Consider the following 50,889-nt stretch of genomic DNA (forward strand, 5'->3'; position numbering starts at 1 on the left):
CTCCCCCACGCCGCCGGTGCCGCCCGCCCCGCCGGCGCGGCATCCCCGGAGGCGTCCCGGTGACGACCGTCGGGACGTCCAGCCGGTGACGCGGGCCCGGTCCACCAGCGCACAGCGAGCGCGGCGAGAGGGGATGGCGGTGCGACGGACGACGACGCCCGGTACAGCGGCGGTGCGGCCGGGAACGCTGCTTCCCGACGTCCTGCGTGGGCGTGCCGCGCTCGAACCGGAGCGGACGGCGTACGTCTTCGTGAACGAGCGTGCGGAGGAGACCGGCCGCCTGACCTACGGCGGGTTGCACGCCCGCGCGCTGGCCGTGGCCGGTGAGCTGTCCCGGGCCTGCGAACCCGGTGACCGGGCGCTGCTGGTGTTCCCGCAGTGCCTGGACTTCGTCGTCGCGTACCTCGGCTGTCTGTACGCGCGGGTGGTCGCGGTGCCCGTCCACCCGCCGCACCGGGACGGTGTCCAGGACTCCACCCGCCGGATCGTGGACAACTGCGAGCCGGCCGCGGTTCTCACGCTCGAGGCGATGGCCCGCGAGCTCCGGGCCGCCCTGACCTCGCCGCGCGGCGCGATGTCCTGGATCCCCGTCGACCGGATCCCCGCCGGCCCGGCTCCCACGGGCATCCACACCGCGGGCATCCACACCGTGGACGTCCACGCCGCGGGCCTCGACCCCACGGACGTCGAGCCCATGGACCTCGATCCCGCCGACATCGCGTTCCTGCAGTACACGTCGGGCTCGACGTCGGACCCCAAGGGGGTCATGGTCTCCCACGGGAACCTCGCCGCCAACCAGGAGATGATCCGGCGGGCCTTCGGGCACGACCGCGACTCGACGGTGGTCGGCTGGGCTCCGTTCTTCCACGACCAGGGCCTGATCGGCAACGTGCTGCAGCCGCTGTACGCCGGGGCCACCTGCGTCCTGATGTCCCCGACCGCCTTCGTCCGGTGGCCGATGCTGTGGCTGTCGCTGATCTCCCGGTACCGCGCGCACACCAGCGGCGGCCCGAACTTCGCCTTCGAGGCCTGCGTGGCCCGCGCTGCCCGGGGCGGGGTGCCCGATCTCGATCTCAGCTGCTGGAAGGTCGCCTTCAACGGCGCGGAGCCCGTCCGCCACGACACCCTGCGACGCTTCGCCGAGACGTTCGCGCCGCACGGGTTCGACGAGCGGGCGCTCTACCCGTGCTACGGCCTCGCCGAGGCGACGCTGCTGGTGACCGGCAGCGAGAAGGGCCGCGGGGCGCGGGTGATCGAGGCGGCCACCGAGGACCTGCGTGAGGGCCGCTACACGCCGGTGCCCGCGGGCCGCGGCAGCACCCTGGTCGGTTCCGGGGTCCTCCCCCGGGACGGCGCGCTGCGGATCGTGGACCCGCGGACGGGACGATCTCTCCCACCGGACCGGATCGGGGAGATCTGGGTGGCCGGGGACCATGTCGCGCGGGGCTACTGGGACCGCCCGCGGGAGAGCACCGAGACCTTCCACGCCGAGCACGCCGACGATCCTGGCCGCGGCTACCTGCGCACGGGGGACCTCGGCCTGGTGGTCGACGACGAGCTGTTCGTCGTGGGACGACTGAAGGACCTCGTGATCATCCGGGGTCGGAACTACTACCCCCAGGACCTCGAGCACACCGCGCAGTCCGCGCATCCCGCGCTGCGGCCGGGCGGGTGTGCCGCGTTCTCCGTTCCGGGTGCCGACCGGGAGAGGCTCGTCATCGTCCAGGAGGTCAGGGGCGAGTTCCGGCGGCGGGCCGACCCGGGTGAGGTCGCCGGGGCCATCCGGGCCGCGGTGGTGCGTGAGCACCAGGTCTCCGTCGGGGATCTCGTGCTGACGCTGCCGGGCCGGCTCCAGAAGACGACCAGCGGAAAGATCATGCGAGCCGCGGCCCGACGCCGCTACCTGCGGGACGCCTTCGACCGCTGGACGCCGTCGACCAGCCCGTCCACCGACCCGGCCACCGGCCCGTCTCCCAGCACCGACAACCCGCGCGAGAGGACCTGAAATGGACTCGCCACGAGCGCCGAACCCCGATTTCGAGCGGGCCGTGACGGACGCGGTCCTGAGCATGCCGGCAGCCCGGCACCTCGGCTTCCAGGTCGGCAGGCTGGCGCCGGGCGAGGCCGAGCTCGTCCAGCCGTACCGTGCGGAGCTGACCCAGCATGACGGGTTCGTCCAGGGCGGCGTGCTGGGAGCGCTGGCGGACTTCGCCGGCGGGTGCGCGGCCGGCACGCTGCTGCCGGCCGGCTGGGCCAACATGACCATCGACTACACGGTCAAGATCGTGGCCCCCGCGCGCGGGGAGCGGATCGTCGCGCGCGGGCGCGTCATCAAGGCGGGGCCGACCATCAGCGTCGCCGCCGCCGACGTCTACAGCTCGACCGCCCGCGGCCGGGAGGTCGAGACGCTGTGCGCGACCGCATTCGTCACTCTGCGCAACATCAGGGTCCCCGACCCGAGGAGGGGCGCCGACCGGTGACCGACACCCGAACCCCGCGGGCCACCAGCGGGCAGTACGTCTTCAATCCGTTCGCCGACGGCTTCGCCGAGGACCCCTACCCGCGCTATGCCCAGCTGCGCGAAAACGCGCCGGCTCACCGGCACCCGCTGGGATTCTGGATTATCTCCCGGTACGAGGATGTGGCGAGAATCCAGCGCTCCGGGCATTCCGTCGACGAACGGCACATCACCGAGCTTCCGGAGTGGAAAAGCGAGTCGCGGACCCTGGGCAAGCAGAACCGGCTCATGCACGGCCTGTCCATGCTCGACCAGGATCCACCGAACCACACCAGGCTGCGCCGGCTGGTGACGAAGGCGTTCACCCGGCGCGCCGTCGACGCGCTCGAAGGGCGGATCGAACGCATCGTCGACGACGCTCTCGACCGGATGGCCGAGGCGGGCCGGGTCGACCTCGTCGCGGAGCTGGCCTTCCCGCTCCCGTTCACCGTGATCTCCGAGCTGCTGGGCATCCCGGTGATGGAGCACGGCAGGCTCCGCGAGCTGACCGGGACGATGGTGCGGGCCCTCGAGCCGCTGCCCGACCCGGGGCTGCAGGCCGAGATCCGGGCGGCGAACGACGAGGTGGCCGCCATCATGCGCACGGTGACCGACTGGAAACGTGACAACCCCGGCGACGACCTGCTGACCGCGCTCATCGGCGCGGAGCACGACGGTGACGTCCTCAGCGCGGAGGAGCTGGTCGCGCAGGTCATGCTGCTGTACGTCGCCGGCCACGAGACGACGGTGAACCTCGTCGCGGGCGGGATCCTCACGCTGCTGCGCCACCCCGACCAGATGCGCCGGCTGCGCGACGAGCCCGAGCTCGCCGGGAACGCGGTGGAGGAGCTGCTGCGCTACGACAGCCCGGTGCACCTGATGCGGCGGATCACCCTGGAGCCGCTGTCCGTGCGTGGCACGGAGATCCCGCCCGGCGTGTTCGTGACGGTGTGTCTCGCGGCGGCCAACCGGGATCCCGACTTCTGGGGCCCGGACGCCGACGAGGTCCGCCTCGACCGCGCCGACGCGCACCGGCACGTGTCCTTCGGCGCCGGGATCCACCACTGTGTGGGCGCGGCGCTGGCCCGGTTGGAGGCCCGGGTGGCCATCTCCCGCTTCGTCGGGCGATTCCCCGCGCCGGTGCTCGAGGACGTCCGCTGGAACGGCCGGATCAACGTCCGCGGCCCGGCCTCGCTGACGGTCGCCGTCCGGTAACGGCGTCTCGGGCCGGCGGCGTTCCGGGCCGCCGCCGGCGTCACGGGCCGGCGGCGCCCTGGAACGGTGGGATCACGCCCCGGCGACGAACCCGCGCAGCAGGCCGGTGATGACGTCGGGCTGCTCCAACGGGCTGGTGTGTCCGCAGTCGGCGACGACCTCGAGCCGGGCGCCGGGGATACGGGCCGCCATCCGCTCGGCCCGTTCGGGCGGGGTGGCCACGTCGTCGGCGCCGACGACGACGAGCGTGGGCACCGCGATGCCGGGGATCTCGTGGTCGACGGGCGGGCGGTCGGCCACCCCGAGCACCGCCTTGCGCAGGGCGGAGCGGTCGACTCGGCCAAGCCGGCCGGCCCACTCCGCGACGACGGGCCGGCCGTCCGGGTCCGCGAGGAAGGAGGGGCCGAACATGGTCGGACGGACCCGGCCGAGGACCGGCCGGACGCCGACCAGCCGAGCCACCAGGGCCAGGCGCCGGTAGGCACCGGCCTCGGTCGGCTCCTCGGCATCGGCGCTCGAGTCGAGCAGCGTCAGCGACCGCAGCAGCTCGCCGTGGCGGGCCGCGATCCGCAGGCCGACGAAGCCGCCCATGGACAGTCCCACCCAGTGCACGGGCGCGAGGCCGAGCCGCTGGATCACGGCGACCGCGTCGGCGGTGAGGGTGTCCATGTCGTACCCGCCGGGGGTCGGCGGTGTGTCACCCTGGCCGCGCCAGTCAAGGGTGACGCAGCGGTAGTGCTCGCGCAGCGCCGCGACCTGCGCGCGGAACACCCAGCCGCCGAACAGCAGGCCGTGCCCGAACACAATCGTCGGCGCATCCGGCCGACCTGCTGGAGAACCGGTATCTCCATAAGAGATCGACACGCCCCGGACATCGATGGTCGACACAGCGCTCCGCTCCTTCTTGAGATCTTGTCCCACGCCAGGAAGCGGGCACCCAGGCTACCCGCCCCGATATTCTCCACGACATCCGAAAAACATTCAGTTAATATACGGAAAAATAAGATCGAAAAGATTAGGATATTTCCCGCAAAGCGATTCCGGTAAGCGTTCCCGGTAACCCCGAAGTGACGTCCTGGTCGGAGGTGGCCGATCCCGCGCGCCGCCCGGCGCGAGCGACATCCTCGACCCGGAGTGCGCCGGCCGGGTCTCCGCCATCGGCGCGGCCACCGACGCGGGCGGGCCGGCCGTCGGCGACGAGGTGTGTGCCCTGCTGACCGGTGGTGGGTACGCGGCCCGCGTCAACGTTCCGGCGACGCCGGCACCGGAACACCGAACACCGAACACCGTCCCGTCGTCCGAAAGCCGTACCCATCGACGGATCGTGAAGTACTCTTGCGGCAAACCTCGCTATCCGGCTATTGTCACTGACGGCTATTGTCACTGACAATTGGCGGTCAGATGATTTGGCGGTCAGATGATGGAATCCCGCACTCGGATCGTCTTATCCGAGCGAGGCTGACATGGTGACGCGCGACGCCTCGGCCCTGGACCCTCGACGGATCCGCGAGCTGTTCGATCTCCGTAGTGAGGTGTACGCCGCCCGCGGCGGGGCGTTCGAGGGCGACATCTACCCGGAGTTCCACCGGCTGCGCGAGACCGGCCCGGTGCACCCCGGCATCGTCGGTCCTCTGGTCGGATTCCACGGCGACGCGTTCTTCCCGGGCCTGCCCTATCCGGAGCTGCCGCACTTCTCTGTCTTCGACTACGCCACCTGCCAGGCGGTGCTTCGGGACACTGGGACCTTCGCCTCGGCGCCGGCCATCCCGGGCTTCGAGAACGAGCGGAGCGAGACTGTTCTGCTCTTCATGGACGGCGCGCGGCACCGCCGCTACCGGGCGCTCGTCCAGCCGTCGTTCGTGCCCAAGCAGGCTGGCTGGTGGATCGACCGGTGGATCAGATCCACCGTGCACATGCTCATCGACACCTTCGAGGCCGCCGGCCGGGCCGACCTCAACGTCGAGTTCTGTGCCGCCATTCCGCTGCTCACCATCTGCGGCAGCTTCGGTGTCGGCGCCGCCGACGCGTTGCGCATAAAGGCGGCGGCGACCTCGGACGGGCGCAGCCCCGACGCGTTCGTCGACATCGTGATGCCCATCGTCGCGGCTCGTCGCCGTGATCCGCAGGACGACCTGATCAGCGTTCTCGCGCAGGCGGAAATCACGGATGAGGACGGCGAGCGCCACACCCTCGCCGACGAGGAGATCCTGGGATTCGCGTTTCTGCTGCTGACCGCCGGCTCCGGTTCGACGTGGAAGCAGATGGGCATCACGCTCCTCACCCTGCTGACCCGTCCCACCTGGCTGGAAGCCGTACGCGCGGACCGCGCGCTCCTGCGCCCGGCAATCGACGAGGCCATCCGCTGGACGCCCACGGACCCGATGTTCTCGCGTTTCGCGAGAGTGGACACGACGCTGCGTGAGGTCGCGATCCCCGCCGGGTCGGTCGTACATCTGTGCTTCGGCGCGGCCAACCGCGATCCCGCGCGCTGGGAGCGTCCGGACGAGTTCGATCCCACCCGCCCGGCGGGTCCGCATCTCGGCTTCGGTGGCGGACCGCACATCTGCCTGGGCATGCACGTGGCCCGCGCGGAGATCCACACCGCGGTCTCCGCGCTGCTCGACCGCCTACCCGGTCTGCGCCTCGATTCTCATGCCGAGACCCCGCGCGTCATCGGGATGTACGAGCGGGGACCGTCCGCCGTGCCGGTGGTGTGGCGATAGGAGCCTACGTCCTCGTCGCCCGGCCGGACGGCACGAACGCCGTCCGGCCGCGGCACGGCGTGACCCGCACTCAGGCGGTGGGATCGTCGATGCGCCGGCCGGTGGTCGCGTCGAACAGGTGGAGATGGGCGGCCGCGACCCTGGTCCGCACCCGGTCGCCGACGGCCGGCTGGTCGACGCCCGCCCGGACGGCCACCGCCCAGCCGCCGAGCTCCCCGGCGCAGTGCACGACGACGGCGTCGCCGGTGAACTCGACGACGTCGACCACGCCGTCGGCGTGCAGCCCCGGCCCGGTCGGCTCGCCACCGGCGGCCGCTCCGGCGTCCGGCAGCCGCTCGAGGACCCCGTCCCCGGGACGCCACCCGAGCCGGGCCTCGGCCGGCAGCCCGTCGCCGGGGATCACCACGCGCAGGCCGGGCGCGGTCAGCTCGGTCCCGGCGGGATGCGTGCCCGCCCGCACGTCGTGCAGGTTCATCGCCGGGCTGCCGACGAAGCCGGCGACGAAGGTGTCCGCCGGGCGCCGGTAGACCTCACCGGGCGTGCCGGACTGGACGACCTTCCCGCCGTTCATCACCACCAGGTTCGTGCCCATCGACAGTGCCTCGAGCTGGTCGTGCGTCACCAGGACCACGGTGTTGCCGAGTTCCCGGTGCAGCCGGACGAGCTCGGCGCGCGCGTGCTGGCGCAGCTGGGCGTCCAGGGCGGACAGCGGCTCGTCGAGCAGCAGCACCGAGGGGCGACGGACGACCGCGCGGGCCAGTCCGACGCGCTGGCGCTCGCCGCCGGAGAGCTGAGCCGGCCGGCGTCCGCGCAGCTTCTCCAGGCCCAGCATCGCGCACGCCTCGGCGACCCGGCGGGCGATGTCGGCCTTGCTCGGCCCGTTGCGCCGGTCGTGGCGGGCCTCGAGCCGCAGGCTGAACGAGATGTTCTGCTCGACGGTCAGGTGCGGGTAGAGCGCGAAGTCCTGGAAGACCATCGAGACCCCGCGCCGTCCCGGCGCGACGTCCGTGACGTCCACACCGCCGATCACGACCCGGCCCGTGTCCGGGGTCTCCAGGCCGGCGACGACCCGCAGCCCGGTGGACTTGCCGCAGCCCGACGGCCCGACGAGCACGGTGAACGAGCGGTGCGGGACCTGCAGTCGCGGCACGTCGAGGACGGTCTGGCGGCCGTAGCGCTTCGTGACGCCGTCGAGCAGGACTCCGGCGCCGTCCGGGGTGAGGTCATTCGCGGTGCCGCCGTCCGTGGTGACGCCGGCAGTCATCGGGGGGGTCTCAGTCGTCAACTGGCTACCGCAATCCGGCCTGGAGGAAGGCGTCGGCTATCCGCCGGGACGCCAGGACATACGCGGCGGCGACCGGGAGCGTCGCGAGCATCGCCGCGGCGAGCATCGGGCCGTGCTCGGGCCCCTCTGTGGTCTCGAAGAGCTGGAGCCCCATCTGGATCGTGGTGTGCTCCGGACTGGGCGCGGCCAGCGAGGGCCACAGGTACTCGTTCCACGTCGTGATGAACACGACGATCCCGACCGCGCCGAGGGCGGGGCGCAGCAGCGGCAGCACGATCTGCCGCAGCGTCTCGCCGTGCGTCGCGCCGTCAAGAGTGGCGGCGGCGATCAGCGTCGGCGGTATCGCCCGGATGTGCTCGCGCAGCAGCAGGACGGCGAGCGCGCAGGTCGCGAGCTGCGGGACGATCAGGCCGACGAAGCTGTCCCGCAGGTCCAGCCGGGTGATCATCAGGAAGTGCGGGATGATCAGCGACTGCGGGGGGACGACGAGGGCGACCGTGACCAGGCCCAGCACCAGCCGCTGGCCCCGGTGGGCGAAGCGCACGAACGACCAGGCCGCGAGCACCCCGGCGACCAGGTGCAGCAGGGTCACGCCGATCGCGGTGACGAAGGTGTTGACCAGCAGCCGCCAGAGCGGGAACTCCCGCAGGGCGTACCGGTAGTTGTCCAGCGTGCCCGGGAACGGCAGCGGGTTCGCGTTGTAGATGTCGGTGCCGGGCTTGAACGACGCGGACAGCGCCCACAGCAGCGGGAACAGCATGACGAACGCGGCCAGCAGCAGCACCGCGTGCCGGCCCACCGTCGCGCCCCGGCCACCGGACAGGGCGCGGCCACCGGACAGGGCGCGGCTTCCGGTCAGTGCGCGGCTACCCGAGGGCACGGCGCCTCCTCAGCAGGGTCGACAGTCCGAACAGCGCGGTGAGGATCAGCACGATCAGGACCGCGGCGGCGGCTCCCGTCCCGGCGTCGAAGAAGGTGAACGCGTAGGTGTACAGGCGGTAGTAGATGTTGTCGGTGCTGGCGTCCGGGCCGCCCTGGGTCAGCACGGCGACGTTGGTGAAGGTCCACTGGCCCGCGAAGACCACGCAGAGAAACGACAGCAGGACGGTCGTGTTGACCAGCTGGGGGACCACCAGATGCCGGGTGATCTCCCACTCGGTGGCGCCGTCGATGCGGGCGGCGTCGAACGCGCGGCGGTCGAGCGCGGCCAGCGCCGCGCCGTACAGCAGGATGTTCAGCGCGACGAACCGGCTGGACGTGATCAGCGAGATCGCCCAGATGGCGGTGTCGGGATCGCCGAGCCAGTCCTGCTCGGGCAGGCCGACGGCGCCGAAGACGTGGTTCGCCACGCCGCCGAGCGGGTCGAGCACGAACCGCCAGGACAGCGCCGTCGCGACCGGGGCCAGGACGACCGGCAGGAACAGCAGCGACCGGTAGTTGTCGCTGGCCCGCCCGGGCCGCTTCCACAGCATGATCGCCAGCGCCATGGGGACGATCGTGGCGAACGGCAGCAGCGCCAGGACGTAGAGCCCTGTCCGCGCGAGCGCGTGCGGGAACTCCGGTTCCTCCACCAGGCGGCGGTAGTTGTCCACGCCGACGAACGTCCTGTCCGGCGACACCAGGTCCCAGTCCAGGAGGCTGAGCACCATGGTGAACACCAGCGGGCCGTACACGAAGACGAGCAGGGAGATCAGGACCGGGGCCTGGTAGGCCCAGGGCGTCAGTCGGGCGCGGACGGCGGCGGCGGGGACACGCCTGTTCGCGTGCCCCCGCGCGTCGAGCGTCGAGGCGCCGGCCTCGAGGGTGGTCATCGTCAGGCGCTGAGCTTCCGGATCTTCTCGGCGACCGAGGTGAGCGTCGGCCCCGGGTCCGCGCCCCGCAGCACGATCGGTTCGACCGCCTCGTCCTGCAGCGCGACGACCGCCTGGTTCGCCTTCGTGCCGCGGAAGGCGGTGTACGGCGCGACGGTGTCGAGCTGCTCCAGCGACGGGGCGAGGAGCTTCACGATCGCCGAGTCCTCCAGCTTGGTGGCGACGGACTCGCGCAGCGGCAGGTAGCCGATCTTGGAGGTGATGATCTCGAAGCCGGCGTCGCTCGTGACGAACTTGATGAACTCCCAGGCCGCCCGCTTGTGGACGTCGTCCTTGGCCAGCACCGCGAGACCCGCGCCCGAGTAGGTGGGCCGGGCGGGCTTCGAGCCGAAGGTCGGGAAGCCTGCGGTCCGCAGCTCGAACTTGCCGGTGGCGGCCTTCATCGCGCTGGCGAGGACGGAGGTGCTGGTGACGAGCATGCCGAGTTTGCCGGTGGTGAAGGCGGCCAGCGCCGTCTCGGTGTTCACCGCGGGCATCGCCCCGGACTTGACCAGGTCCTGGATCCCCGTGAGTGCGCCGACCGCCGCCGGCTTGTCGAGGGTGACCTCGCCGTTGGCGTCGACCAGGCTGCCGCCGTTGCCGTTCACCACGGACTGGGTGAGGAAGTCGGACTTCGCGGAGTCCACGACACCGTAGTAGACGCCCTCGGACCCGGTGCCCTTGATGGCCAGCCCGGCCTTCTTGACCTCCTCGATCGTCGTCGGCGGCTTGGCCGGGTCGAGCCCGGCGGCCCGGAAGAGGTCGGCGTTGTAGTAGAGGACCGGGATCGACATGGTGTAAGGCATCGCCTTCACCTGGTCGTCGACCGAGACGGCCGAGAGGATGCTCTTCGACATCCCGGCGACGTGCTCGTCCCACTCCGCCGTCGGCGGGATCTCCTGGACGGGCACGATCGGCAGGGCCTGCACGGCCTCGGCCATCTTGCTCCAGCCGATCTGCGCGACGTCCGGCGGGCTGCCCGCGGCGGTGTCGGTGCGCAGCCGGGTCAGGACGTCCTTGGTCGCCACGCCCTGCGGCTCGATGGTGATGTTGGGGTGGGCCTTCTCGAACGCGTCGATGAGGGCCTGCGTCCCCGTGCCGCCCAGCCCGGGGGTGCCGTAGTTGTAGGAGAGGAACTTGATGGTGACCTTGGTCGCGCTGTCCAGCGGGGCCAGCGCCCCCGCGGCGTTCTCGGTGCCCGAGTCGCCGTCGCTGCTGCCACACGCCGCCGCGGCGAACACCGAAACCGCGGCGAGCAATGCGGGAATCAGCCGCCGACCACGCACGCGCCCTGTCCGGCCTGTCATACTGTTACCTTTCCGAGGTTCGTGCACACCCGTGTCACCGATGTGCGTGAGGCCAGCGCAACGCACTGGTGGAATCGTCGGGGAGAACCGTGCCGGCCCGCCTTCCGATCCGCGTCCGGCGGCGGGATGTCACCGCGATTCCCGAGGTCCAGGTGGAGCATGACGGCCGGTCCCCCCGAGCAGGCAGGCAGGCGGACCCCTGGGAACGGAACCAATGCCCGTTCCCCCGCCCCCTGCGCACCGGACCCGAATCGGGCTGTTCGGGCCGCCGCGAGCAATCGTGCTACCGCGGATTCCCGATCGCAAACGTAACTTCGAATCCGATCATCACGTATTCCAATCGGCGTCGGCCTCTAAACCATCCGGCCAATACGCCGATAAACGTCGGATGAACAAACCGGGTCGATTTGATGACAGCCGCCAGCCGCCAGCCGCGGGCGGCTGGCGGCTGGCGGCTGGCTCGGTTACTACGCGGACCTGGCAGGCTGACGGGATGGCAGGTCGGGACACGGCGCCGGACGAGGTGGCGCCCGCGGTCGCCGCCGCCCGGCTGGCCGCGCAGGGGCTCGCGGGCACGGCGTGGTGCACGGCCGTCGACACGGTGGCGCATCTCCTCGCGGTTCAGGCGCAGGACCCGCGCGGCATGCGGCTGGCGATCAGATCACGGGTGGCCGGCTCCCACGCCGCCGACGTCGACGAGGCCCTGACCACCGACCGCTCGCTCGTCGTCACCTGGCTGAACCGGGGGACGCTGCACCTCGTCCGGGCCGAGGACTACTGGTGGCTGCACCCGCTGACCGCCCCGCGGATGCAGGCCCAGATCCGGCGTCGGTTCACCGAGGAGGGCGTCTCCCCCGCCCAGGCCGAGAGGGGCGTCTCGGTCGTCGAGCGGGCGCTGGCCGCCGACGGGCCGCTGGGCCGCGACGCGCTGCGCGAGCGTCTCCGCGGTGCCGGCGTACCGGTGGACGGGCAGGCGCTGATCTACATCCTCATCGAGGCGTCGGTGCGCGGCCTGGTCGTGCGCGGCCCGGTGGCCGGCGGCGAGCAGGCTTACGTGCTCGTCCGCGACTGGCTGGGCCCGCCGCCGGAGCCCCGCGAGCGCGACGACACGCTGGCCGAGCTGGCCCGGCGGTACCTGGCGGGCCACGGCCCGGCCACCGACCGCGATCTCGCCCGCTGGGCCGGGCTGCCCCTGGGCGACGCCCGCCGCGGGCTGGCCGCGATCGCCGCGGACCTGGCCGACCGCGACGACGGCCGCGCGCAGCTTCGGTGCCCACCTGGCCTCGGGCCGGCAGCCCCCGCGGCCGGCCCGGCCGGGGCAGGCGCGGCGGCCGTGGCGGGCGTAGCGGGCGGTGACGGCGCCACCGATGTGGCCGGCGCAGGCCGGATGCCGCCACCGAGGCTGCTCGGTCAGTTCGACCCGGTCCTGCTTGGCTGGGAGTCGCGGGACTGGATCGTCGGGCCGCACCGCGGCATCGTCACGTCCAACGGCATCTTCCGCCCGTTCGCCCTGGTCGACGGCCGGGCGGCCGGCACGTGGGCCGTCCGCGCCGGGCGGGTCGAGCTGACTGCCTTCGCCCCGCTCTCCCCTGCCGTCACCCAGGCGCTGCGTTCCGAGGCCGCCGACGTCGAACGGTTCCTGCGCCCGGCCGGCCAACAGGCTTCCGTCAGCTCCCGGCGCCCATGACGAGGCAGGTGCTGCTCGCGGTGGCCACGACTCGGCCCTGCGCGTCGCGGACGTCGCCCTCCGCGAATGCCGCCCGGCGGCCGGGACGGGTGACCCATCCGTGCACGGTCAGTGTGTTCACCCGGCCGGGGAGAACCTGGACAGGGCGGACGTAGTTGACCTTGATCTCAAGAGAGGTGTACGCGACACCGACCGCCAGTGTCGTGTGCACCGCGCAGCCCGCCGCGGTGTCGAGAAGGGTGCAGACGAGACCGCCGTGGACGAGCCCGATCGGGTTGTACGCGGACTCGTCCGGCTCACAGGTGAAGACCACGTCGCCGACCTCCGCCGTGACCGGGCGGAAGTCGAAGACTCGTGAGATCGGCGGAGGCGGGACGGTGCCGTCGACCATCGCCCGCAGGAACTCCAGGCCGGACATGGTCAGGCTCGACCGCGCGCTGGCGGCCGGGTCGTACCAGGTCACGGTCTTGCGGCGCAGGTCGCCCCACCTGGGGTCCGCGCCCGGCGGCGCGGCGACGGGCTCCGCCGGTGCACCGGCGGACCGGGGTGCGGGCTCGGACACAGGCTCGGACACAGACACAGACACAGACACGGGCTCGGGCTCAGACGCGGGCTCGTTGGGCGCGGCGGGTGGCATGAGCAGGAGCCTAGCCACCCAGACCGTCTGAGTTGGAAATTGCTTCCCAGCCACGCCTCGCCCCCGTGACACGATCAGGTCGACGGGCTCCCGGTCGACGACTCCGCCCCGGTCCGCACGGACCGGGGCGGGTCAGGCGGCGCGGATCGGCAACGGCGGGCCGCCCGAGACCACCCGGGAGACGGTGAAGACCACGCGCCGGCCGGTTCCGCCGTCGTCGTCCGCCGGGCCGGGGTCCGCCCATTCCACATGCGCGCGGCCCGAGAGCTGCACGGTGTCGCCCGTGCCGAAGTCGACGAAGGCCAGCGCGGCCGTGTCGTCGACCTGCAGGTTGCCGAGACTGTTGAACATGTTGTTGCCGGGGTAGTCGGGCCACGCCAGGTCGCCTCCGGCGACCTGGACGAACCCGGCCGGGCCACCGCGGTGTGACGCGTCGGCACCGCGTTCCGGATGGATGGTGCCGAGGAAGAAGGTGTCGGCCGCGCGCACGATCCGGGTGGCCGACTCGTCGAGCCGATCACCGACCAGCGGAGCCGGGTGCTCGGTCCGGCGGGTCGGCCCCGTGCCGATCGTGCGCTCCTGGATGTACTGCGGGCAGTTGCCGTAGGCCTCGCCGACCTCGACCACCAGGCTCCCGGGACGGGCCGAGATCAACGTGCCGTTGACGCGCATTCGGCGCCGCGCCTGTGGATCGATCGCCACGATCCCGACCGGCTGGTCCGCGCCGAGGTCGGACAACGGGTCGCCGGGCACCGGAGCCGCGCGGATCCGCAGCAGCTCCCCGGCACCGTCGAGGAATCCCGGTGGACCCGTCAGGACCGAGATCCACAGCGTTCCGGCGCGGTCGCGCGCGGTCAGCGCCGCCAGCCGCAGACCTGCCAGGAAAGCGGTCGAGCCGGGGCGCAACCGGGTGGGCCCGAGCATGCCCGCGAGCCGAGCCGCCTCCCGGGCGACACCAGCCCGCTGCTGCACCGCCAGTTCGCCGTCATGGAAACCCCGAGCCGGGTCGGCTGTCATCGGAACGTCACCTCGCGGTCTGTCGAATGCCGACTACGCCGCCGGGAGACGGACAATCGGCCCTCGGTCGCGCCCCGCTCGGCAGCCGAATGCTCCACACCACCGATCGTCCCGCCGACGCCGCCTACGGGGAACCGTCAGATGACGGTAGCGGGAGGCCTACGGAACTCGCTCGACTTCACCGGCGGATGAGTCCGGCGGCCGTCCGGGCCTGGTTCACCCCGGCCTGGTAGACCGGCCGCCAACGGCTCCGGTCACCCAGGTCGGAGCCGAAGCTGTTCCGCGCGGCCTCGTCGGGGGCGATCCGCACGACGGCGGGCGCGGGCCGCACGGCGACCGCCACGGGCGACACGGCGGCCGGCACGGCGGACCCGGGCCTGGGAGCCCCCGGTTCGATGACCACGACCGGGTCGGCGCCGTCAGCGAGGTGGATGTTGGATCCGCCGCCCAGCGCGCCGTCCATGTAGCGCCGGCCCTCGATGGTCACCGGCGGGTAGGCGGCGGGCATGGCGCAGCTGGCCGCCACGGCGGAGGCCAACGGGACGCCGCTGGCGCGGTCCCAGACGACGGGCCGGCCGGTCTCGACGTCCACCGCGGTGATCAGCAGCCGCCGGTCCGGCCAGTCGTGGGCTCCGATCAGCCACGCCATCCGGGCGACGTGCACGTCCTCGGGAATGGTCGGGGCGGTGAGCGCGATCCGGCCGACGCGACGGACCCGCTCCGGATCGGCCTGATCGGCGAGGATCGCGAACACCTCGCCCATCAGGCCGGGGTCCGGGCGGGTCCGCGGAGCGGTCGGGTCGGGGCTCGGATCGGGCAGGGCGGAGAGGCGCTCGGGGCCACCGCCGGTGGCCAGGACCGCCCCCACGATCGCACCCGCGGAGGTTCCCACGATCAGATCGGCGTCGGCGAGGTCCACGCCGCCACGACGCAGGCCGGCTGCCAGCCCGAGCAGCCAGGCCGTGCCGACCAGCCCACCCGGCCCCAGGACGACCGCCGCACCATCGGAGAAGGTCATGCCGATCAGCGTCGGGGCTGAAGTCGGGTTCAGGTCAAGGCCCGCCGGCTACGGCTCGGCGCGCTCGTCGACGGCTCGCCCGGCCGGCCCACCGACCTCCGCGGGTGCCGCAGGTGTGAAGCCCATGACAGCGGCGACGTCCGCCGGTCGGAACGTCGGGCCCTTGACCGCCTTGCCGCCGGCGGGATGCGCCTCCTTCGTCAGGTTCGCGCGGTGGATCTCGGCGAGGACCGCGTCCAGCGGGATCCCGTACCGGGCGGCCGTGCCGTAGGCGACGTACACGACGTCGGCCAGCTCCTGGGCGAGGCCGACGAGGTCGCCGTTCTCGTCGGCGGCGACGGCCTCCGCGGCCTCCTCGGCCAGGAACTCGCGCCGCAGCCGGCGGGTCGCCGCGTCCTGGAGACGCGGCGAGCCCGGCAGGTCGTCACCCAGCGCGCCGTGGAACTCCCGCACCATCGCCATGACGGACGGCGCGGTGGGGATGCCGCGTCCGCGGCCAGCCGGCCGGCCGGGATCACCACCAGGATCACCACCGGGGTCGACACCCGGCGCCACGGCCGGCGCCGCCGGTGGCACCGTGCCCGGTGCCGGTGACGCCGCCGCCAGCCCTCCTGGTACCACCGCGACCAGCCGCGACGTCTTGGTCAGCACCTGGTCGCCGAACCGCTCGGCCCAGGAGCCGGTCAGGGACGCCGCCGTGACCAGGGCGCTGAGCGCGACGTCGAGAAGCTCGTCCACCAGATCCTGTTCGGAGGAGCGCGGCTTGCGCGGGTTCTGGCCGCGCAGACCGATCAGGGCGGCGCTCGCCTCCCCGCACTCCTCGACCAGCTTCAGGACCCGCAGCGCCAGGCCCTCCTGGGGCCCGATCCCGTTGCGCGCGTCGTTCACGTCGAGCGCGCGCACGGCGGCGTCGATCGCCGCGACGGGAAGCGCGGGGTCAGGCACCGCCGGCCGGTCCGGGAGGGAAATCACCACGTCGACGCTACCGCCGGAACCCGCACGCCTGATCGCTGGCCGAAGCCGGCCGCGCCTACGATGCGCCCACGATGCGCAGGGCGAACTGGCTGAACTGCCAGACCACGGCGTCCTCGGTCAGCTCGCCGTCATCGCGGAACCACACCGCGACGCCCATCCCCAGGTCGAGGATCGCGTACGAGGCCAGCCTCGCGGACTCCACCTGGAACCGCCCCGCCCGCAGGCCGGCCTCGATGAGGTCCCGGAAGCACCGCTCGTACTCCGCGCGCAGGCCCAGCACACGCTCGCGGTTGGGCTGGGTGAGGCTGCGGATCTCGCGGTTCCCGACGAACGCCTCCAGCCGGTGCCGCGCGTGGTACCGGACATGCGCCTCCGTGGCGCGCCGCAGCCGTTCCACCGGGTCCGCCGTGGTCGCGACGGCCGCCCGGTGCGCGGCCAGGAGCGCCTCCATCGTGCCGGTCATGATCTGCTCGAGGACGTCCTGCTTGGACGCGACGTGCTTGTACAGGCTGGGCCCGCGCATGCCCACGGCGGCACCGAGGTCGGCCATCGTCGTGGCCTCGTAGCCGGAGCGCGTGAACAGGTCGAGCGCGGCGGCGCGGATCTGCGCGGACCGCGCCGAACTGGGCCGGACCACGTCCTTTCCCGCCACGTCCCTCCCCGATCGCTAACAGGTGATAGCCAAGCCTGGCCACCATCACGTCGCATCATAGCCAGGATCACTTGCGGCCAGAACAAAGTCGTAGCTAGCATCCGGCTAATAGTCATTAGCCCCTGCGGCAGCCAGGAGATCCGATGGTGGTTGACCTCGCGCCCGAGCCGGCGGTCGCCGACCTCGCCGAGCGCACCGCGCGGTTCGTCCGTGACGTGGTGCTTCCGGTCGAGGAGCGGCATCGGGACCCGGTCCCCTCCGAGGCGGTGCGGCGCGAGCTGCAGGACGCCGCGCGGAAGGCGGGCGTGTTCGCCCCGCACGTCAGCACCGGGTACGGCGGCCACGGGCTGGACATGCGCGGTCGGGCCGCCGTGTTCGAAGAGGCCGGGTACGCGCTGCTCGGCCCGCTCGCGCTGAACATCGCCGCCCCCGACGAAGGCAACATGCACCTGCTGGAGGCCGTCGCCTCCGGCCCGCAGAAGGAGCGCTACCTGCGCCCCCTCGCGGCCGGCGAGATCCGGTCCTGCTTCGCGATGACGGAGCCCGCCCCCGGCGCCGGGTCGGACCCCAGCGCGCTGGCCACCCGTGCCGAGCGGGTCCACGGGGGCTGGCGGATCAACGGGCGCAAGTGGTTCATCACGGGCGGCGACGGGGCGGCGGTCACGATCTGCATGGCCCGCACCTCGGGCAGCCCCGGGGACGCGGGCGGCGCGACGATGTTCCTGGTCGACGCGGACAACCCCGGCATGAAGACGGTGCGACACATCGAGACGCTCGACCAGAGCCTGTTCGGTGGCCACGTCGAGCTGCTCTTCGAGGACTGCGAGGTGCCCGACGACGCCGTGCTCGGCCAGGTCGACGCGGGCTTCCGCAACGCGCAGGTCCGGCTCGGCCCGGCCCGGATGACGCACTGCATGCGCTGGCTGGGCATCGCCCGGCACGCCAACGACATCGCGATCCGGCGTGCCAACGAGCGTGAGCTGTTCGGCTCGCGGCTGGGCGAGCTGGGCATGGTCCAGCAGATGATCGCCGACAACGAGATCGACATCGCCGCCTCCCGGGGCCTCATCCTGCGGGCCTGCTGGGAGCTCGACCAGGGCCGTTCGGCCGCGCAGGCCACGTCGATCGGCAAGACGTTCTGCGCCGAGGCGGTGTGGCGGGTGGTGGACCGGTCCCTGCAGATCTGCGGTGCGCTCGGGGTGTCCGGGGACGTCCCGCTGAGCCGGTTCCTGCGCGAGGTGCGCCCGTTCCGGATCTACGACGGCCCGTCCGAGACCCATCGCTGGGCGATCGCGCGCCGCGCGATCAGGCAGCACGCCGCGGCCACGGCCGCCCGATGAGGCGCCCGACGAGAACCGCCGTCGAGGGGCTGGACCTGCCGGCGCTCGACCGGTTCTTCGCCGAACGGGTCCCCGGTTTCCGCGGCGAGCTGACGGCCGAGCGGCTGTCGGGCGGCCGCTCGAACCTCACGTACCTGCTCACCGACGGGACGACCCGCTGGGTGCTGCGGCGACCGCCGCTGGGTGGGCTCACCCCGTCGGCCCACGACGTGCTCCGCGAGCACCGCGTGGTGTCGGCCCTGTCCGACAGCGTGGTCCCCGTCCCCCGCGCGGTCGCCCACAGCGAGGGCGACCCGCTGGGCGTGCCGTTCTCCGTGGTCGAGTACGTTCCCGGCCCGGTCATCCGCACCGAGGAGGAGCTGCACGCGCTCCCCCAGATCGACATCGACCGCTGCGCCCACGCCCTGATCGACGTGCTGGCGCGGCTGCACTCCGTCGACCCGGACGGGGTCGGGCTGAGCGCCTTCGGCCGCGCGCAGGGCTATCTCGGCCGCCAGGTACGGCGGTGGAACGACCAGTGGCAGCGGATCCGCACCCGCGCCCTGCCCGACGTCGACGCCCTGTACGCCAGGCTCGCCGAGGCACACCCGGTGGAGAGCGGCGCGTCGATCGTGCACGGCGACTTCCGGATCGACAACGTCATCCTGACTCCGGGCGAACCGGCGGCGGTGCGGGCGGTCGTCGACTGGGAGATGGCCACCCTGGGCGACCCGATCGCCGACCTGGGGGTGCACATCGCCTACTCCGATCCGGCGTTCGCGCCGGTGCTGGGCGGCTCGGCGGCGTCCACCAGTCCGCGCCTGCCGGCCGCGAGCGAGCTGACCAACCGCTACGCCGAGATCACCGGCCGGGACCTGAGCAACTTCCCGTTCTACCTCGCACTCGGTTACTTCAAGGTGGCGGTGATCGCGGAGGGCATCCACTACCGGTTCGAGCAGGGCGTGACCCGCGGCGCCGGGTTCGACTCCGTCGGCGAGGCGACGGCACCACTCGCCGCGGCCGGGCTGCGCGCCCTGAGCGGAAACCTGGAGACACCTTGACCTGGGAGAGACCGTGACCCTGGAGACACCATGACCAACGTGCTGGACCTGTTCCGGCTGGACGGCAGGGTCGCCGTCGTCACCGGCGCCAGCTCGGGGCTCGGCGTCGGCTTCGCCCGCGCGCTCGGCCAGGCCGGCGCGGACGTCGTGCTCGCCGCCCGCCGCGCCGACCGCCTCGAGGAGGTCGTGCGGGACGTGCGCGGGACGGGACGGCGGGCGCTCACGGTCACCACCGACGTCAGTGACCCGGAGCAGTGCACCGCCCTCGCCGAGGCGGCGGTCGCCGAGTTCGGCCGGATCGACATCCTGGTCAACAACGCCGGAGTCGGCACCGCGGTACCCGCCCTCCACGAGCGGCCGGAGGAGTTCCGGCGGGTCATCGACGTCAATCTCAACGGCGCCTACTGGGCGGCGCAGGCGTGCGCCCGGGTGATGGAGCCGGGCTCGAGCATCATCAACATCGCCAGTGTTCTCGGGCTCATCAAGTCCTACGCACCGCAGGCCGCCTACGCCGCCAGCAAGGCCGGGCTGATCGGGCTGACCCGGGACCTGGCGCAGCAGTGGTCGGGCCGCCGGGGGATCCGGGTGAACGCCATCGCCCCGGGATACTTCGCCTCCGAGATGACGGCACAGATCCCACCAGACAAGCTGATGACGTTCATCGGCAACACCAGCCCGCTGCGCCGGCTCGGCGAGCAGCACGAGCTGGACGCGGCGGTGGTCTTCCTGGCCGGTCCGGGAGCCTCCTACATCACGGGATCAACGCTCGCGGTGGACGGCGGCATGTCCGGCCACTGAACCCCCACCCCCAGCCAGCTGGCCGGGACCAGACCGGCGTCGGCGAAGTGTGGCGGGTGGGCGTGTCCATAGACTCATCAGACCGCCACACATCATGACGATCAAGGCTGGGGATCGGACAAAATAGGTTAAAGGGTGCAGGGTTGGGTTCTGGGGGGCCTGATGGGTCTGGGCTGATGGGAGGTGGTTGGTGATGGCGGACGTGCCCGCCGATCCGACCGTGGTGCACCCGGTCCCCGGCCAGCCGCGGGTGGTGCTGCTGAAGCCGCTGTGCACCTCGCCGCTGATCGAGGTCGGGGAGTTCTCCTACTACGACGACCCCGACGACCCGACCGCCTTCGAGACCCGCAACGTGCTGTACCACTACGGGCCGGAGAAACTGGTCATCGGCCGGTTCTGCGCGCTGGGCGCGGGCGTGCGCTTCATCATGAACGGCGCGAACCACCGCATGGACGGCCCGTCGACCTTCCCCTTCCCGATCATGGGCGCTTCCTGGGCCGAGCACTTCGACCTCATCACCGGCCTGCCCGGCCGCGGTGACACCGTGGTCGGCAACGACGTCTGGTTCGGCTACCGCGCCATGGTGATGCCCGGCGTCCGCATCGGCCACGGCGCGATCATCGGGTCCGGCTCGGTCGTCGTGGACGACGTCCCCGACTACGGCGTGGTCGGGGGCGACCCGGCGCGGCTCCTCCGCCTGCGCCACAGCGAGGCGGACGTCGCCCGCCTGCTGGCGCTGGCCTGGTGGGACTGGCCGATCGAGCACATCACCCGGCACATCCGCACCATCATGGCCGGCAGCGTCGACGGCCTCGAGGCCGCGGCCCCCAGGTAGCCGGGCGCGGGGTCACGCCTCCCGGACGATGAGCGCCGCGCGGTGGTGGCCCGGTGTCCCGATCTCGTCGAGCAGCGCGATCGCGAAGTCGGCGTAGGTGATCCGGCTCGCCCAGTCCGCGTGCCCGGCGACGCGGTAGCGGCCGGTGCGCGTGCCGTCGTGATCGAAGTCGCCGGCGGGTGCGACGTACACCCAGTCGAGATCGCGGCCCCGGAGCTCGTCGAGACCCGCCGCATGGCCGAGGGCGAAGGGACGGTACTCGGTCGGGAAGGCGGGCTCGTCCATCAACGGGACACCGGACGCCCCGGCCATGATCGAGGCGAGGCCGACCATCACCAGGCGGCGCACCCCGGCCGTCGGCAGCCCGGTGCTCAGCGCACGGGCCGACGCGGTGAAGAAATCGTGGGACGGCACCGCCAGGTCGACGGCGGCGCTGATGGCGGCGTCGTGCCCGGCCGCCACCTCCTCGACACTCGCCACATCGACGACGTCGCCCCGCACTACCCGCACGTCGGACGGCATCTGGTGACGCGCCGGGTCGCGCACCACGGCGGTGACCTGGTGACCGCGCCGGCACGCCTCGGCGACGGCCTCCCGGCCGGCCCGACCCCCGGCGCCGAAGATCACGATGTTCATGCGGGACCGCCTCTCACCGGAGCCGGAGCCCTCACGCCCGGCCAGTGCCCGGACGCTATGGGGGACAGCGGTTACCTCCCGGATAGCGGCTACCATGCCGCCATGAGGGAACCACTGCCCTCCGACATGTTCGACGAGCTGTGCCCGTCCTCGCTCAACCCGATCCGGTTCGGCGACAAGTGGGCGGCTCTCGTCATCCGGTGCCTCGAGCACGGCCCGCGCCGCTTCTCCGAGCTGCGGGTTCCGCTGCGCCGGGTCTCTCCCAAGGTGCTCACCGCGTCGCTGCGCTCCCTCGAGCGGGACGGCCTGGTCAGGCGCACCGTGTACGCCGGGCCGAGCCCGCGGGTGGAGTACGAGCTGACCCCCCTGGGCCGCAGCATCCTGGAGCCGATGGCCGCCGCCTGCGCCTGGGCGGAGGAGCACTGGGACGAGCTGCTCGAAGCCCGGGAGGCGCACGACGGCGCGGGCCGCCTGGACCCCACCGGCTCGTGACGAGCCCGCCCGGCGGCCCTGACCGAGGCGTCCCGGAACACTGACCGCTGCTGCTCAGGTCACGGACTGTTTCTCTCGCCGGCGGAGCCGCGGGGGACCAGTGTCGGCTCGAAGACGATGCTGACCGCTTCACCGGGGCGTTCGACGACGAGCTCGGCTGCCCGCCGGCCCATCTCGTACGAGGGCTGGGTGATCACGGTGATCCCGAGTGCGGTGGCCCAGGGAAAGTCGTCCATCGTCACGAACGCGATGTCGTCGGGAATGGCGAGGCCGCGAGCCGTGAGCGCCGAGTACGCGGCGACGGTCAGGCGGCCCGTGGCGCAGGCGACCGCGTCCAACGGCGTTCCGCGAGCATGCGCGCGCGCGAGGAGCGCGCCGACAGCATGGTCGGCCTCTTCCGCCGTCTCGGCGACGGCCACCGCGTCCGCGGGCAGCGGACGTCCGAGCTCGATGAGCGCCTGCCGCAGCCCCGCCGTGCGCTCGAGCTGGGACGGGCGGCTCCCGGAGGTGACGACCCCGACGGACGACCGCCCGCACCCGGCCAGATGCCTGGCCATCAGACGACCGGCCCCGACGTTGTCGAGGCTGACGGCGTGCAGGTCGGGCGGAGGGTTCCGCACGGTACGCGCGACGATCACGCACGGCGTGCCGGTCTCGGCCATGCGGCGGGTGCGGCTGTCGGTCTGCTCGCCGGCGGTCACGATCAGGCCGCGCACCCGGTGCTCGTCCATCATCCTGACGAGCGCGATTTCATGGTCGGCCTGGCGGAACGTGTTGGCGAGCATGACGAGGCTGTCGTTGGCGGCGGCCACGTCGTCGATGCCACGGATCAGGTCGAGGTAGAAGGGGCTGCTCAGGTCACGGATGACAACACCGATCGTGCTGGAGCGACCGGCGAAGATACTTCTGGTGAGCGCGTTGGGGCTGTACTCCAGCGCGGTGACCGCCTCCCGCACCCGGGTCGCGGTCGCCTCGGTGACGGCGCCCCCGTTGAGCACGCGGGAGACCGTCGCCGTGGAAACGCCGGCGTGCGCGGCGACGTCACCGATGGTGACTCGCTTCGCCATGGTCGCTGCGCGTCCCTCCGAACGGTTCCGGCGGTGCCCGGTCAGGCCGCCTGGTCGGCCGACGCTCCGGTCGGGTGCCCTGCGGGCTGACGTCCCGGCGGCCGTCCAGTCGGTAGGCGGCCGTCGGATGCCCGGTCAGGAGGGCGGCCCGTCAGCGGGCGACGCACCGGCCGTCGCGAACGGCGAACCTGCCGCCGACCATGACAGTACCCACGTCGCGGAGCTCCGCCGGGTCGGTCACCACCAGGTCGGCGATCGCCCCGGGGACGACACGGCCACGGCGTGGCGCCAGGCCGGGGATGGCGTCCGCGGCGTTGGCGGTCGCCATCGCGACCGCGGCCGGCAGGGTCACCACGCCCGCCCGGACGGCCCGGTCGATCGCGAGCAGGACCGGGTCGTGGTGGCCGCCCGCGTAGTCGGTCGAGATCGTGTCGACCAGCCCCGCGGAGAACATCGCGTAGAGCAGCTCGGGGCCGGTCGTCAGCCGCCGCGCACCGAACGTGTCGAGGGTGGAGACGTCCACGACAGCGCCGAGCTCCTTGAGCCGCTCGGCGTGGTCGAGGGCCTCGCGCAGCCCGAAGCTCGAGTGGTTCGAGTGCCCCGCGACCAGTGGGACGTCGGTCCTCGCGATGGCGGCGACCTGGGTCATCGACGCGGCCGCGTTGTGCACCACCACCGGGACGCCTGCCTCACGGGCCTGGTCGGCCGCCTCCGTGAGCCCGCGCAGCGCGACGTCGAAGGCCGGCAGCACGACGGCCGAGACGATCTCACGCGCCTCCTCGGCCGACAGTCGGCCCGCCAGCCCCGCGTCCGCGAGCGCCCGATCGACGCCGTCCCGGTCGAACGCGGACGCCGAGATGTGCCGGCCCAGCACCGCGTCCCGCAGCCCGCTGGCCTGCCGCGGCGTGATCGTCACGCCGCTGCGCCGCTCGATCTCAACCGGGATGTACCGGTAACACGCCCCTCCCCCGCCGAGGGTGTGCCCGGCCCCGATCTCGCCGAGGGCCACCGCGCCGGCGTCGACTGCCTGCCGCGCGGTGAACCTCCGGTTCGCCTCGGTGAGACCGCCGCCGTCCACGATGGTCGCCGCCGCCAGGCAGGCCGGGGTGTTGCAGGAGGCGAGCCGGACGTTGACCGGATGTGCCTCGTCCGTGCCGGCGAGATCCGCCGCGGTGACGAAGCCGTCCACGCAGAGCACCGTCGTCGTCCCCTCCAGCAGGTGCCGGTCGAGGTTGGCCAGCACCTGCTCGCGCGGCAGGCCCACCTGCCCGCTGGGGAACAGCGGCCCGAACGCGGTGCCGTGGGTGTGGTTGTTGACGAGGCCCGGAAGCACCAGCCTTCCGGCGCAGTCGACGATCTCGTCAACGGCGACGTACGCCTCGGCGGACCGGGTGGGGGTGATCTCGCGGACGGTGCCGCCCACGACGATGATGTCGACGTCGCGCCGCGGTTCCCCTCCCCGGCCGTCGACGAGGTCACCTCCGTTCAGGACGACCGTGCGCGTCATCCGCCCCTCACCGGGCCCCCGCCGGGTGGAACCGCTCGAACCGGAAGGCGGCGAGCTCGTCGCCGTGGTCCTCCCCCGCCACCTCCGCCGCGACCAGGTCACCGGCGTGCACGCTCAGGGTCACACCGCTGTGCGAGACGGCGAAATGGAAGTTGGGCAGCTCGGCCGCCCGCCCCAGCACGGGCAGGCCGTCCCCGGGAATGGGCCGTTCACCGATCCGGACCTTCTCCACCGTCGCCGCCCGGATTCCCGGGTAGAGCACCCGGCTCGCCTCGAGGATCGTCTCGACCGCCGATCCGTCCGCGCTCATTTCACCGTTGCCGGAAATACGCACCGCGCCGTCGATCGCCTGGGTGTGCAGCAGCAGCCGTCCGCCCCCGTCCGGCCGCAGGTGGACGTCCGGCGCGTGGATGACGCGGGATACCGAGACGGTGACCGGGGAGGTGTGGACGAGCACGCCGTGGGTGTTGCGCATCGGCAGATCCAGGCCGGCGAGCCCGGCGATCGCGCCGGCGCGCGGCCCCGCGCAGTTCACGACCGCGCCCGCGGAGATCGAGCGACCCGAGGCGAGGCCCACGGCACGTACCAGTCCAGCGGCGATCCGCAGGCTGACGACCGGGTCGTCGGTCACCAGCTCGGCGCCCCGGGACACCGCCCTCGAGAGCAGGTGGCCGACCAGGCGGGCCGGCTCGACCCACCCCTCCCGCGGGAAGTAGGCGATCTCGTCCGCCGGAAGCGCGGCGGGATCCACGTCCGGTTCGAGCTTCAGCGCCTCGGCCCGGCTGAGCCAGCGCACCTCGTACCCGTAGGCGACGACGGTGGCGACCTTCCGGCGCAGCACCTCGTGCTCGTCGTCGGCGGTCTCCCACCGCAGGTTGCCGGACTCGTGGTACCAGTCGCCGGCGGGCGTCTCGGCCGCCAGCCTGCGGTGGGCGTCCATCGCCGCGACCCCGAAAGCGTGGTACGGGTGTGACTGCTTGCTGGAGGCGTTGATCCAGGCGAACGTCGCACCGGAGGTGCCGCCCGCGGGGGCGCCGGCCTCCACGATGACGACCCGGGCACCGCGGCGCGCCAGCGAGGCGGCGACCGCCGCGCCGTAGGCACCGGCACCGATGACGACCACGTTCTCAGCCATGCCGATCCTTTCCCTCCGGGCCGTCGGCTCTCGCCGCGTCACGCACTCTTGAAACTAGTTTCAGTAACTAGTTTCACCCTGACTCACAATGCCCGCACGGTCAACCAACAGGGCCAGCTCAGATGATGCCGTCGGCCCGCAGTCGGGCGAGCTCCCCGTCGGGGACGCCGGCGGCGAGGAGGATCTCGTCGGTGTCCGCGCCGAGTGCCGGCGGTCCGGTGGTGGGCGTCGACGACCGTCGTCCCTCGGCGTCCCGGAGCCGGACCGGCGTCGCTGGCACCAGCGTGCCCATGACGTCCACGAGGGCTCCGCGTGCCGAGGCGTGCGGATCGGTCAGCAGATCCGGGCCCTCGTTCACCGCGCCGATCGTCGCGGCGGGGTCCGACTCCATCCACTGCGCCGCCGGCCGGGTGACGAAGACTTTCTCGAAGCGCTCGGCCATCGCCGCCTGCTCCTCGACGGGGGCCGTGAGCCGGTCCGCCAGATCGTCGGCGTCGAGGACCCGGCAGAGCGCACGCCAGGTCCGGGACTCGGCCGCCGAGACGCTCACCCACCGGTCGTCGGCGCATCGGTAGAGCCGGCGGCCCGCAGCCCATCCCAACTTGGGCGCACCGGCGGTGAACTGGGCCGGCATGCCGGACAACAGCCACGTCGAGGCATCCGTGATCGAGGCGTCGACGAAGCAGCCGGTTCCGGTTCGGGCAGCGCCGGCGAGCGCGGCGGCCACGGCCATCGCCGCGACGGCACCGGCCATGGGCGCGGCGATCGCCGTCTGGGGCATCCACGGGAGCTGCTCGGCCATCGCGGCCAGCGCGCCGGACTGACCGAGAAAGGTGACCTCGTGGCCGGCCCGTCCGGCGTAGGGGCCGTCAGCGCCGAAGGCGGACAGCGCCGCCCACACCAGCCGTGGGTTGACGGCTGCCGCCTGCGGATACCCGAAGCCCGCCTCCTCCAGGGCACCCGGGCGGGAGCTGTCGACGACGGCGTCCGCCCCGGCCACGAGCCGGCGGAGCACGTCGAGCCCCGCCGGCCGCCGCGTGTCGAGGGTGATGGAGCGCTTGCCCCGGTTGAGGCCGATGTGGGCGGGCGACGTCCCGGCCGGGCCGCGGAGCGGATCGCCGGCGCCAGGGGCCTCGACCTTGACCACCTCGGCGCCGAGGTCGGCCAGCAGCAGGGTGCAGTACCCGCCGGGATGGTGCCGGGCGAGGTCGAGAACGCGGACCCCACGCAGAGGGAACGTCACCCGCCAAACCTATGCAGGTATCGGGCGAGCTGGTCGAGGGATGTGATGCGGTCTGGCTCGTCGTGCGGGCCGAGGCCGGCCGGGGCGACCGCGGCCAGCACCGCGTCGACGTCGCCGAACCTCGCCCAGGTGGACGCGTAACAGGTCAGGTAGTCGGCGAAGAGCCGGTCAAGGCGTCGTCGGTGCCGGCAGGGTGCCGTCAAGATCGAAGATCACTGCCTGGAGCGGTGCTGTGGTCATCGTCCCGAGTATCCATACGACGCTCGCCGTGCCGGGGCTCGAGAGCGCAGCCGTGAATCCGGCGCCAGGCGCCCGCGATCCATCGGATGTCCCGTCAGCCGACCCGGCATCCGGAGGGCGCCTGCCCGTCCGGGGCCTGGACGTACGCCTTGTAGGCCGCGTCGTGCAGCGGGACCGCCTGGCACAGACCGGAATCGGCGAACGACCACGGGGTGGGAAACCAACCCGGCGGGTGCGCCGGCCACAGGTCGTGCTCGAAGTCCTTCCTCCGTTCCTGGAGCATCCGCGCGACGAAGGCGACGAGCGGCCGGTCCGTCGACTTCATCGCGACCACGCCGTTCGGCGTTCCGAAGGTGCTGACCTCGTGCACCCCCGGATATTCCGGGCCGAGCGGCAGTGCCACGAATGGCTGACTCACGTCCGGGTAGACGGTGGACCATTCCTCGGCGACGGCGACGCGACCGTCGTTCAGCGGGACGAGCCTGATCATGTGCCCCTTGGCGAGGTAGTCGCTGATCAGCTTCGTCGGGGCACCAGCTGCCCAGAAGACGGCGTCCACCGGGGCCGTCGAGGATGGATCCAGTCGTGGCAGCGCCGTCTTGAGCCCCTCGTCGGGGCTGCTGTCCACCTTGCAGTTCCAGGTGTCCTGCACGTACCGGATGAGCACAGTGCTGATCTGGTTGGTGCCCGAGCTGTCCCGTCCAGCGAGAACCTGCTTCCCGCACAGGTCGACGAGTCTACGGATGGGCGAGTCGGGCGGCACGATGAGGTGCACGATGTCGTAGTAGACCTGCCCGACGTAGCGGAGACCGGCGATGGGACCGCCGTTCTCCGGACGGAAATCCCCCAGCCCGCGTTCCGCGTCCACCGGGACGTTGAGCTGGGCGAGGCTGAGGGTGCACTTCGGGTCCGCGGCGAGGGTGCGCAGGCTGGCGGAGGTCCCTGACGTGCTCAGATCAGCGGTGGCCGACCAATGGTTACCGCCGTTGAGTGCGCGATCATTGATGAGGTCGGCGAGCGTCTGGGCGTACAGGCTGTAGGGCGAACCGGCCAGGCCACCCAGCACCTGTACGTCCTTACAGCCGGTGTCGGCATACGGTGACGGCCCGGAACCGCCCAGCCAGTTCTTGAGGGCGCCGGTGCCCACAATTCCACCGCCGGTGAGAGCCACGAGCAGCACCAGCGCGATCAGCACCCGTGGGACCGGCCACGGTCCGCGCCGTACCCGGCCGCCGGGAAACTTCGGCCGCGCCAGAGGCGACCGCCGTGCCGGTGTGGGCGTCTTTGCGGACGCCGTCGCCGTGGCGGCCCTACCGGGGAAGCTCGGTGGCGACTTCGGCTTGTGCCGCTGTCCGCGGGCCGCCGCCAGCACGCGGTCCCGGGCGGTGTTCTCGTCGACGTCGAACAGGTCCGTCCCGACGACCTGCCGCAGCAGGCCGGGTTGTTCGCACTCGCCGACCCGGAGAACAAGCAGCCGGCGATGGATGCCGATCGGGTCACCCGCCCAGGCCGCCGCCCATTCGGCCTCGGCGTAGGCCGAGGCTAGATACTCGGCGGAGAGCACGGCAACCGTCCTGGCCGCACCTCCTGCCGCCCGGTGCATTTCGTGAACGAAATGAGATCCGACAGCGAAATCCCAGACCTGGATGCGGGTGCTGTACCCGGCCTCCTCGAGGTTCCAGGCGATCCACTCCGCCCACGCCTCGTCGGCGGTGGCGTACGAGACGAAGAAGTCCGTCCCGGCGACATTCGCCACCGCGCCCCCGTTGTCGCAGTCCCCCGATGCCATGGGCACACACCCTGGCACAGGTGGCGATCCGCTGATGGCGCCACCCCGTCACGCCCCGGGCTTCTCCCCGTGACACCTCGTGGCTCGACCCGTTCCCCCCGCAGCGACCGCGCCGCAACCGGGCACCGGCGACCTCGGCTGCCTGATCGACCAGGTACACCAGGCCGGGCTGACGGTGAGACCGACCACCACAGGACGGCGCCGCGTCCCCGCCCCCGCCCCCGCCGACGCCGACGCCGACGCCGACGCCGAGTTCACCGTGCTCCGCCGGCGGACGAAGAAGGTCGCGTCACCAGGCCATGGACAGCAGTTCTCCGTGCCACGGGGGAAGCTTGGCCACGGCGCCGGTCGAGACGTCGATGCTGTAGCGCCAGTCGTGGCTGTCACGCAGGCGCAGATCACCGTCGACCAGGTCGACCGCCATCTGACCGAGGGAGTGAGCGGGGTCGGTGTTGCGCTGCTCGAGCAGAACCCGGGTCTGCCGGCCGTCACGGGCGTCGAGTTCCACCACCCGGGACACCCCGCTCCCGTCCGCGGCCTGTTCCGAGGCGATGACGTACACGTGCCTGGCGTCGGCGCTCAGCACCGGCGCGCTGGTCTGCGTCCGCGCCGTCGGAGTCGAGAGTCGCACCGTTCCAGGAATCAGCCGGGAGTTGGCGATCAGATCGCCCCCGTCGGCCTCGGTGTCGAGAATGCGGATGCCGTCGTCCGCTCGTGTTCCGGAGAGAAAGAAGGCGAGGTACCGACCGGTGGCGTCCCAGCTGAAGAAGGACCCGGCGCCGCCATAGGAATAGCTGGTGCCCGGACCGTTGCGGGCGAGTGTGAAGGTCTTCGTCTCCGAGGTGCCAGGAGTGACGATCTCGATGCGGTAGGGCGTGGACTGCGCCGAACCGTCGAGGTCGGGACCGGTGGGAAGCCTCCCGCGGACCAGTCGGGTGCCGTCCGGAGACGCCGAGGTGAAGTCCTCCCCGACGCCGCCGAGGTTCCGGATCTCGGTGAGGGCGGCATTCCGCCCGGAGCGATCGATGGTGAGCAGATACGCCACCACGCCCTCCATACTTCCGACCTCGGCACCCCCACGCGTGTCGCTGCCGCTGATGAAGAAGACGCGGTGGTCCTCCGTCGGGTTGAGACCGTGGAAGACGACTCCCGGCGGGTTCGGCACGCTCAGGCGCCGTGTCCCGGTCGGCGAATCCTGTTCGAAGACCTCGAGGGATCCGCCGCCCGTGATACTGACGACGAAGTGCGGCCTGGACGGGGGAGCTGCCAGCATCGCCGGATCGCGTACGTCATGACGCAGCACCACTACGACCACCCCGACAATGATCAGCACGAGTGTCGCCGCGGCGACCGGAAACGCCATGCGAGGGACGGCGGCGTATCGCCGTCGGCGGCGGTGCGTGGTGGGGGCCAGGCCCGTGGCCAGCTCCGGGACCGGCCCTGCGGCGAGCGCCGTCGCGGCGAGGGCATCGCGGAGCCGATCCTCAGTGGTGCTCATGCTTCCTCCTGCCCGAACACACGACTCAGCGTCCGCAGGCCCCTGCTCGCGGTGGAACGGACACTGGACGGGCTGATGCCCAGAACATCGGCAATCTCGTCGTCCGTGAGATCGAGGTAATAGCGAAGGACGAGGACGGCACGGCGCCGCGGGGGCAGCCGGGCCAGTGCCCGCATCACCTCAAGGCGATCCTCGCCGACAATCGCCGCGTACTCGGCCGATTCGGCCGACCAGATCGGCGGAGGGTGCGACGCGTGCAGGCGCCGGGTCAGGGCCCGGCGGCGAAGGGCCGAGTTTGCACCGTTGACGACGGCGGTACGGACGTAGGCGGGTGCACGTCCCGGGTCGCGCAGGTCAGGCCATCGTCGCTGCAGGCCGACGAAGGCGTCCTGGACGATGTCCTCGGCGGTCGCCCGATCGCCGACGAGCAGCACCGCCAGGCGGAACAGCCCCGCCCCGTGCGCCGCGAAGACGGCGGCGACCCCGGGAGGCTCACCCGCCACCAGCGTAGTTGTCTGTTTCACGCTACATAGACGCACCAGGCGCTGATCCGATGCTCACCGGGCCGAAGAATCTGTACCTCCAGGAGAGCTCGCCACCACCGGACCAGAGCTTGAGAACCTGCTCAAGCGCCCGGCGACGTCCGTCCGCTCGATCCTGGCCACGTCCACTACCCGGCCCTGAACTCCCCCGGCCCTGTCGATGTGGCCGCGGCCGACTCGCCGCCGGCTGGGAGGGCCTGCTCGGCCCCCGGCTCGGGGCGCTCCACAGCGACGAGCGCGACGTCGTCGCCAAGCGAGCCGCCGGTCCAGCAGACGAGCGCGCTGACCAGGTGCGCGTTCGCCTCGGGCAGCTCCGCGGCGGCGAACGCGTCCGACACGGCCGGGAGAAGCGGGAAGAACTCCCGGGTACCGCGGTTGCGGGCCTCGGCCAGGCCGTCGGTGTAGAAGAGCACCCGGTCAGACCGGGCGAAAAGGTAGTGGGCCACGGCCGGCGCGGCACCGAGACCGAGCGGTGGCTGCCGGTCGGCGACACCGAGTGGCTCCACGACGCCGCCCCGGACCCGCAGCGGGTCGGGGTGGCCGGCGTTGAGCAGCGACATCCGCCCGGCACGGTCGATCTGGGCGACGACCGCGGTGACGAAATCCTCGCTCTTCTCACTCCCGAAGGCGGCGACCTCGCTGTCGAGCGCCGCGACCAGATCCGCCGGATCCTCGAGCCGCCCCGCCAGCGCCCGGAAGCAGCCCAGGACACGGCTGGCGAGCCGAACCGCCTCCAGCCCCTTGCCCCGGACGTCCCCCACCAGCAGCCGCACGCCCCACCGGGTGTCCACCACCTCGTAGAGGTCTCCGCCGACGCTGGCCTCCGTGGCCGCGCTCCGGTACAGGGCGGTGAACCGCAGGCCGTCGACGACCGCCGGGACCGGGCTCAAAATGGCACGCTGCGCGACCTCGGCCACCCGCACCAGCGCGGTCAGCCGGTGCTCCCGAGCCTGGCGGGCCCGGCTCGCGACCACGGCTATCCCGCCGCCGAGGGCGATGCCGGCGAGCCGGATCACCCGCGCGATCTGGCCCCCTCCCGCATCCGGTTCCACGACCTGGTTGGCGATCTCCACCGCGCCCGCCCCGGCGAGCGCGGCGAGTGCGTAGACACCGGTCAGTCGTGGACCGACCGTGCTGGCAGCCAACAGCGGAGCCATGACCACGAGCGCGATGATGACGAAGTCGGGTCCCCCGACGGCGTCGACCACGCAGACCGCCACGATGATGACAAGCGGGACCAGCATCGCTGCCCGCGAACGGACCCGCATGACACTCACGTCGAACGTGGTACCCGTCGGGTGTGCCCCGACCCGAACGGGCGGCCACCGGACGGACGGCGACGGCGGACCGTGACGATGACCTGTCTGCCGCCGGCAGAGCGCCCTCCCCCTGGCTCACCCCTCGCTCTAGGTTCGTCACCATGACCGAGACCACCACCGGCAGGAACAGCGGACCGATCACTGGATACGCGGCCGGCGTTCCGTTCACGGCACTGCCGCCAGCCGGCGGCGCCGACGTCCCGGCACCGCTGGTGGTGACCTGGCACATGATGGACGCGCCCCGTTCGGACAGCGCGTTCGCCGCCGCGCTCCCACTGGCCGACGTCCCCGCCTGGCGGGTGCATCTCGGGATGCCGCTGGTCGGCCGACGTCCAGTGGAGGGAGCGTACGAGGCCGCGCTGGCCGATCCCGTGCTGCGGTATGTCGATCCGGTGGTCCGGCAGGCCACCGAGGAGTTCCTGCCGGCGCTCGACGCGCTGGAGGACGAGCTCCCCCTCAGCGGCGGGCCGATCGGGATCGTCGGCGCGTCGCTCGGGGGGACGGTCGCGCTCAACGTGGTGGCCCGGGTGCCGGTCCAGGTGTCGGCGGTGGCGCTGGTGAACCCGGCCATCCGGGCGCGGACCGTGGTCGACATCTTCACCGCGGCGGCGGGCACGTCCTACGAATGGGACGAACGGGCGCACGCCGCGGCCGATCATCTGGATTTCGTGGCCCATGCCGGGCTGATCAGCGGCCGCCGGCCGGCACCAGCGGTACTCGTGGTCAGCGGCGAGCTCGACTACCCGATCAGCCGCTCCGACGCCGGCGAGCTGATGGCCGCGCTCCAGGCCGAGTACCAGGACCCGGCGCGGGTCCGCCTGAGCACGATCGCCGGCCTGGACCACCCACTCGCCGAACAGCCCGGCATCGAACCGGCGCCGCAGATCCCGCTGGCCAAAGTCGTCGACCGCGTGGTCAGCGAGTGGTTCCGCGCGAACCTGTGACCGCTGCAAGCAGAGATCGTCCGCCGGAGCGGCGGGTGGTTCACGGATCGCCGCCGGGCTCCGGGAGGCGAAGGCGGTCACCTCGAGGCTGCTCGCAGCTGACCGAACTTCGCGATGGCAGCCGGGGTCACCGGGGTGAAGAAGTTGACGGGGTTGCCGTCGGGGTCACGGAACGGTTGTCGGACGGGCGGGCGGCGTCCGGCGCGAACAGCGCGACGGTGCGGGTGCCGGCGATCGCGAGCGTGGCGCAGGTGGTCCTGAGCTCAGCGAAATCCTGGTTGGACCAGTCCGCCCGCACGCCGATCGCCCGCTCGTAGAAGCCGAGACCCGCCCTGGCGCGCAGGCAGTCTGACGGGCGGGAACCGCGCTGACGGCGAGGCGCCGGGATGGCGGGCCGAGATCCGGACCCGCAACGCCGTGGGCCGGACGGCGAACCGCAGCAGCGGGTGTAGCTCCGCCGCCTCGCCGTCGATGCCCGCGTGCACCGGTGCGGTGGCGCTGACCGTCAGACCCTGTGCGCTCCAAGCCCGCCCCGGGGGGCGAACTCCGTCGCCGGGGCGGTCCAGAATGACGATTCCCAGCTGGCCGGTGTCGAGCGCCGGGCGGGTGCCGCGGTGCAGGGGGTGGTCCAGAGCGTAGGGGTTGTTCGACACCAGCACCACGGCGAGCTGACGGTGTTCGCGTCCCAGGTCGTCGACCAGGCGCAGATCGGACGCGGGTGAGCTGGGCCCGAGTACCTCCTCGGCGGTCCGCAGGAGCGTACTCAGCTTGGCGTCGCGGTAGGCGGGCTGGCGGACGGCGTCGCCGTAGATTCCGAGCGAGACGTTGTTGACGAACAGGTGGCCGTTCACGTCGGCCACGTCGATCCGGCGCTCGACCCCGTCCGTGAAGGCATCCAGCGCGCCCCCGGGATCGCGTCGGTCGACCCCCAGATCGAGCGCGAAGTGGTTGCGCGTGCCGGCGGGGACGCAGATGAAGGGCAGCCCGTGCGCGGCGGCGGCGGTGGCCACCACCGCCAGCGACCCGTCGCCTCCGGCCATCCCGACCGCGTCGGCGCCGCTGGCCACGGCGTCGTCAACCAGCGTTGCCAGGTTCTGGCCCGGGGCCAGGAGGACCGACTCGACCCCGCGTTCGCGGGCCCGCTCGGCCAGCCCGGCGCGAGCCGCCGTGCCACCACCGGACCTCGGGTTGATGAACAACACCGGCCGGCGCGGCGGGTCGACGGGCTGCCAGCCGTAACGCGACAGCCGGCGATCGGACGGGCTCGTCGCCGACGGGTCGAGCGATGCCACCTCACTCCCCTCCCCCCACTCCCGTCCGCTCTTCGACCGCGCGTTCCGCCTGCTCCCGGGAGCCGTTGCGGATCTCGACGAGAAGGTCGTGGACCAGACGAGTAAGCTCGGTGTCTTCGTGAAGGTCCTGCTCGGCCACATGGAAGTCGTGGTTTGCTTTTTCTTGCGCAAAGGCGGACTGGCGGTTCTGGCCGATCATCACGAAGGTGGAGAGGAAGATCCCCTCAAGCGACACAAACAGCGTCAGGGTCGACCAAAGGTGCTTCTCCAGCCAGATCGTCCAGGCCGCGAAGAGGGCAGCGTGCAGATAGACGAACTGCATCGAGCCGGCGAAGGCGATGATGCTGTCGGCGATCCGCAACTGGATGTCGTCGCGTCGCCGACGCAATTCGGACACGACGGCCGGGTGAAATTGTCGCTGTGCGCTCGTGGCTTTCTTGGTCGTGGGCAGCACGGTAGGGGTCCTTCGTTCAGGCGCGTCGAATCCGCCGAGCAACGACAGGTTCTTTGCCACTGGTGTGTCCGAAGGGCTCAGCGAAATCGTACGCTTTTCACCCGGGAAGATCGGTCGGTCGCCCATGGCGACCACGCGCCGGGTGGCTGACCGGCCGATGAGCCGCCGCGTGGCCGCCAAGGCATCCGTATCCCGTCGACCGCTGACCCCAGATGGGCGGTGGTTGCGCCGCTGGGGGCTCGCCCCGTTGCCTGGTGCTCGTTCGACGCGGTGCTTTCCGGGTGCTTCCCGGCACATTCCCGACGAGTGCCGCGGAAGCGCTAGCTGCGGCTCGAGGCAAACTCGTCAGCCTCGGCGCGGGCGATGACGGCGTCGGCGATGGCGTACTCGGCCTGGTCGATCACGAGGAGCGCCACGTCGATGGCGTCGACGGCGTCCTCCTCAGCCCTGTCGGCGCGGTGCTCGGCCTTCCGGACGTCCCGCTCGGCGCGCCGTTGCTCCGCCTCGGCGCGCAACTCGGAGAACCGCTCGTTCACCGACGACCGCACGGCGTTCCACCGCGCCTCCGCGCCGGCTTCCGCCTGCGCGATCTGCTCCGATGCCTTGGCCGCGCCGGCTTCGGCCGACGTCTTGATCGATTCCCGCTGCGCCTCGAGGCGCGCCCGGTTCTTCTCCCGCGCCGCACCGACGACGTCCTCGACGTGCCTCGTCCGGTCGGAAAGTTCGGTGAGTTGTTCGGACAGCGACTTCATCGACTGACCCTCCCCGGGGATCTCTGCATGATTCCGGCTGCCTCGGCAGCCGCCTGGTCATAGTCGTACGTGCCCTTTACCCCCGGTTCCTGAACACGGGAGGGGTCGTGGCGGCCCACGTTAGCCCACCTGGGGCTTACCTCCCGATATCCCTGTTGCACCCAAAGGCGTACATGGCGAAGTCGTCCTATTTCTCGCGACGATTTGGTCCGCTGCCCGTCTTTATCCCGGTCTGCTCCCGGGACGGGCGACGGCTGGCCGAGGGGCAGGGCGGTGCCGGTGACCGCCCGCAGGTCGGCCAGCAGCTGCCCGGTGGTCCGAGCCGCGGTATCGACCGGCTCCGGCGACCAGACAGTGCGGTTGTGGGATGTGTCCGACCAGGGCGCGCCAAGCCCCGCTCGGCCAGCCCCTCGCCGGCCACACCAACTCGGTGTTCTCGATGGCGTTCGCCCCGGACGGTCACACCCTGGCCAGCAGCAGGGACACCGCAATCCGACTCTGGGACGTCACCGACCGGTCTACTCCCCGTCTACTCGGGGCACCGATCACCAGCCACACCAACACCGTCGGACCGGTGACGTTCTCTCAGGACGGCGACACCCTGGTCAGCGGAAGCTACGACGAGACCGTACGAGTATGGGACGTGACCGACCGGTCCCATCCCCGCCCACCTGGTCTGCCCCTGACCGGTCACACTGACTGGATTTGGTCGGTAGCGTTGTCGCCGGACGGCCAAACCCTTGCCAGCGGCAGCAAGGACAACACAATACGACTGTGGGCCCTTCCCTGACCAGGAGCCGCGCGAACCAAAATTTGCGGCACTGCGGTGCGGACGATCGGGGGTCAACCGTTGCACCACCTATCAGTCGGGTGACGGGTGGTGCAACGGTCTTCCCTCGTTCAGGCTCAATTCAGAGACTGCTGCACTGATTACTCTTCCAACCCCCGACGGTGTTCAGCACTCCATAGTTGACAGGTGCGGGCTGATTACCAGAGCAGGACAGGCTACCGCCGATATTGTTCCCCGACACCACAATCGGCCTTTGCCCTGTATTGTTGTTAACTATCAGCACTGAGGACCCGATATTCGTGTGAGAAACGAGCACCTGTCCGGTTGTCTGGCCGATGCTGAGCGACCCACCGACACCGACGTCACGGATGTGAACTCTGGTCGCGCCACCGGTGTTGATCGACCCGCCGATGCTGGCTTTATCAGCGACGAAACCAGCGCCACCCGAGACATTAATCGAACCGGTCACTCTGGCGCCTGGTGCCAGGCACGTAACACCCGTGGTCAAGCTCAGCGAACCCTGATGAGTGCCGGCCACAGTGTGGTCACACGACTGGAAGTAGTTCTCGAACTCGTAGTCAGAGATTTTTTGACCACCCCTCGTACCCACCTCACCACTGGTACGGAAGTGGACCCCCACGTTGATCCGAGCATTGATCATCTCTTCTGCCATTTGAGAGAAGCTCGTGAAGCTCCGGGTTGTGTTGGAAGACCGACTGAAGACACTGATCGCGCCTCCGGCGATGGTGTCACTGCCGAAGAAATCCTCGAACGCCCTCGTGTACACTCCAGCAGCGTAGTTGTGGCCCGCCGGGTATTCCGGATGCTCCCACTCCGACTGGTCTTCCAACGGCAACCAATCCGGATCGACCGCTGTCGCCGGGTTCCCGTCTGCGTCAGCCTCGCGGATCGCCGTAACCGGCCGCCACCTGTGGTAGAGGTACTTGTTGTGGCCAACCATTATCTGGCCGTCGGCCTCCGCAAGAGCTGTCATGGCGAACAGGCGAGCCGTCTCTGACCCATCAAGGCTCTGACGCCGGGCGAGTTGCGCGGCGATGTCGCCCCACGGCGCCTGTTGCCAATATAGTCCAACATCAAGTTGTTCCGGCGTCCGCGTCGTGCTTGACTGCGACCCCAGGCTCTTTGTCTCGTTGACGTCTGCCGCGTACCGTTCACTTGTCAGCGGGATCGGCGCTTCAACCTGAAATCGCTCAACTCCGGGAATTAGGAACGGCTTCACATTCCTAACCCACGCATGGGCATCCAGTTGGTAGCTCGGAGGTACCGGCCGGAATTCCCCAGGCTCGTTTCCGGTTGGGAAGATCTCGTCTTCCGCATTGCGTCCATCGTTCTGGCGGGCGGCGAGCATCGCCGATGCAGCCTCCTCACCCACAGCGATGCCGCCGTTCTTCGCTGGGCTGTTGGGAATCAAGGCAAGGGTGGACTGGTATTTGGAATCGAGCATTGCTTCCATCTCCGGGAGGAGGCTCAACAACACCCTGTAGGAAGCTGTCGCCGCCGCCGCTCCCACAGAGTCGCCCGGATCCGCCGAGGGAGGTATGGCAACGTATGCCTGATGGGTACGGGAGATCCCGTTTGTCGCGTCATAGACCGCACCGTTGACCATCGCTTTGTCGGGTGCGGAGACCCACGGCGGGGTTGCGCTGGTCAAACCCCTGTTGAACAGCAGAAACCCACTGGTCTGGTACCAGTCGATGATTATATTTCTATCGGTTTCGGTTGATGCGGATGCGGGTGCCGCCGACATGATTGGGACGGTGGCCGCAGCCAGGCAGGACAGGGTGGCGCCCCAAATTCCCGCCAGAAATCCTTTACGACTTAACTGTCGGTTTCTCATACCTACCTTCTCCCTTGCCGGCATCATGAGGATTCTTTGCTTCGGGGCCAACAGCCCGCCGCTATTACAGCAAAACCTCCTGGCGTGTCGTCGACGACACGCCATACATGAAGTCCCGTAGCCACGGAGATCGATAGGTGTAGCCGGCCGGAGGGAAGGTACACTTCCGGATCGCGAGGGGTTTTACTGTAGCACTATTGGCAGGATTTAAAATATCCGCACTATCGCACTTTTGCAGGCACCTGATCATCGATCGAACCTGCTACCACTCGCCTGTAAGGCGCCACGGCGCCAGCGCCGTAGTTGACCTGTATGAACGCAGGTCACCCCGGAGTGTTGGGCACACAATTGTGTTGTGTCTCAACGATCTCGATCGAGGCGATTTCGAGAACCCGATGCCGTGGAGATCACACTCCTCACGGCACTGCCGGGCCTCCTGAGCGAGTCGTACTGGAGCGCCGGCGAGAGCGATGGCTCGCTCGAGGGGGCTTCGCGCCGTCAGGCGACGTCGAGCCAGGCACGGCTTTCCCAGCGAGCACCGCCCGCCCGTTCGACTGGACCGCCTGTTCCTCGGCGGACACCGTCAGCCGGTCAACGAGATCGTCGGCTTCGAGGACGCCGCAGAGGGCACGCCAGGTCCGGGGTTCGGCCGCCGAGGCGGTCACCTATCGGTCGTTGACAGATCGGTAGAGCCGTCGGCCCGCGGCCCATCCCATCCTGGACGCACCGCCGGCGAAGCAGCCCGGCATGCCGGACAACAGCCACGTCGACGCGTCCGCGATGGAGGCGTCGACGAAACAGCGGGTGTCGGTGCGAGCCGCACCGGCGAACGCGGCAGCCACGGCCACGGCCATCGCCGCGACGGCACCGGCCACGGGCGCGGCGATCAGTGCCCGGGACATCCACGGGAGCTGCTCCGCCATCGCGGCCAGCACACCGGAATGGCCGAGGAAGGTGATCTCATGACCGGCACGTCCGACGTAGGGGCTGTCCGCACCGAAAGTGGACGGGGCCCGCTCACACCAGCCGCGGGTGACGCCGGCCGTCTGCGCGTATCCGAAGCCCGCCTTCTCCATGGCCCCCGGTCAGGCACTGTCGACGACGGCATCCGTTGAGGCGCGCACCCGCCCGCACGACCTCACGCAGAGGAGAGCGCCACCCAGATCGGGTGCCAGGAGGCGATCGCGGTGGCAACTGTCGCGGCCGTGAGCAGTCCCGTCATAGCCAACGGCGCCGCCGCGCGGCGCAGCCGAACGGCGAGCGGCGTACCCCCGTCTCCGGACAGCCGGACCTCCTGCAGGATCACGACGGACAGGACCAGCAGGAAGGTCAGGGAGTCCTGCAGGGCGAACAGGAGATAGCCCGATCTCCCGCCCGCGTGATGGACGGTGAGATAGGTCCAGCAGGCCGCGAGCGGGACGACCACCATCGCGACGTAGGGAGCCATGGGTCGCAGCGAGACGGCTCCGGCCTCACCCCCCACCCCCTTCTTCGTGATCATGTATGGCTTCTTGACTCTGAGGACGACCTGGACGAGCGCGGAGAGGACCACGATCCAACGGGCGGCATGCAGGACGATCCCGCGCCAGGTCAGCCGTATACCGGTCGGCACGTGCCACGGCCGGCTCCACCACCAGATCAGCAGCGAGGCGACGCTCAGCGGAACGCTGTGGGCGAGGAAGTCCAGATAGTGGACCTTCGCGATGGCCTGGTTCAGGCAGAGCGCGAGAAGCGGCAGCGCGAAGAGGATCAGCATCGACAGCGACCAGAGGGTGTACCAGGTCTGAGCGAAGAGAAACTGGACGGCCTGCCGCAGTCCGTACCGGCGGAGCAGTCGGGGCGTGTGCCGCAGGAGGACCTCGATCATCGAGTACGCCCACGCGAACTGCTGCGACAGATAAGTCTCGAACGTCTCGGGCCCGTCACCGGTCGCGATGACATCCGGGACGAAGACGCCCTGGTATCCGCGCGCAGCCAGGCAGACGGTGTCGAGGTGGTCCTCCGCCCTGGTCGGCTGGAACCCGCCGATCTCGAGGATGCCGGCCGTGTCGTAGGTGCAGTGACTCCCGATGATGAAGGGCGTCCGCGAGAACCCGAAGAACCCCATCTGAAGCGGTCCCTGCAGACCCAGTTCCTGCTCGGCCGCGCCCCGGGCGGTCCAGTGTTCGAAATTCCCGTACACACTCGGCGCCTGCACCCACTTGACCTTTGGGTCGGCGAAGTAGCCGAGCACCCGGTCCAGGTAGTCGGGGTTCGGTATGTGATCGATGTCGAGCTGGGTGAAGTGGCTGTACTCGTGGCCGTGGGCATCCAGCCAGCTGTTGACGTTGCCGGCCTTGGTCTTGCGTTTGAACGGCGGGTTCCGGCGATTCCAGCCGGCCACCCCCTCCCGCCCCCAGCGGGCCTCGTCATGCCGCGAGAAGTATCGGACACCTACCGACCGGGCGAGCTCCTCGATCTCCGGTGAGGAGACCTTGTCGACGAGTATCCAGCTGTCGTGCGGATATCTGATCCTGCTCATCGCCACCAGTTGGCGACGGACGATCTCGAGGGACTCCGAGCCGGGGACGGTGAGGCTGATGACGGCAACCCGCCGGATCGGCGCCGAGATCTCCGCCTGGCGCACCGGAATGGGAACGGGCCGCCGCATGTGCCCGACAAAAATCAGATACATCCCCGCCAGGAGGGTACCCACGTAGAAGAAGGACACCGACATCAGCACGAACAGCACGATCGAGCCGACGTTGTCGGCGCGTAGCCACCACCACCAGAAGAACACCGTGGCAGCCAGCCACCCCACCGTGATCAGCCAGTACTGCAGTTTCTGCCACCGGCTCATCACGGCCGTAGACCGGACCCGGTTCCCGGAATTTTCCAGGAGGCTTGGCGCTAACCTCTGGTACTGCAGGGGGACGGTCAGCGGCCCGACACCACCCGCCAGATCCTCCGAAAGGTACGCCTCGCGCACCGGACCATTCACCGGTCTCCCCCAGAAGAATGCGCGCGCTCGTTTCGACGAGCGGCGAAGAAAAGAGCCACCATGCGTCCCCGCACACAAGGTGCACGGAGAGGAAGAGCGCCACCGCCGGTCACACAGAAGAAAGGCGAGGCTACAGAGGCGAAGGGATCACCCGCGAGTAGAAGCACCCCGCTCCGGCGAACGCCTCCGCGACAAAAAGTGATCTTTCATCGTCATGACCAACACTGACGATCAGCTCGTCGCCCGATGACCTGCCACCGCAAGTCCGCCCCCCCAAGCCCAGGCATTCGACCGGGGCACCCACACAAAGGTCAGCATAGCCCGGATGATGTTCGAGGCTAGACCACTATCATCCGACTGGCAACGCTTGGCACCTTTCGCGACAACCTCATTACCCAGAGCGACCACCGACACCGACGGTCCGGCGCCACCGGGTGAGAGTCCATGTAGACCAGCAACCAAGATCGAGGATCGGAAAGTCGGCGAAGCGGTATATTTCACCGGCGGTACGCGCGCCGAGCGCGCTCCACGACAACGCGGTGAATCGGCAGCCCGGAGTCACCGTCCCCGGGCACGCACACGGCGGACGGCTGACGGCTGACGGCTGACGGGCAGGCGACCTGCGGGAAGAGGAACCGAGACCCATGCGGGGCAGCGCCGCGCGCGTGATTCACATCGTGAGCCTGATCGTGGCCGCGGGTACGGTGGCGGTAACGGTCACCGTCCTGACCGGGCGCGACAGACCGTCACGCGAGGTCCTCAGCGTCCGGGGCGCGGACATCTCGTTCACGCTCCAGGAGGAGGCCGCTGGGACCGGCCTCTCCGACGGCGGGCGGCGCCTCCCCATCGAAAGGATCCTTGCGGCGCACGGCGCGAACTACGTCCGGCTCCGGGTCTGGGTCGATCCACCCGCCGGATACAGCGACGAGCAGTCTGTCCTCACCCTGGCACGCCGCGCGACGGACGCGGGGCTAAGAATAGTGCTTAATCCGCACTATTCCGACTTCTGGGCGGACCCGCATTCACAGGAGATCCCGGTGGCGTGGCGTGGCGCCGATCTCGTGACGACGGCAGCGAAGGTCCGGGAATACACACGCGGTCTGGTCGCCAGACTGGCGGCGCAGGGAACGCCCGTCGACATGGTTCAGATCGGCAACGAGATCACCAACGGGATGCTCTGGCCGCTCGGCGATGTCCGGGACGGCACACGAACACAGTGGTCACGCCTCGCGGAGCTGGTCAACAGCGCGATCGAGGGTGCCCGCGAAGGCACGTCGGGCCGGCCCGTGGCCATCGTCCTCCACGTCGACAGCGGGGGCGACCTCGGCCGCTCGGAGTATTTCTTCGGCAACCTCATCCAGGCGGGCGTCACCGCGTTCGACGTCATCGGGGTGAGTTACTACCCGTACTGGACCGGCTCCCTGGCGGCGCTACGGGCGACGCTCGACGGCCTGGCCCGGCAGTACCACCGGGACATCCTCATCGCGGAGACCGCGTATCCGTGGACGTTGGTCGACCCCGGGCCGGGCGACTGGGTCACGTCCCCCGACCAGCTACCGGACGCCATGACGGTGCCGGCGACGCCGGCCGGGCAGGCAGCCTTCTTCGCCGAGCTGCGGCAGATCCTCCACGACGTTCCGGACGGCCGAGGCCTGGGGTTCCTCGCCTGGGAGCCCGGCTGGCTCACAGTTGCCCCCAAACCCGGCGAGCCGATCCCCGGAGCGAACCTCGCGATGTTCGACCGGGACGGGGTCGGGCTGCCCAGCCTCGCCGCGTTCGCACCCCCCGACGCCACCGGCCTGTGAACGCAGATCACACCAGGCGACGAAGAGGACGACCGCCGGGACGACGCCGCGTAGGGGCCTATCCCCTCCGGACCCGGATTGAGGTCGGCATCTACCAGCAGCGGGGCATCCTCACCAAGGACAGCCTTCGCGAACAGGCCGGACGACGACTCGGAATCGTCTCAGCGCGGGGCACCTGGTATCTCGTCCCGCGTGTCCTCGGGAGAGGCCCGAACCTCACCGGGAACGACACCATGTTGCTCCCCTGCGGCGCACAGGCGGGACCAGACCGCCCGGGTGGCGTCGTCGCTGGGGAAGAACGACTCCAGTCGTAGTTCCTGCGCGGTCACATCGATCGGCGTGCCGATCGATGTGACGACGGAGAACAGGTCAAGGGCGTGCCGGCCACGTCGAACCGCACGTCGATCACGGGCGCGGCGGCGTCCCACGGCTCGGGGGCGGCGAGCAGCGCGGCGACGTCGGCTCGCGCACGCAGCCGGCGCACCAGCGCATCGGTGCGCTCATCCAATACTCCGCCCACAGCCTCGCGCCGGGCCCGTTCCAGCAGATGCGGGACGACGCTGTGCCAGTTGCGCACCGCACGCCGCACCGGCCCGGCTCGATAACCATCTGGAGGACGTTCGCGGACTCCGGCAGGGAATCCGGCGCATACAGCCGCCCGAACAGCAGCCGGGCACCGTTGTTGGCCCGCACCAGGTCCCAGCTGCGGTTCAGCACCACCGCCGGCAACGGACGTGGCCGCGGAGCATGGGCCGACAGCGCCGTGTTCACGCGGTCCAGCTGGGGCTGTCCAGCGGCTCCGCGGTGTATGCCGGCGCGTAGCCGCCGGCCAGCAGGAGCACGTTGCGCTCCCGCAGCGGCACGTCCAGGGCGCGGGCCAACCGCCCGATCATCTGTCGGCTGGGCTGCGCCCGGCCGCTTTCGATGAAGCTCACGTAACGGGGCGTGCTGCCCGCCGCCGACGCGAGCTCCAGCTGACTGATCCGGCGTACCCGCCGCCAGTGGCGCAGCTGCTCTCCGAGCGGCGGACCGGCAGGTGACGCGGACTGCGGTACCGACATGACACGCACCGTACGGTGCAGCCCGGGCGGGATCCCTTCCCTGGCAGGGAATCGCGCCCCTGCCTCGGACTACGCCGCGCCGTCGCGACGGCCGTGAACCGTCCCAGAGGCGTTCCGCACAGCCTCGTCGGCGCGGACAGCCCCGCCCTGCCACCCCGAATCACCCCGCCGTGAAGCGCCTGGCGCGGTGCAGACGGACCGCCCGCAGCACCGCGGCATCGAGCGCGACGGCCGCGACGATGGCGAGCGAGCCGAGGGGCACCCAGTCGCCGAGGCGGGCATACGGGGTGCCGGTCGCGCTGGTCAGCGGCAGGTCTACGACATAGGCGCCGCGCCCGTCCCTGCCCAGGCGGAACAACTGCCGGCCGGAGGCGTCGAAGGCGGTGGACACGCCGGTCAGCGTGGCGTGAAGGACAGGCCGTCCCGCCTCGACCGCCCGCAGCGCGGCGAGGCTGGCGTGCTGATCGGGTGCCCAGCTGTCCTGGAAGGTCGAGGTGGCCGACTGGACGACGACCACGTCCGCGCCGTCGTTCGCCAGACGGCGGGTCATGTCCGGGAAGGCCGACTCGAAGCAGACCAGCGGACCGAGCCGGATCGTACTGCCGTCCGGCTTCCCCGCGGCGAGCACGGTAAGCCGGACGCCCTTGCGGCGGTTCTCAGCGGCTGCCTCGGTCACCGCGGTCAGCCAACCGAAGACGGGGCGCAAGGGGATGTACTCCCCGAACGGCACCAGCCGCATCTTGTCGTACCGACCGCGCGGGCCGTCCGGTCCGACCAGCACTGCAGACTTGTAGATCCCCCCGCCCCCGTCGTCGGGGCTGGCGACCTCATCAGCACGCCGCGCATCGGTGTTGACCAAGACCGGGACACCGAGCATGCGGGACAGATCCTCGAGCCGGCGCAGCCGTGCCTGGTCGTCGACGAGGTCGAACCCGACGCTGCTCTCCCCCCACACGACCAGGTCGACCCCGGTGCCGACCAGGCTTCTGGTGGCCGCCTCACCGTCGGCGAACCGCACGTCGGCACCGTGGACGACGCCTGGCTGGACGCCACCAACGGTGAGCGTGCCGGTGTTGGCCGGGGTGGGCACGGCCGCCGCACCGGCCACCATCACGGCAACGAGCAGGCCGGCTGCGAGCGCGACGCCAGCCCGCCACGGTCGCCGCCGCCCCGACCGCAGGCCCGGCATGACCGCGGCAGCCACCAGCAGGTTGACCGCAGCGAGCAGGAAGCTCAGCAGCCACACCCCGCCGACGGCGGCCAGCGGCAGAAACGGTCGGGCGTTCCACTGGCTGGCACCGAGCAGCGCCCACGGCCCACCGAAGCCCTCCCACGACCGGGCGAACTCCCCGATCACCCAGCCGGACGGGACGGCGACCAGCGCCCAGGCGAGACGGCGGTACCCGGGCGGTTGGGAGGGCAGCCGGGGGCGCAGCGCCGTCCAGACCAGGACACCCCACGGCATCCAGGTGACGCCGAGCGCCAGACCGAGGACGACGATGAACGGACCGGTGTTCGGAACCAGCCAATAGCAGGTCGCCAGGAAGAACCCGGTACCGCCGCACCAGGCACGGATCGCCGCCTCCCGCGGGACGGCGGCCGCCACGATCACCAGGGTTGCCGGCACCACCCCGACGAAGCCGACCGGCCACGCCGACAGCGCGGGGAACGCCACGGCGGGCACCGCCCCGAGCAACGCGGACAGCGCCCGGTACCGCCACCGGGACCACCGGGTCGGCACCAGCCACACATGCCCGCCCGCGTCGACGGACACGGGGCGGCCGGCGCTGCTGGCCATGTCTCGATGGTGCTACCGGGCCCGGCGGCGTGCGCCCGGAGGAGCCCGCCCGGCCACTCCCGCTCGTCGAAGGCGGAGAACCACTCGGCCCTGGCCCGACTCGACGACCGCCTGAGCGGAACCCGACTGACCAATCACTCCCGCGACGGTGGTCACGCTGCGCGTTGCTCATGGGGTTGCACCGGTCCCCGAAAGATATCGCGGCTGGTCACGAGCTTGATCGGAGATCAACGAGCATGCGGAACCAGCGCGTGGGCGCGGCAGGGGTCGAACCTGCGACCACTCGCTTGTAAGGCTCCAGAGGGCAAACACTGTACTCGACCTGCATATATGAAGGTCGCTACTAAGCGTCGGGCACACAATTGTGTCGTGTCTAAACAATCTCTCGGGCGATGACTCAGGCGATCACAACGTGGGGAAAATCATGTTCACCTCGATCCTAGGCGCCATCCTCCCGTACGAGCTTTGTTGTGCCGCCACCGCCTCCCGGTGACACTGAACGCATGGAAGGAACCCCGTTTACCATCGGTGGACCCGAGCTGGTCACCGACGTGAGCCCGGCGGGCTGGGTCGTGGACGGAACCCGCGGCCCCGGCTACACCGTCGGTTCCCTGGTGCCGCGGAAATGAACGCCTACCCCACCCCTCCATGGAGTGGATCTCCATCACTGGCTCCTGGCAATACTTGCAGGGCAGCAGCGATCAGCCCGGTCTGTGGAACAACCAACCAACGCAAGGATCCCTCCCCGTTCCACAGCCAGCACGTCTTTCCGGCCTGCTCGCTCGGCACACGACCACCGCGAATCGGTGCTGGTTCGCCGTATGGCGAGGATTCGGCGCACTCGCCGTGCCCACCGCCGGAATTCCGACCATCGCCATGACGCACCGTCCCATGGTCCTGCTGACCGGCCCACTGACTGCGGCGACCACATCGCTGGAGCATCCACCCTGGGATCGGCGGGCCAGCCTGTGGTGGCCCGAGGACCGCGCATGGTGCGTCGCCACCGATGTGGACCTGATGACCACCTACGTCGGCGGCAGCCAGGCCTGCATCAACGTCCTCACCGCAGACGACCAGCTCGAAGCCATGCCCGTCCCAGTCGACCAGCGGATCACTTGGGACAGCGACAGCATCAACCCGACCCCGCCGCGGACAGCCCACTGAATGACTCGCCTCACGCGGACCAGAGCCGGAGGCGGGCCTCGACTCCGGCACCGCGCGGGCGTGGAGGTCCGGTTGGGCCGGACCCTCCCGGACGGCGCGGCGAAGAGCGAGATCGCACTGCCGATGGGATGGGCCGTCCTATGATGCGTAGCATGCCGAATCTGAGCGTGTCGGTTCGTGAGGCCACCCTGCAGGACGCTCGAACTCAGGCCGAAGCCGCCGGACTCACCCTGTCAGCCTGGGTCGACAAGACCCTGACCGAGGCCATCTGGACAGCCCGGTTCGCTCGACAGCAGCAGCGCAACGCAGCGCTCGGAGTGACTCCCAAGGCCCTCGACGCCGAGTTCGCCCGCCTGGAGGAGCTGCGCCGCCGTGCAGCAGGGTGAGGTGTGGGCGCGCGCGGACGCGCCAGCCCACGCCCTGATCGTTTCAGCCGACCTGTACAACCGAGCGGGTACGGGCCGAGTCGTGACCTGCCCGGTCATCCCCGGTGAACCGCTGCCCCACGACGACTACGCCGCCGACGCCGGGATCACCACCCCGATCAGGGGCACGATCCTGCCCGAACTCGTCGCGTGGATGCCGGTCTCCGGACTGTCCCATCCACTCGGCCCCATCCCCTCCGACGCATGGCAGCGGGTCGACCAGATCCTGCGCCGCGTCCTCGGACACTAAAGGCGAGCCAGCAAGCAGCAGCGCCTTCGATCAGTTGAGCGCCGACACCCGCGTCGGGCGTGAACCGCCTCGGGTTCAGTCGTCGCGGTCAGCACCAGGCTGGTACGACGAGCGTTGCTGCGGACGATCCTGGACAGGATCCGCGGCGCGACGGATGACATCTCGACGGTCAGATCGTCGATGCTCGATGTTCCCGGGCAACCGCCGACAATCAGGGACGTCCCGTGAGCCTGGCCGGGCACCTGCATGATCGAAAACTTGTGTTGTGCCTGAACGATGTGCTCTACACGCGGGCCTACGGAACGATCTCTGTATCCGTCGAGGCGTTCGAGGATCCGCCACCGAGGGGACATAGCAGCTGGTCGCGAGCTTGATCAAAAATCAAGCGAACACCCGGAACCAGCGCGTGGGCGCGGCAGGGATCGAACCTGCGACCACTCGCTTGTAAGGCGCTCCGGGGCCAACACTGTACTTGACCTGCAGATATGCAGGTCACCGAGGAGCGTCGGGCACACAATTGAGTTGTGTCCAAAAGATCTCCATCGAGCAGCCCACACAGAGCATTGACGTGACGATTATCACAGCCGGTCGGGGTCGCAGCACTGTTCTACGGGGTCGTTTCACGCCACGCCACTCCCGTTCCGGTCGGCCCGGACCGGCGGGGCTGACGGTCCACGCGGCACATCGACGTGGGTGGCGGGCAACGTGGCTCAGCGCGCTGACACCCTTTCCACCCAGCCGACAATCTTGGAAAGCGCCGGGGCGCTGTGCGACCCTTGAGATGGCGTCTCACGTGGAGTGAGGAAGCTGCTTCCAGCAGATGAGCGGCGGCGAGGCTGCGGAATCCGGGGAAGTTTTCCATGATCCCGATACCGGGACACCCACGCAGAACGCACCCTTAGCCAGGCGACCAGGTCCGAATCAAGCTAGCTCCCCAACCCCGACCGCCCATTTCTCGAAATCACCCGGCCCGAACGGTAGACGGTAATTACTGGCAAGTAGATCGTCGGCCAGCGCGGCCACGAGAGGAACTGTAAGTAACCCAATCCTGATCGCCTCGCATAGAAGGGCAAGCGTCGGCCGTAGTCGAATACCACTGTTCTCCGCAGCGCGTCGAGCGGCACCGTCGTCAACCACCGCCACACCGCCTAGCGTGACGGCAAGCGCAAGCACAGCCGCCTCCCCACGGTTGCGGTAGCCCCTGACGAGGAACTCGGCGAAGCGGGCGAATTCGACGATCTCCCTTTCGGTCCGGAGCTCTCGGTGCTGGATCCATGGCGCATCCAGCACCGCCCGAATCCGCCCATCGTGGGTGGCGCCTACCCGCAGCTCATCCACGACCACATCAGGTATAACTGCGGTCCGCGCTCCGACGACCGCTTTCAGAACTCCGAGCCAGCCTTGCTTAGCGATATGGCTCAGCGGCCCAGTATCGAAAACCAGGACTTCGTCGATATCCATGCGACTACGACACGAACTTCCATATCGCGCTCTCCGGAAGTGTCTCCAGCACGGGTAGATCACTTTCCTCAAACGTGTCGAAGAGGAGATCGAGCGCCCGATGGGACGTGACGATCTCTCCACGGTACAACCTCAGCACCGCCTCCTGATAGCCCCGAGGGAGAGAGGGTGCAGCGAGTTCATCGCGAGGGACCAGGTTGAGTTCAACGATGTCAGCCCTGGTGGTGCGGACGCTTCGGATCCGACCGACCTCACTTTGGTCGACTTGCCTTAGCTCCGAAAGTCGCCGCGCCAATGTTGACATGTCAACACGAAAGACGCTACCAACTTTGACGGCCGCCGTTCGCAGATCATCACCTTGCCTCCGCAAATCAGCCCACCTTCGCTTCAATCCCTGCGCAGGCAGGAGAATTGCTCGTGCGAAACGGTCAACCCGGGTTTCCCAGGCAGCTTCGTCGCTTTGCTCGCCAATGCGCCAGTCGACCGAGTATGGGTCAGCGAATAGATAGTGTCCTAGCTCGTGAGCGAGAGCTAGCCTGCGCCGACCTACATGGAGATGGCCATTGACGACGGCAACGCCGCCACGAGCCAAAAGAATCGATGCCGCGTCTGCGGTCTCCGACCCCAAGTCCAGAGAGAACGGCAGCAATCCGAATCGACTCAAGCGTTCCGACATGTCCAGGAAGGGCTCCTCGCCATCAAGGCCGAGCAGAGTCCTTGCTTTAACCGCGCAGGCTTCCGCATCCCCGACGGAACCCGGTCGGTTCATTTCCGGCAGAGCTCCGAGACTCCACCGGACGTCCTCACGCTGGACGAATTCGACATTACGCGCAACCCGCTCGACAGCCCGGTCGATCGACGGACTCGCAGCGCCCGGCTCCTGCAGGTTGCGATGGGACACGAGCGCGGGAGGCGGATCCAGGACGAACCATTCGATCCGCTCGTCGAGCGCCTCCGCGATGCGGGCGAGCTCAAGCGCCGACACGCGCCGCGTTCCGTTTTCGACCTTGGTGAGAGCCGATCGATCCAGGTTGATGGTCGACGCCAGCGCAGCCTGCGTCAGTCCAGCACGTTCCCGAGCTTCGGCGATGCGCCTCCCCATCGCCGCGGGATCAGCAGTAGCCACCTGTGCGATTCTAGAACATCAACTAGATCACTACCAGCGACTCGCCCAGATGCCCCCCTAGCACGAGGCCCGCGCGACCCGCCGAGTGGCACACGAAAATCGTTGATCTAGCAACCGACCCGCGTAACGTTCCGCGACGCAGTGAGGCCACAACGTGATCCACGCCAGTGGCCTACTAGGGTCTGTTCCAAGTTCGGATCATGGGGTTGGCAGGGTGCGTAGCCAGAGGATGGATCCGCGCAGGTGGAGTCCTGCGGCGTAGCTTTCGGGTGTCTTGTCGTAGCGGGTGGCCAGACCCCGCCATTCCTTGATCTTGTTGATGCCGCGCTCCACGGTGTTGCGGTCTTTGTAGAGCGTGGCGTCGTGGCTGACCGGGCGGCCTCCG

General features: G+C 70.4%; 47 protein-coding genes and 4 pseudogenes. 17 read left to right on the plus strand and 34 right to left on the minus strand.

Features of this window, described 5'->3' with window-relative positions; translation table 11 throughout:
* Window positions 1-133 precede the first annotated feature (133 nt).
* From FMEAI12_RS23555 to FMEAI12_RS23565, 3 genes are read left to right on the plus strand one after another with little or no spacing between them, the layout of a single operon-like run.
* Complete coding sequence (locus FMEAI12_RS23555; protein ID WP_112107873.1) at window positions 134-2,005, plus strand: fatty acyl-AMP ligase; 1,872 nt, start codon at window positions 134-136, stop codon at window positions 2,003-2,005.
* 1 nt (window position 2,006) lies between these two features.
* Window positions 2,007-2,480: a PaaI family thioesterase gene (locus tag FMEAI12_RS23560; RefSeq protein ID WP_112107874.1), complete on the plus strand. Its 474-nt coding sequence runs from the start codon at window positions 2,007-2,009 to the stop codon at window positions 2,478-2,480.
* On the plus strand, window positions 2,477-3,712 hold the full coding sequence (locus FMEAI12_RS23565; protein ID WP_112107875.1) for a cytochrome P450: 1,236 nt from the start codon (window positions 2,477-2,479) through the stop codon (window positions 3,710-3,712). The genes FMEAI12_RS23560 and FMEAI12_RS23565 overlap by 4 nt, the downstream gene beginning before the upstream one ends.
* A 72-nt stretch (window positions 3,713-3,784) precedes the next feature.
* On the opposite strand, the gene FMEAI12_RS23570 is transcribed toward FMEAI12_RS23565, so the two are convergent.
* On the minus strand, window positions 3,785-4,600 hold the full coding sequence (locus FMEAI12_RS23570; RefSeq protein ID WP_112107876.1) for an alpha/beta fold hydrolase: 816 nt from the start codon (window positions 4,598-4,600) through the stop codon (window positions 3,785-3,787).
* Between the two features lie 179 nt (window positions 4,601-4,779).
* On the opposite strand from FMEAI12_RS23570, the pseudogene FMEAI12_RS40140 reads away from it, so the two are divergent.
* Together FMEAI12_RS40140 and FMEAI12_RS23580 are read left to right on the plus strand one after the other, a co-directional pair.
* Window positions 4,780-4,967, plus strand: a pseudogene (locus FMEAI12_RS40140) (hypothetical protein); the annotation flags it as partial.
* A 208-nt stretch (window positions 4,968-5,175) separates the two neighbouring features.
* Window positions 5,176-6,435: a cytochrome P450 gene (locus tag FMEAI12_RS23580; RefSeq protein ID WP_112107877.1), complete on the plus strand. Its 1,260-nt coding sequence runs from the start codon at window positions 5,176-5,178 to the stop codon at window positions 6,433-6,435.
* 70 nt (window positions 6,436-6,505) lie between these two features.
* Here FMEAI12_RS23580 and FMEAI12_RS23585 read toward each other — a convergent pair whose 3' ends face one another.
* From FMEAI12_RS23585 to FMEAI12_RS23600, 4 genes are read right to left on the minus strand one after another with little or no spacing between them, the layout of a single operon-like run.
* Window positions 6,506-7,699 (minus strand): ABC transporter ATP-binding protein, encoded by a 1,194-nt coding sequence (locus FMEAI12_RS23585; protein ID WP_112107878.1) that lies wholly within the window; start codon window positions 7,697-7,699, stop codon window positions 6,506-6,508.
* A gap of 25 nt (window positions 7,700-7,724) precedes the next feature.
* Complete coding sequence (locus tag FMEAI12_RS23590; RefSeq protein WP_112107879.1) at window positions 7,725-8,600, minus strand: carbohydrate ABC transporter permease; 876 nt, start codon at window positions 8,598-8,600, stop codon at window positions 7,725-7,727.
* Complete coding sequence (locus FMEAI12_RS23595) at window positions 8,587-9,531, minus strand: carbohydrate ABC transporter permease (protein ID WP_071067026.1); 945 nt, start codon at window positions 9,529-9,531, stop codon at window positions 8,587-8,589. Before FMEAI12_RS23595 ends, FMEAI12_RS23590 begins: the two co-directional genes overlap by 14 nt.
* A 2-nt stretch (window positions 9,532-9,533) precedes the next feature.
* Complete coding sequence (locus FMEAI12_RS23600) at window positions 9,534-10,877, minus strand: ABC transporter substrate-binding protein (protein WP_112107880.1); 1,344 nt, start codon at window positions 10,875-10,877, stop codon at window positions 9,534-9,536.
* A gap of 493 nt (window positions 10,878-11,370) precedes the next feature.
* On the opposite strand from FMEAI12_RS23600, the gene FMEAI12_RS23605 reads away from it, so the two are divergent.
* The gene (locus tag FMEAI12_RS23605) at window positions 11,371-12,564 is read left to right on the plus strand and encodes a winged helix DNA-binding domain-containing protein (RefSeq protein ID WP_112107881.1); all 1,194 of its coding nucleotides are present in this window, start codon (window positions 11,371-11,373) and stop codon (window positions 12,562-12,564) included.
* Here FMEAI12_RS23605 and FMEAI12_RS23610 read toward each other — a convergent pair.
* From FMEAI12_RS23610 to FMEAI12_RS23630, 5 genes are all read right to left on the minus strand, one after another.
* A complete protein-coding gene (locus FMEAI12_RS23610; RefSeq protein ID WP_235014374.1) occupies window positions 12,545-13,144 on the minus strand; it encodes a PaaI family thioesterase in 600 nt (199 codons plus the stop codon). The two genes, FMEAI12_RS23605 and FMEAI12_RS23610, sit on opposite strands and share 20 nt — an antisense overlap.
* 189 nt (window positions 13,145-13,333) lie before the next feature.
* Window positions 13,334-14,218, minus strand: coding sequence for a pyridoxamine 5'-phosphate oxidase family protein (locus FMEAI12_RS23615; protein ID WP_112107882.1), 885 nt, complete (start codon window positions 14,216-14,218; stop codon window positions 13,334-13,336).
* Between the two features lie 178 nt (window positions 14,219-14,396).
* Window positions 14,397-15,236: a patatin-like phospholipase family protein gene (locus tag FMEAI12_RS23620; RefSeq protein ID WP_112107883.1), complete on the minus strand. Its 840-nt coding sequence runs from the start codon at window positions 15,234-15,236 to the stop codon at window positions 14,397-14,399.
* 48 nt (window positions 15,237-15,284) lie between these two features.
* The gene (locus FMEAI12_RS37325; RefSeq protein WP_200835393.1) at window positions 15,285-16,211 is read right to left on the minus strand and encodes a hypothetical protein; all 927 of its coding nucleotides are present in this window, start codon (window positions 16,209-16,211) and stop codon (window positions 15,285-15,287) included.
* A gap of 55 nt (window positions 16,212-16,266) precedes the next feature.
* Entirely contained in the window at window positions 16,267-16,848 is a 582-nt protein-coding gene (locus FMEAI12_RS23630; RefSeq protein ID WP_112107908.1) for a TetR/AcrR family transcriptional regulator, read from the minus strand.
* 158 nt (window positions 16,849-17,006) lie between these two features.
* On the opposite strand from FMEAI12_RS23630, the gene FMEAI12_RS23635 reads away from it, so the two are divergent.
* The 4 genes from FMEAI12_RS23635 to FMEAI12_RS23650 all read left to right on the plus strand — a co-directional run bounded on the left by FMEAI12_RS23635 (window position 17,007) and on the right by FMEAI12_RS23650 (window position 20,876).
* Entirely contained in the window at window positions 17,007-18,203 is a 1,197-nt protein-coding gene (locus FMEAI12_RS23635; RefSeq protein WP_112107884.1) for an acyl-CoA dehydrogenase family protein, read from the plus strand.
* Window positions 18,200-19,243 (plus strand): phosphotransferase family protein, encoded by a 1,044-nt coding sequence (locus FMEAI12_RS23640; RefSeq protein ID WP_112107885.1) that lies wholly within the window; start codon window positions 18,200-18,202, stop codon window positions 19,241-19,243. The genes FMEAI12_RS23635 and FMEAI12_RS23640 overlap by 4 nt, the downstream gene beginning before the upstream one ends.
* 30 nt (window positions 19,244-19,273) lie before the next feature.
* Entirely contained in the window at window positions 19,274-20,041 is a 768-nt protein-coding gene (locus FMEAI12_RS23645) for an SDR family NAD(P)-dependent oxidoreductase (protein WP_071059944.1), read from the plus strand.
* A gap of 193 nt (window positions 20,042-20,234) precedes the next feature.
* Window positions 20,235-20,876 (plus strand): CatB-related O-acetyltransferase, encoded by a 642-nt coding sequence (locus FMEAI12_RS23650; RefSeq protein WP_112107886.1) that lies wholly within the window; start codon window positions 20,235-20,237, stop codon window positions 20,874-20,876.
* 12 nt (window positions 20,877-20,888) lie between these two features.
* Here the strand turns inward: FMEAI12_RS23650 and FMEAI12_RS23655 are convergent, their stop codons facing one another.
* The gene (locus tag FMEAI12_RS23655) at window positions 20,889-21,512 is read right to left on the minus strand and encodes an NAD(P)-dependent oxidoreductase (protein ID WP_112107887.1); all 624 of its coding nucleotides are present in this window, start codon (window positions 21,510-21,512) and stop codon (window positions 20,889-20,891) included.
* 102 nt (window positions 21,513-21,614) lie between these two features.
* Between FMEAI12_RS23655 and FMEAI12_RS23660 the strand changes: the two genes are divergently transcribed.
* A complete protein-coding gene (locus FMEAI12_RS23660; protein ID WP_112107909.1) occupies window positions 21,615-22,004 on the plus strand; it encodes a helix-turn-helix domain-containing protein in 390 nt (129 codons plus the stop codon).
* A gap of 59 nt (window positions 22,005-22,063) precedes the next feature.
* On the opposite strand, the gene FMEAI12_RS23665 is transcribed toward FMEAI12_RS23660, so the two are convergent.
* From FMEAI12_RS23665 to FMEAI12_RS23705, 9 genes are all read right to left on the minus strand, one after another.
* Complete coding sequence (locus tag FMEAI12_RS23665; RefSeq protein WP_112107888.1) at window positions 22,064-23,071, minus strand: LacI family DNA-binding transcriptional regulator; 1,008 nt, start codon at window positions 23,069-23,071, stop codon at window positions 22,064-22,066.
* Between the two features lie 151 nt (window positions 23,072-23,222).
* Complete coding sequence (locus FMEAI12_RS23670) at window positions 23,223-24,578, minus strand: amidohydrolase family protein (RefSeq protein ID WP_112107889.1); 1,356 nt, start codon at window positions 24,576-24,578, stop codon at window positions 23,223-23,225.
* Window positions 24,579-24,585: 7 nt separating this feature from the next.
* Window positions 24,586-25,713 carry an FAD-binding oxidoreductase gene (locus tag FMEAI12_RS23675; protein ID WP_112107890.1) on the minus strand — a complete coding sequence of 376 codons (1,128 nt, stop codon included), beginning with the start codon at window positions 25,711-25,713 and terminating at the stop codon, window positions 24,586-24,588.
* 118 nt (window positions 25,714-25,831) lie between these two features.
* Complete coding sequence (locus FMEAI12_RS23680; protein WP_112107891.1) at window positions 25,832-26,956, minus strand: CaiB/BaiF CoA-transferase family protein; 1,125 nt, start codon at window positions 26,954-26,956, stop codon at window positions 25,832-25,834.
* Entirely contained in the window at window positions 26,953-27,159 is a 207-nt protein-coding gene (locus FMEAI12_RS23685; RefSeq protein ID WP_112107892.1) for a hypothetical protein, read from the minus strand. The genes FMEAI12_RS23680 and FMEAI12_RS23685 overlap by 4 nt, the downstream gene beginning before the upstream one ends.
* Before the next feature lie 131 nt (window positions 27,160-27,290).
* Window positions 27,291-28,985, minus strand: a complete 1,695-nt coding sequence (locus tag FMEAI12_RS23690) for a TIR domain-containing protein (RefSeq protein ID WP_112107893.1) — start codon at window positions 28,983-28,985, stop codon at window positions 27,291-27,293.
* Between the two features lie 289 nt (window positions 28,986-29,274).
* Complete coding sequence (locus FMEAI12_RS23695; RefSeq protein ID WP_112107894.1) at window positions 29,275-30,483, minus strand: hypothetical protein; 1,209 nt, start codon at window positions 30,481-30,483, stop codon at window positions 29,275-29,277.
* The gene (locus tag FMEAI12_RS23700) at window positions 30,480-31,007 is read right to left on the minus strand and encodes a SigE family RNA polymerase sigma factor (protein WP_235014364.1); all 528 of its coding nucleotides are present in this window, start codon (window positions 31,005-31,007) and stop codon (window positions 30,480-30,482) included. Before FMEAI12_RS23700 ends, FMEAI12_RS23695 begins: the two co-directional genes overlap by 4 nt.
* Before the next feature lie 146 nt (window positions 31,008-31,153).
* Window positions 31,154-32,293, minus strand: coding sequence for a PP2C family protein-serine/threonine phosphatase (locus FMEAI12_RS23705; protein ID WP_112107896.1), 1,140 nt, complete (start codon window positions 32,291-32,293; stop codon window positions 31,154-31,156).
* 152 nt (window positions 32,294-32,445) lie between these two features.
* On the opposite strand from FMEAI12_RS23705, the gene FMEAI12_RS23710 reads away from it, so the two are divergent.
* Complete coding sequence (locus tag FMEAI12_RS23710; protein WP_112107897.1) at window positions 32,446-33,288, plus strand: alpha/beta hydrolase-fold protein; 843 nt, start codon at window positions 32,446-32,448, stop codon at window positions 33,286-33,288.
* Window positions 33,289-33,365: 77 nt separating this feature from the next.
* Here FMEAI12_RS23710 and FMEAI12_RS40145 read toward each other — a convergent pair.
* The 4 genes and pseudogenes from FMEAI12_RS40145 to FMEAI12_RS23730 form a co-directional block, all read right to left on the minus strand.
* Window positions 33,366-33,631: pseudogene (locus tag FMEAI12_RS40145) on the minus strand (hypothetical protein).
* On the minus strand, window positions 33,552-34,580 hold the full coding sequence (locus tag FMEAI12_RS23720) for a diacylglycerol kinase family protein (RefSeq protein ID WP_160144314.1): 1,029 nt from the start codon (window positions 34,578-34,580) through the stop codon (window positions 33,552-33,554). Before FMEAI12_RS23720 ends, FMEAI12_RS40145 begins: the two are co-directional and overlap by 80 nt.
* A 1-nt stretch (window position 34,581) precedes the next feature.
* Window positions 34,582-35,214 carry a DUF1003 domain-containing protein gene (locus FMEAI12_RS23725; RefSeq protein ID WP_200835394.1) on the minus strand — a complete coding sequence of 211 codons (633 nt, stop codon included), beginning with the start codon at window positions 35,212-35,214 and terminating at the stop codon, window positions 34,582-34,584.
* 140 nt (window positions 35,215-35,354) lie between these two features.
* A complete protein-coding gene (locus FMEAI12_RS23730) occupies window positions 35,355-35,786 on the minus strand; it encodes a hypothetical protein (RefSeq protein WP_112107899.1) in 432 nt (143 codons plus the stop codon).
* 367 nt (window positions 35,787-36,153) lie between these two features.
* Between FMEAI12_RS23730 and FMEAI12_RS23735 the strand changes: the two genes are divergently transcribed.
* A complete protein-coding gene (locus FMEAI12_RS23735; protein ID WP_235014366.1) occupies window positions 36,154-36,576 on the plus strand; it encodes a WD40 repeat domain-containing protein in 423 nt (140 codons plus the stop codon).
* Between the two features lie 121 nt (window positions 36,577-36,697).
* On the opposite strand, the gene FMEAI12_RS36305 is transcribed toward FMEAI12_RS23735, so the two are convergent.
* The 3 genes from FMEAI12_RS36305 to FMEAI12_RS23745 form a co-directional block, all read right to left on the minus strand.
* The gene (locus tag FMEAI12_RS36305) at window positions 36,698-38,344 is read right to left on the minus strand and encodes a vanadium-dependent haloperoxidase (RefSeq protein ID WP_131626010.1); all 1,647 of its coding nucleotides are present in this window, start codon (window positions 38,342-38,344) and stop codon (window positions 36,698-36,700) included.
* Window positions 38,345-39,099: 755 nt separating this feature from the next.
* Complete coding sequence (locus FMEAI12_RS38565; RefSeq protein WP_235014368.1) at window positions 39,100-39,510, minus strand: CoA transferase; 411 nt, start codon at window positions 39,508-39,510, stop codon at window positions 39,100-39,102.
* Window positions 39,511-39,572: 62 nt separating this feature from the next.
* Window positions 39,573-41,273, minus strand: coding sequence for a glycosyltransferase family 2 protein (locus FMEAI12_RS23745; protein WP_235014370.1), 1,701 nt, complete (start codon window positions 41,271-41,273; stop codon window positions 39,573-39,575).
* Between the two features lie 818 nt (window positions 41,274-42,091).
* On the opposite strand from FMEAI12_RS23745, the gene FMEAI12_RS23750 reads away from it, so the two are divergent.
* A complete protein-coding gene (locus tag FMEAI12_RS23750; protein ID WP_235014371.1) occupies window positions 42,092-43,219 on the plus strand; it encodes a glycosyl hydrolase 53 family protein in 1,128 nt (375 codons plus the stop codon).
* Window positions 43,220-43,544: 325 nt separating this feature from the next.
* Here the strand turns inward: FMEAI12_RS23750 and FMEAI12_RS23755 are convergent, their stop codons facing one another.
* The 4 genes and pseudogenes from FMEAI12_RS23755 to lnt form a co-directional block, all read right to left on the minus strand.
* The gene (locus tag FMEAI12_RS23755) at window positions 43,545-43,808 is read right to left on the minus strand and encodes a hypothetical protein (RefSeq protein WP_112107902.1); all 264 of its coding nucleotides are present in this window, start codon (window positions 43,806-43,808) and stop codon (window positions 43,545-43,547) included.
* Between the two features lie 59 nt (window positions 43,809-43,867).
* Window positions 43,868-43,990 (minus strand): annotated as a pseudogene (locus tag FMEAI12_RS40150) (transcriptional regulator); the annotation flags it as partial.
* Entirely contained in the window at window positions 43,987-44,280 is a 294-nt protein-coding gene (locus FMEAI12_RS23760; RefSeq protein WP_071061835.1) for a helix-turn-helix domain-containing protein, read from the minus strand. The gene FMEAI12_RS23760 and the pseudogene FMEAI12_RS40150, both read right to left, overlap by 4 nt.
* A 160-nt stretch (window positions 44,281-44,440) precedes the next feature.
* The gene (lnt, locus tag FMEAI12_RS23765) at window positions 44,441-46,078 is read right to left on the minus strand and encodes an apolipoprotein N-acyltransferase (RefSeq protein WP_112107903.1); all 1,638 of its coding nucleotides are present in this window, start codon (window positions 46,076-46,078) and stop codon (window positions 44,441-44,443) included.
* An 846-nt stretch (window positions 46,079-46,924) separates the two neighbouring features.
* Here lnt and FMEAI12_RS23770 point away from each other — a divergent pair.
* The 3 genes from FMEAI12_RS23770 to FMEAI12_RS23780 all read left to right on the plus strand — a co-directional run bounded on the left by FMEAI12_RS23770 (window position 46,925) and on the right by FMEAI12_RS23780 (window position 47,917).
* Window positions 46,925-47,242 (plus strand): hypothetical protein, encoded by a 318-nt coding sequence (locus FMEAI12_RS23770; RefSeq protein ID WP_235014373.1) that lies wholly within the window; start codon window positions 46,925-46,927, stop codon window positions 47,240-47,242.
* A gap of 152 nt (window positions 47,243-47,394) precedes the next feature.
* Window positions 47,395-47,628 carry a hypothetical protein gene (locus tag FMEAI12_RS23775; protein WP_112107904.1) on the plus strand — a complete coding sequence of 78 codons (234 nt, stop codon included), beginning with the start codon at window positions 47,395-47,397 and terminating at the stop codon, window positions 47,626-47,628.
* Entirely contained in the window at window positions 47,615-47,917 is a 303-nt protein-coding gene (locus FMEAI12_RS23780; protein ID WP_020459472.1) for a transcriptional modulatorof MazE/toxin MazF, read from the plus strand. Before FMEAI12_RS23775 ends, FMEAI12_RS23780 begins: the two co-directional genes overlap by 14 nt.
* Before the next feature lie 921 nt (window positions 47,918-48,838).
* Here the strand turns inward: FMEAI12_RS23780 and FMEAI12_RS23790 are convergent.
* From FMEAI12_RS23790 to FMEAI12_RS23800, 3 genes and pseudogenes are all read right to left on the minus strand, one after another.
* Window positions 48,839-49,378, minus strand: a complete 540-nt coding sequence (locus FMEAI12_RS23790; protein WP_112107905.1) for a hypothetical protein — start codon at window positions 49,376-49,378, stop codon at window positions 48,839-48,841.
* Between the two features lie 4 nt (window positions 49,379-49,382).
* Window positions 49,383-50,504 carry an XRE family transcriptional regulator gene (locus FMEAI12_RS23795; RefSeq protein ID WP_200835395.1) on the minus strand — a complete coding sequence of 374 codons (1,122 nt, stop codon included), beginning with the start codon at window positions 50,502-50,504 and terminating at the stop codon, window positions 49,383-49,385.
* Between the two features lie 198 nt (window positions 50,505-50,702).
* Window positions 50,703-50,889, minus strand: a pseudogene (locus tag FMEAI12_RS23800) (IS5/IS1182 family transposase); the annotation flags it as partial.

This window comes from Parafrankia sp. Ea1.12, assembly GCF_900465275.1.
In the GTDB taxonomy this organism is placed as follows: Bacteria; Actinomycetota; Actinomycetes; order Frankiales; family Frankiaceae; genus Parafrankia; species Parafrankia soli.

Excerpts from the sequence above, each read along its gene's own strand:
- FMEAI12_RS23555 (WP_112107873.1), top strand. The coding sequence starts at position 134 with ATGGCGGTGCGACGGACGACGACGCCCGGTACAGCGGCGGTGCGGCCG.
- FMEAI12_RS23560 (WP_112107874.1), top strand. The coding sequence starts at position 2,007 with ATGGACTCGCCACGAGCGCCGAACCCCGATTTCGAGCGGGCCGTGACG.
- FMEAI12_RS23580 (WP_112107877.1), top strand. The coding sequence starts at position 5,176 with ATGGTGACGCGCGACGCCTCGGCCCTGGACCCTCGACGGATCCGCGAG.
- FMEAI12_RS23585 (WP_112107878.1), bottom strand. The coding sequence starts at position 7,699 with ATGACTGCCGGCGTCACCACGGACGGCGGCACCGCGAATGACCTCACC.
- FMEAI12_RS23595 (WP_071067026.1), bottom strand. The coding sequence starts at position 9,531 with ATGACCACCCTCGAGGCCGGCGCCTCGACGCTCGACGCGCGGGGGCAC.
- FMEAI12_RS23600 (WP_112107880.1), bottom strand. The coding sequence starts at position 10,877 with ATGACAGGCCGGACAGGGCGCGTGCGTGGTCGGCGGCTGATTCCCGCA.
- FMEAI12_RS23605 (WP_112107881.1), top strand. The coding sequence starts at position 11,371 with ATGGCAGGTCGGGACACGGCGCCGGACGAGGTGGCGCCCGCGGTCGCC.
- FMEAI12_RS23615 (WP_112107882.1), bottom strand. The coding sequence starts at position 14,218 with ATGACAGCCGACCCGGCTCGGGGTTTCCATGACGGCGAACTGGCGGTG.
- FMEAI12_RS23620 (WP_112107883.1), bottom strand. The coding sequence starts at position 15,236 with ATGACCTTCTCCGATGGTGCGGCGGTCGTCCTGGGGCCGGGTGGGCTG.
- FMEAI12_RS23635 (WP_112107884.1), top strand. The coding sequence starts at position 17,007 with ATGGTGGTTGACCTCGCGCCCGAGCCGGCGGTCGCCGACCTCGCCGAG.
- FMEAI12_RS23640 (WP_112107885.1), top strand. The coding sequence starts at position 18,200 with ATGAGGCGCCCGACGAGAACCGCCGTCGAGGGGCTGGACCTGCCGGCG.
- FMEAI12_RS23645 (WP_071059944.1), top strand. The coding sequence starts at position 19,274 with ATGACCAACGTGCTGGACCTGTTCCGGCTGGACGGCAGGGTCGCCGTC.
- FMEAI12_RS23650 (WP_112107886.1), top strand. The coding sequence starts at position 20,235 with ATGGCGGACGTGCCCGCCGATCCGACCGTGGTGCACCCGGTCCCCGGC.
- FMEAI12_RS23655 (WP_112107887.1), bottom strand. The coding sequence starts at position 21,512 with ATGAACATCGTGATCTTCGGCGCCGGGGGTCGGGCCGGCCGGGAGGCC.
- FMEAI12_RS23660 (WP_112107909.1), top strand. The coding sequence starts at position 21,615 with ATGAGGGAACCACTGCCCTCCGACATGTTCGACGAGCTGTGCCCGTCC.
- FMEAI12_RS23665 (WP_112107888.1), bottom strand. The coding sequence starts at position 23,071 with ATGGCGAAGCGAGTCACCATCGGTGACGTCGCCGCGCACGCCGGCGTT.
- FMEAI12_RS23670 (WP_112107889.1), bottom strand. The coding sequence starts at position 24,578 with ATGACGCGCACGGTCGTCCTGAACGGAGGTGACCTCGTCGACGGCCGG.
- FMEAI12_RS23675 (WP_112107890.1), bottom strand. The coding sequence starts at position 25,713 with ATGGCTGAGAACGTGGTCGTCATCGGTGCCGGTGCCTACGGCGCGGCG.
- FMEAI12_RS23690 (WP_112107893.1), bottom strand. The coding sequence starts at position 28,985 with ATGGCATCGGGGGACTGCGACAACGGGGGCGCGGTGGCGAATGTCGCC.
- FMEAI12_RS23695 (WP_112107894.1), bottom strand. The coding sequence starts at position 30,483 with ATGAGCACCACTGAGGATCGGCTCCGCGATGCCCTCGCCGCGACGGCG.
- FMEAI12_RS23705 (WP_112107896.1), bottom strand. The coding sequence starts at position 32,293 with ATGCGGGTCCGTTCGCGGGCAGCGATGCTGGTCCCGCTTGTCATCATC.
- FMEAI12_RS23710 (WP_112107897.1), top strand. The coding sequence starts at position 32,446 with ATGACCGAGACCACCACCGGCAGGAACAGCGGACCGATCACTGGATAC.
- FMEAI12_RS23730 (WP_112107899.1), bottom strand. The coding sequence starts at position 35,786 with ATGAAGTCGCTGTCCGAACAACTCACCGAACTTTCCGACCGGACGAGG.
- FMEAI12_RS23735 (WP_235014366.1), top strand. The coding sequence starts at position 36,154 with ATGTGTCCGACCAGGGCGCGCCAAGCCCCGCTCGGCCAGCCCCTCGCC.
- FMEAI12_RS36305 (WP_131626010.1), bottom strand. The coding sequence starts at position 38,344 with ATGTCGGCGGCACCCGCATCCGCATCAACCGAAACCGATAGAAATATA.
- FMEAI12_RS38565 (WP_235014368.1), bottom strand. The coding sequence starts at position 39,510 with ATGGAGAAGGCGGGCTTCGGATACGCGCAGACGGCCGGCGTCACCCGC.
- FMEAI12_RS23745 (WP_235014370.1), bottom strand. The coding sequence starts at position 41,273 with ATGAGCCGGTGGCAGAAACTGCAGTACTGGCTGATCACGGTGGGGTGG.
- FMEAI12_RS23760 (WP_071061835.1), bottom strand. The coding sequence starts at position 44,280 with ATGTCGGTACCGCAGTCCGCGTCACCTGCCGGTCCGCCGCTCGGAGAG.
- lnt (WP_112107903.1), bottom strand. The coding sequence starts at position 46,078 with ATGGCCAGCAGCGCCGGCCGCCCCGTGTCCGTCGACGCGGGCGGGCAT.
- FMEAI12_RS23775 (WP_112107904.1), top strand. The coding sequence starts at position 47,395 with ATGCCGAATCTGAGCGTGTCGGTTCGTGAGGCCACCCTGCAGGACGCT.
- FMEAI12_RS23790 (WP_112107905.1), bottom strand. The coding sequence starts at position 49,378 with ATGGATATCGACGAAGTCCTGGTTTTCGATACTGGGCCGCTGAGCCAT.